The organism is Agromyces sp. S2-1-8, assembly GCF_021129215.1.
In the GTDB taxonomy this organism is placed as follows: Bacteria; Actinomycetota; Actinomycetes; order Actinomycetales; family Microbacteriaceae; genus Agromyces; species Agromyces chromiiresistens.
The window spans coordinates 3,827,996-3,885,038 of the sequence record NZ_JAJOLP010000001.1 but is presented as its reverse complement, the minus strand read 5'-3'; the positions used below and the strand labels follow the sequence as shown (position 1 = coordinate 3,885,038).

General features: G+C 70.3%; 49 protein-coding genes (2 of these 49 cut by a window edge). 30 read left to right on the top strand and 19 right to left on the bottom strand.

All coding sequences use genetic code 11. The features are described from left to right. The 3 genes from LR269_RS17650 to LR269_RS17640 form a co-directional block, all read left to right on the top strand. Nucleotides 1–495, top strand: the 3' portion of a protein-coding gene (locus tag LR269_RS17650; RefSeq protein ID WP_231432394.1) for a carbohydrate ABC transporter permease. 405 nt of this gene lie to the left of the window's left edge; 495 of the gene's 900 nt are visible here — the last part of the coding sequence; its start codon lies beyond the left edge, outside the window; the stop codon is at nt 493–495. A 73-nt stretch (nt 496–568) separates the two neighbouring features. Next, entirely contained in the window at nt 569–2,509 is a 1,941-nt protein-coding gene (locus LR269_RS17645) for an ABC transporter ATP-binding protein (RefSeq protein ID WP_374201149.1), read from the top strand. Nucleotides 2,510–2,577: 68 nt separating this feature from the next. Then, complete coding sequence (locus tag LR269_RS17640) at nt 2,578–4,134, top strand: sugar porter family MFS transporter (RefSeq protein WP_255680020.1); 1,557 nt, start codon at nt 2,578–2,580, stop codon at nt 4,132–4,134. Nucleotides 4,135–4,137: 3 nt separating this feature from the next. Here the strand turns inward: LR269_RS17640 and LR269_RS17635 are convergent, their stop codons facing one another. The 4 genes from LR269_RS17635 to LR269_RS17620 form a co-directional block, all read right to left on the bottom strand. Further along, a complete protein-coding gene (locus LR269_RS17635; protein ID WP_231432059.1) occupies nt 4,138–4,866 on the bottom strand; it encodes a DUF305 domain-containing protein in 729 nt (242 codons plus the stop codon). Further along, entirely contained in the window at nt 4,863–5,570 is a 708-nt protein-coding gene (locus LR269_RS17630; protein ID WP_231432058.1) for a DUF3105 domain-containing protein, read from the bottom strand. The genes LR269_RS17635 and LR269_RS17630 overlap by 4 nt, the downstream gene beginning before the upstream one ends. A 121-nt stretch (nt 5,571–5,691) precedes the next feature. Then, nucleotides 5,692–6,177 carry a hypothetical protein gene (locus LR269_RS17625; RefSeq protein ID WP_231432057.1) on the bottom strand — a complete coding sequence of 162 codons (486 nt, stop codon included), beginning with the start codon at nt 6,175–6,177 and terminating at the stop codon, nt 5,692–5,694. Nucleotides 6,178–6,232: 55 nt separating this feature from the next. Then, the gene (locus LR269_RS17620) at nt 6,233–6,709 is read right to left on the bottom strand and encodes a DUF1003 domain-containing protein (protein ID WP_231432056.1); all 477 of its coding nucleotides are present in this window, start codon (nt 6,707–6,709) and stop codon (nt 6,233–6,235) included. Nucleotides 6,710–6,814: 105 nt separating this feature from the next. Between LR269_RS17620 and LR269_RS17615 the strand changes: the two genes are divergently transcribed. Further along, nucleotides 6,815–7,660 carry a universal stress protein gene (locus tag LR269_RS17615; protein WP_231432055.1) on the top strand — a complete coding sequence of 282 codons (846 nt, stop codon included), beginning with the start codon at nt 6,815–6,817 and terminating at the stop codon, nt 7,658–7,660. Nucleotides 7,661–7,708: 48 nt separating this feature from the next. On the opposite strand, the gene LR269_RS17610 is transcribed toward LR269_RS17615, so the two are convergent. The 3 genes from LR269_RS17610 to LR269_RS17600 are packed head-to-tail and all read right to left on the bottom strand — an operon-like array spanning nt 7,709 to nt 9,967. Continuing rightward, a complete protein-coding gene (locus LR269_RS17610) occupies nt 7,709–8,542 on the bottom strand; it encodes a universal stress protein (protein ID WP_231432054.1) in 834 nt (277 codons plus the stop codon). 17 nt (nt 8,543–8,559) lie between these two features. Next, complete coding sequence (locus LR269_RS17605; RefSeq protein WP_231432053.1) at nt 8,560–9,111, bottom strand: flavodoxin domain-containing protein; 552 nt, start codon at nt 9,109–9,111, stop codon at nt 8,560–8,562. Continuing rightward, nucleotides 9,089–9,967 carry a universal stress protein gene (locus tag LR269_RS17600; protein ID WP_231432052.1) on the bottom strand — a complete coding sequence of 293 codons (879 nt, stop codon included), beginning with the start codon at nt 9,965–9,967 and terminating at the stop codon, nt 9,089–9,091. The genes LR269_RS17605 and LR269_RS17600 overlap by 23 nt, the downstream gene beginning before the upstream one ends. A 211-nt stretch (nt 9,968–10,178) precedes the next feature. Here LR269_RS17600 and LR269_RS17595 point away from each other — a divergent pair, with 211 nt between their 5' ends. Together LR269_RS17595 and LR269_RS17590 are read left to right on the top strand one after the other, a co-directional pair. Beyond that, on the top strand, nt 10,179–11,837 hold the full coding sequence (locus LR269_RS17595; protein WP_231432051.1) for a GAF domain-containing protein: 1,659 nt from the start codon (nt 10,179–10,181) through the stop codon (nt 11,835–11,837). Continuing rightward, nucleotides 11,834–12,481, top strand: a complete 648-nt coding sequence (locus tag LR269_RS17590) for a response regulator transcription factor (protein WP_231432050.1) — start codon at nt 11,834–11,836, stop codon at nt 12,479–12,481. The genes LR269_RS17595 and LR269_RS17590 overlap by 4 nt, the downstream gene beginning before the upstream one ends. A 44-nt stretch (nt 12,482–12,525) precedes the next feature. Here LR269_RS17590 and LR269_RS17585 read toward each other — a convergent pair whose 3' ends face one another. The 3 genes from LR269_RS17585 to LR269_RS17575 all read right to left on the bottom strand — a co-directional run bounded on the left by LR269_RS17585 (nt 12,526) and on the right by LR269_RS17575 (nt 15,427). Beyond that, nucleotides 12,526–13,887: an MBL fold metallo-hydrolase RNA specificity domain-containing protein gene (locus LR269_RS17585; RefSeq protein WP_231432049.1), complete on the bottom strand. Its 1,362-nt coding sequence runs from the start codon at nt 13,885–13,887 to the stop codon at nt 12,526–12,528. Nucleotides 13,888–13,951: 64 nt separating this feature from the next. Further along, nucleotides 13,952–14,935 carry a zinc-binding alcohol dehydrogenase family protein gene (locus LR269_RS17580; RefSeq protein WP_255680016.1) on the bottom strand — a complete coding sequence of 328 codons (984 nt, stop codon included), beginning with the start codon at nt 14,933–14,935 and terminating at the stop codon, nt 13,952–13,954. Between the two features lie 39 nt (nt 14,936–14,974). Next, nucleotides 14,975–15,427: a universal stress protein gene (locus tag LR269_RS17575; protein WP_231432047.1), complete on the bottom strand. Its 453-nt coding sequence runs from the start codon at nt 15,425–15,427 to the stop codon at nt 14,975–14,977. Between the two features lie 206 nt (nt 15,428–15,633). On the opposite strand from LR269_RS17575, the gene LR269_RS17570 reads away from it, so the two are divergent. The 6 genes from LR269_RS17570 (at nt 15,634) to LR269_RS17545 (ending at nt 22,344) form a co-directional block, all read left to right on the top strand. Next, nucleotides 15,634–17,007 carry a cystathionine beta-synthase gene (locus tag LR269_RS17570; RefSeq protein ID WP_231432046.1) on the top strand — a complete coding sequence of 458 codons (1,374 nt, stop codon included), beginning with the start codon at nt 15,634–15,636 and terminating at the stop codon, nt 17,005–17,007. A 26-nt stretch (nt 17,008–17,033) separates the two neighbouring features. Then, a complete protein-coding gene (locus tag LR269_RS17565; RefSeq protein ID WP_231432045.1) occupies nt 17,034–18,194 on the top strand; it encodes a cystathionine gamma-synthase in 1,161 nt (386 codons plus the stop codon). 111 nt (nt 18,195–18,305) lie between these two features. Continuing rightward, nucleotides 18,306–19,091: a slipin family protein gene (locus LR269_RS17560; protein WP_231432044.1), complete on the top strand. Its 786-nt coding sequence runs from the start codon at nt 18,306–18,308 to the stop codon at nt 19,089–19,091. Between the two features lie 80 nt (nt 19,092–19,171). Beyond that, the gene (locus LR269_RS17555) at nt 19,172–20,536 is read left to right on the top strand and encodes an APC family permease (protein ID WP_231432043.1); all 1,365 of its coding nucleotides are present in this window, start codon (nt 19,172–19,174) and stop codon (nt 20,534–20,536) included. After that, on the top strand, nt 20,533–21,465 hold the full coding sequence (locus tag LR269_RS17550) for a cyclase family protein (RefSeq protein WP_231432042.1): 933 nt from the start codon (nt 20,533–20,535) through the stop codon (nt 21,463–21,465). The genes LR269_RS17555 and LR269_RS17550 overlap by 4 nt, the downstream gene beginning before the upstream one ends. A gap of 48 nt (nt 21,466–21,513) precedes the next feature. After that, a complete protein-coding gene (locus LR269_RS17545; protein WP_231432041.1) occupies nt 21,514–22,344 on the top strand; it encodes an aldo/keto reductase in 831 nt (276 codons plus the stop codon). Between the two features lie 141 nt (nt 22,345–22,485). Here LR269_RS17545 and LR269_RS17540 read toward each other — a convergent pair whose 3' ends face one another. Then, nucleotides 22,486–28,674 carry a GH92 family glycosyl hydrolase gene (locus LR269_RS17540; protein ID WP_231432040.1) on the bottom strand — a complete coding sequence of 2,063 codons (6,189 nt, stop codon included), beginning with the start codon at nt 28,672–28,674 and terminating at the stop codon, nt 22,486–22,488. 170 nt (nt 28,675–28,844) lie between these two features. Here LR269_RS17540 and LR269_RS17535 point away from each other — a divergent pair, with 170 nt between their 5' ends. The 6 genes from LR269_RS17535 to LR269_RS17510 all read left to right on the top strand — a co-directional run bounded on the left by LR269_RS17535 (nt 28,845) and on the right by LR269_RS17510 (nt 36,948). Continuing rightward, nucleotides 28,845–29,870, top strand: a complete 1,026-nt coding sequence (locus LR269_RS17535) for a LacI family DNA-binding transcriptional regulator (RefSeq protein WP_231432039.1) — start codon at nt 28,845–28,847, stop codon at nt 29,868–29,870. Nucleotides 29,871–29,963: 93 nt separating this feature from the next. Beyond that, nucleotides 29,964–31,388, top strand: a complete 1,425-nt coding sequence (locus LR269_RS17530) for an MFS transporter (protein ID WP_231432038.1) — start codon at nt 29,964–29,966, stop codon at nt 31,386–31,388. A gap of 206 nt (nt 31,389–31,594) precedes the next feature. Further along, nucleotides 31,595–32,668, top strand: a complete 1,074-nt coding sequence (locus LR269_RS17525; RefSeq protein ID WP_231432037.1) for a LacI family DNA-binding transcriptional regulator — start codon at nt 31,595–31,597, stop codon at nt 32,666–32,668. 152 nt (nt 32,669–32,820) lie between these two features. Continuing rightward, on the top strand, nt 32,821–34,365 hold the full coding sequence (gene mmsA / locus LR269_RS17520) for a multiple monosaccharide ABC transporter ATP-binding protein (RefSeq protein WP_231432036.1): 1,545 nt from the start codon (nt 32,821–32,823) through the stop codon (nt 34,363–34,365). Beyond that, nucleotides 34,362–35,714 (top strand): multiple monosaccharide ABC transporter permease, encoded by a 1,353-nt coding sequence (gene mmsB, locus LR269_RS17515; RefSeq protein WP_231432035.1) that lies wholly within the window; start codon nt 34,362–34,364, stop codon nt 35,712–35,714. The genes mmsA and mmsB overlap by 4 nt, the downstream gene beginning before the upstream one ends. A gap of 112 nt (nt 35,715–35,826) precedes the next feature. Further along, nucleotides 35,827–36,948, top strand: a complete 1,122-nt coding sequence (locus tag LR269_RS17510; RefSeq protein ID WP_231432034.1) for a sugar-binding protein — start codon at nt 35,827–35,829, stop codon at nt 36,946–36,948. Between the two features lie 107 nt (nt 36,949–37,055). Here the strand turns inward: LR269_RS17510 and LR269_RS17505 are convergent, their stop codons facing one another. Next, nucleotides 37,056–37,448 carry a glyoxalase superfamily protein gene (locus LR269_RS17505; protein WP_231432391.1) on the bottom strand — a complete coding sequence of 131 codons (393 nt, stop codon included), beginning with the start codon at nt 37,446–37,448 and terminating at the stop codon, nt 37,056–37,058. A 155-nt stretch (nt 37,449–37,603) separates the two neighbouring features. Here LR269_RS17505 and LR269_RS17500 point away from each other — a divergent pair, with 155 nt between their 5' ends. Beyond that, nucleotides 37,604–38,188, top strand: a complete 585-nt coding sequence (locus LR269_RS17500) for an HhH-GPD-type base excision DNA repair protein (protein WP_231432033.1) — start codon at nt 37,604–37,606, stop codon at nt 38,186–38,188. A 55-nt stretch (nt 38,189–38,243) separates the two neighbouring features. Here LR269_RS17500 and LR269_RS17495 read toward each other — a convergent pair whose 3' ends face one another. Continuing rightward, nucleotides 38,244–39,050: an alpha/beta fold hydrolase gene (locus LR269_RS17495; protein ID WP_231432032.1), complete on the bottom strand. Its 807-nt coding sequence runs from the start codon at nt 39,048–39,050 to the stop codon at nt 38,244–38,246. Between the two features lie 572 nt (nt 39,051–39,622). On the opposite strand from LR269_RS17495, the gene nrdH reads away from it, so the two are divergent. The 6 genes from nrdH to LR269_RS17465 all read left to right on the top strand — a co-directional run bounded on the left by nrdH (nt 39,623) and on the right by LR269_RS17465 (nt 44,480). Continuing rightward, entirely contained in the window at nt 39,623–39,856 is a 234-nt protein-coding gene (gene nrdH, locus LR269_RS17490) for a glutaredoxin-like protein NrdH (RefSeq protein WP_231432031.1), read from the top strand. Between the two features lie 52 nt (nt 39,857–39,908). Then, nucleotides 39,909–40,325: a class Ib ribonucleoside-diphosphate reductase assembly flavoprotein NrdI gene (gene nrdI / locus LR269_RS17485; RefSeq protein ID WP_231432030.1), complete on the top strand. Its 417-nt coding sequence runs from the start codon at nt 39,909–39,911 to the stop codon at nt 40,323–40,325. 5 nt (nt 40,326–40,330) lie between these two features. Next, a complete protein-coding gene (nrdE, locus tag LR269_RS17480; protein ID WP_231432029.1) occupies nt 40,331–42,457 on the top strand; it encodes a class 1b ribonucleoside-diphosphate reductase subunit alpha in 2,127 nt (708 codons plus the stop codon). A gap of 83 nt (nt 42,458–42,540) precedes the next feature. After that, a complete protein-coding gene (gene nrdF / locus LR269_RS17475; protein ID WP_231432028.1) occupies nt 42,541–43,563 on the top strand; it encodes a class 1b ribonucleoside-diphosphate reductase subunit beta in 1,023 nt (340 codons plus the stop codon). Between the two features lie 249 nt (nt 43,564–43,812). After that, a complete protein-coding gene (locus tag LR269_RS17470; protein ID WP_231432027.1) occupies nt 43,813–44,157 on the top strand; it encodes a hypothetical protein in 345 nt (114 codons plus the stop codon). After that, nucleotides 44,154–44,480 carry a CHY zinc finger protein gene (locus LR269_RS17465; protein WP_231432026.1) on the top strand — a complete coding sequence of 109 codons (327 nt, stop codon included), beginning with the start codon at nt 44,154–44,156 and terminating at the stop codon, nt 44,478–44,480. Before LR269_RS17470 ends, LR269_RS17465 begins: the two co-directional genes overlap by 4 nt. A 72-nt stretch (nt 44,481–44,552) precedes the next feature. Here LR269_RS17465 and LR269_RS17460 read toward each other — a convergent pair whose 3' ends face one another. After that, nucleotides 44,553–44,942: an MmcQ/YjbR family DNA-binding protein gene (locus LR269_RS17460; RefSeq protein WP_231432025.1), complete on the bottom strand. Its 390-nt coding sequence runs from the start codon at nt 44,940–44,942 to the stop codon at nt 44,553–44,555. A gap of 287 nt (nt 44,943–45,229) precedes the next feature. Between LR269_RS17460 and LR269_RS17455 the strand changes: the two genes are divergently transcribed. After that, on the top strand, nt 45,230–48,370 hold the full coding sequence (locus LR269_RS17455) for a family 20 glycosylhydrolase (RefSeq protein ID WP_231432024.1): 3,141 nt from the start codon (nt 45,230–45,232) through the stop codon (nt 48,368–48,370). A gap of 81 nt (nt 48,371–48,451) precedes the next feature. Here LR269_RS17455 and LR269_RS17450 read toward each other — a convergent pair whose 3' ends face one another. Further along, nucleotides 48,452–49,129, bottom strand: a complete 678-nt coding sequence (locus tag LR269_RS17450) for an SRPBCC domain-containing protein (protein ID WP_231432023.1) — start codon at nt 49,127–49,129, stop codon at nt 48,452–48,454. 16 nt (nt 49,130–49,145) lie between these two features. Continuing rightward, entirely contained in the window at nt 49,146–49,556 is a 411-nt protein-coding gene (locus tag LR269_RS17445) for a helix-turn-helix transcriptional regulator (protein WP_231432022.1), read from the bottom strand. A gap of 72 nt (nt 49,557–49,628) precedes the next feature. On the opposite strand from LR269_RS17445, the gene LR269_RS17440 reads away from it, so the two are divergent. Next, a complete protein-coding gene (locus LR269_RS17440) occupies nt 49,629–50,213 on the top strand; it encodes a uracil-DNA glycosylase family protein (RefSeq protein ID WP_231432021.1) in 585 nt (194 codons plus the stop codon). 152 nt (nt 50,214–50,365) lie between these two features. Here LR269_RS17440 and LR269_RS17435 read toward each other — a convergent pair whose 3' ends face one another. Further along, complete coding sequence (locus tag LR269_RS17435; RefSeq protein WP_231432020.1) at nt 50,366–50,773, bottom strand: VOC family protein; 408 nt, start codon at nt 50,771–50,773, stop codon at nt 50,366–50,368. Between the two features lie 168 nt (nt 50,774–50,941). Between LR269_RS17435 and LR269_RS17430 the strand changes: the two genes are divergently transcribed. Then, nucleotides 50,942–51,424 (top strand): peptidoglycan-binding protein, encoded by a 483-nt coding sequence (locus LR269_RS17430; protein WP_231432019.1) that lies wholly within the window; start codon nt 50,942–50,944, stop codon nt 51,422–51,424. 78 nt (nt 51,425–51,502) lie between these two features. Here LR269_RS17430 and LR269_RS17425 read toward each other — a convergent pair whose 3' ends face one another. After that, nucleotides 51,503–53,260 carry an L-aspartate oxidase gene (locus LR269_RS17425; protein ID WP_231432018.1) on the bottom strand — a complete coding sequence of 586 codons (1,758 nt, stop codon included), beginning with the start codon at nt 53,258–53,260 and terminating at the stop codon, nt 51,503–51,505. Between the two features lie 71 nt (nt 53,261–53,331). Between LR269_RS17425 and LR269_RS17420 the strand changes: the two genes are divergently transcribed. Further along, the gene (locus LR269_RS17420) at nt 53,332–54,273 is read left to right on the top strand and encodes a LysR family transcriptional regulator (protein ID WP_231432017.1); all 942 of its coding nucleotides are present in this window, start codon (nt 53,332–53,334) and stop codon (nt 54,271–54,273) included. A 67-nt stretch (nt 54,274–54,340) separates the two neighbouring features. Here LR269_RS17420 and LR269_RS17415 read toward each other — a convergent pair whose 3' ends face one another. Continuing rightward, complete coding sequence (locus LR269_RS17415) at nt 54,341–56,137, bottom strand: acyl-CoA dehydrogenase (protein ID WP_231432016.1); 1,797 nt, start codon at nt 56,135–56,137, stop codon at nt 54,341–54,343. 170 nt (nt 56,138–56,307) lie between these two features. Between LR269_RS17415 and LR269_RS17410 the strand changes: the two genes are divergently transcribed. Further along, nucleotides 56,308–57,043, top strand: partial view of an electron transfer flavoprotein subunit beta/FixA family protein gene (locus LR269_RS17410; protein ID WP_231432015.1) — the 5' portion only. 41 nt of this gene lie beyond the right edge of the window; 736 of the gene's 777 nt are visible here — the first part of the coding sequence; it begins with the start codon at nt 56,308–56,310; its stop codon lies beyond the right edge, outside the window.

Here is a 57,043-nt window from a genome sequence, read left to right as displayed (position 1 = left end):
ATCTTCACGTCGACCCTCAAGCCGGCGCAGGAATGGGTCCACGGCCTCGTGCCGATCATCCCCGACGAGACGTACGTGCAGGTCTGGATCGCCCACGTGATCTTCGGCCTGCCGCTCGCGATCTTCCTGCTGCACAACTTCATCTCCGAGATTCCGCGTGAGCTCATGGAGGCGGCGCGCGTCGACGGGGCGACGCACGGGCAGATCTTCATGCGCATCGTCGTGCCGCTCTCGGTGCCGATCCTCGCCTCGTTCGCGATCTTCGAGTTCCTCTGGGTGTGGAACGACCTGCTCGTCGCCCTCGTGTTCTCGGGCGGCACCGCCGACGTCGCGCCGCTCACGCAGCGCCTCGCAGAACTCGCGGGCCAGCGCGGACAGACGTGGCAGCGGCTGACCGCGGCCGCGTTCATCTCGCTCATCGTCCCGTTGATCGTCTTCTTCAGCCTGCAGCGGTACTTCGTTCGCGGCCTGCTCGCCGGCTCGACGAAGGGCTGACCGGCGCGCAGTACCCGATGCGCCCGGGGCGAACGCCCGCGGGCTCGTCGGCGCGCCGCCGTAGGGTGAACCCATGAGCATGCACGGCGGGGGAGGCGGCGGCGCGCAGGTCGGCCGCTACGGCAAGGCGCGCACGCGCATCGCCTCGGCCGACGAGGCGGCCCAGCGGGCCGAGAACGCCGACGCTCCGAAGATCCCGCACCTCCTGCGCCGCATCTCCGAACTGTTCGCCCCGCACAAGGCGGCCCTCGTGACGACGGTCGTACTCGTGCTCATCGGCGCCGCGCTCAGCGTCATCCCGCCGCTGCTCACCCAGCGGGCCTTCGACGACGGCCTCTTCCCGACGGGCGCCGGCGGCGAGGCATCCCCGCCGAACCTGCCCGTGCTGACGACCCTCGTGCTCGCCATGATCGCGGTCTTCGTCGTCGCCGCCCTGCTCGGCGTCTGGCAGACCTGGCTCACCTCGACCATCGGCAACAAGGTCATGGGCGCGCTGCGGGTGCGGCTGTTCAGCCACCTGCAGGCGATGGAGCTGAGCTTCTTCACCCGCACGAAGACGGGCATCATCCAGTCGCGCCTGCAGAACGACGTCGGCGGCGTCGCCGGCGTGCTGACGAACACGGTGTCGAGCGTGCTCGGCAACACGGTCACCGTGATCAGCGCGTTCGTCGCGATGCTGCTGCTCAACTGGCAGCTCACGGTGGTCGCCCTCGTGCTCATGCCGTTCATGGTCATCGCGCAGCGGCGGGTCGGCCAGGTGCGGGCGCGGCTGGCCGGGCGGACGCAGGAGTCGCTGTCGGAGATGACGGCGATCACGCAGGAGACGCTCTCGGTCTCGGGCATCCTGCTGTCGAAGAGCTTCAGCCGCCAGCAGAGCGAGATCGAGCGGTACTCCGACGAGAACCGCAACCAGATCGGCCTGCAGGTCAGGCAGCAGATGACCGGCCAGTGGTTCTTCGCGATGGTGAACATCTTCATGTCGTCGATCCCCGCGATCGTCTACCTCGTCTCGGGCTGGCTCATCGCGGGCGGCAACACCGACGTCACCGCGGGCACGATCGTCGCCTTCACGACGGTGCAGGCTCGCCTCCTGTTCCCGCTCATGGGGCTCATGCGCGTCGCGCTCGACCTGCAGACCTCGAGCGCACTTTTCGCCCGCATCTTCGAGTACCTCGACCTGCGACCGGCGATCACCGACGCGCCCGATGCGCGCGACGTGCCGACCGACGGGGCGCTCGGCCGGGTCGAGTTCGACGACGTCTCGTTCCACTACCCCGATGCCGTGCGCACGGAGGGCGACGAGCCCCGTCCCACGCTCGACGGAGTGAGCTTCACGATCGAGCCGGGCCAGTTCGCGGCGTTCGTCGGGCCGAGCGGCGCCGGCAAGACGACGGTGTCGTACCTCGTGCCACGGCTCTACGAGGCGACGAGCGGTGCGGTGCGGTTCGCGGGCGTCGACGTGCGCGACCTCCGCCGCGACTCCCTGATGTCGCACATCGGCATCGTCAGCCAGGAGACCTACCTCTTCCACGCCTCCATCGCCGACAACCTGCGGTACGCGAACCCCGATGCCTCGGACGCCGAGCTCGAGGCCGCGGCCCGGGCCGCCAACATCCACGAGACGATCGCCTCCTTCCCCGAGGGGTACGACACCGTCGTCGGCGAGCGGGGGTACCGGCTCTCGGGCGGCGAGAAGCAGCGCATCGCCATCGCGCGGGTGCTGCTGAAGGACCCGGCGGTGCTCGTGCTCGACGAGGCGACGAGCGCGCTCGACACGATCTCCGAGCGGGTCGTGCAGCAGGCGCTCGACGATGCCGCGCGCGGCCGCACGACGATCGCGATCGCGCACCGGCTCTCGACCGTGGTCGCCGCCGACGTCATCTTCGTCGTCGTCGCGGGCCGCGTCGTCGAACGCGGGACGCACGCCGAGCTCGTCGAGGCGGGCGGCGTCTACGCATCGCTCTACCGGCAGCAGGAGGAGCGGCCGGTGCAGGTCGGCGAGGCCGCCGACTGACCTCACCGCCTCTCGACCGTCGGTCGACCCGCGCAGTAGCGTGGTCGCACGACGCCGAGGGGGAGATCATGGACGATCGGGCGGAGCAGAATTCGGGCACCGGAGGGCGCCAGCCGACCGGGGCCGAGAGCACGGGCATGGATGCCGCGGCGAGCACCGCGACGGGGTCGGCGACCGCGACCTCTCCGACCGCACGGGCCCTGAACCGCAGGGTCGTCGCACTCGCGGCGTCGGGAGCCGTCGGCGGGTTCCTCTTCGGATTCGACTCGTCGGTCGTCAACGGCGCGGTGGACGCGATCGAGCAGCAGTTCGGGCTCTCGGCGGCGGCGACCGGCTTCGCGATCGCGAGCGCGCTGCTCGGCTGCGCGCTCGGGTCGGAGCTCGCCGGTCGGCTCGCCGACCGGTTCGGCCGTATCCCCGTGATGCTGCTCGGGGCGGCGCTGTTCTTCATCTCGTCGATCGGCTCGGGCTTCGCGTTCTCGGGCTGGGACCTCACGATCTGGCGGATCATCGGCGGTGTCGGCATCGGCATCGCCTCGGTCGTGGCGCCCGCCTACATCGCCGAGATCTCGCCGCGCAAGGTGCGCGGGCGGCTCGCCTCCCTGCAGCAGCTCGCGATCGTCTTCGGCATCTTCGCGGCGCTGCTGTCGGACGCGCTCTTCGCGACCGCCGCGGGCGGAGCGAGCGAGCCGTTCTGGTTCGGGCTCGAGGCGTGGCGCTGGATGTTCCTCGCGTGCATCGTGCCGTCGGTCGTCTACGGACTGCTCGCGCTGCGATTGCCCGAGTCGCCCCGGTTCCTGGTGAAGCAGGGCAAGGAGGAGGTCGCGCGCGGCGTGCTCGCGCAGATCCAGCCCGCCGATGAGATCGACCGGTCGGTTCGCGAGATCCACGACTCGATCGCGAACGACAAGCTCTCGACCCGCAAGGGCGCGCTCCGCGGCCCAGTGCTCGGGCTCCGGCCGATCGTGTGGATCGGCATCCTGCTGTCGGTGTTCCAGCAGTTCGTCGGCATCAACGTGATCTTCTACTACTCGACGACGCTGTGGAGCGCCGTCGGCTTCGACGAGTCGAACTCGCTGCTGATCAGCGTGCTCACCTCGGTGACGAACATCGCCGTCACGTTCGTGGCGATCGCGCTCGTCGACCGGGTGGGGCGGCGGCCGCTGCTGCTCGTCGGCTCGGTCGGCATGACGGTCGCGCTCGCAGTCATGGCCGTCGCGTTCGGCAACGCCGTGACGGTCGACGGGGCGTTGTCGCTGCCGGGCGGGTGGGGTCCGACGGCGCTCGTCGCGGCGAACGTGTTCGTCGTCGCCTTCGGGTTCTCGTGGGGTCCGCTCGTGTGGGTGCTGCTCGGCGAGATCTTCCCGAACAGCATCCGGGCGCGCGCCCTCGGGCTGGCCGCGGCCGCGCAGTGGATCGCGAACTTCCTCGTGACGGTCACGTTCCCCGTGCTGAGCGACTACTCGCTCGTGTTCACCTACGGCATGTACGCGACGTTCGCCGCGCTCTCGTTCTTCTTCGTGCTCGCGAAGGTGCCCGAGACGAACGGCATGTCGCTCGAGCAGTCCGAGACCCTGTTCCCGCCGAAGGGTTCGGCGAAGCGCCGCGCGACGCGAGCGGGTTGAGGGTCAGGAGCGGTCGGCGAGCATCTGCTGCATGAGTTCGATCTCGCTCGTCTGGCTCGTGACGATCGAGCGCGCGAGTGCGGTCGCCGCCTCGTTCGACGATCGCTCGAGCAGCGCGTCGGCCATCTCGACGGCGCCCTGATGGTGCGCGATCATGAGTTCGAGGAACCGCCGCTCCGCCGCCGCGCCGGACAGCGTACGGAGTTCGGCCACCTGCTCGCTCGTCGCGAGGCCGGGCATCGGCGCGCCCGGCTCGTGGTCCACCCCGGCCGAGTGCCTGTCGTGCACGCCGCCGGGCGCGGCACGCGTCATCCACGTCATCGACGGCTCGTCGCCCGCCTGCGGGAGGCCCCATGCGCTCAGCCAGCCGTACATCTGGCCGGCCTGCTGCGCCTGCGTCGTCGCCATGTCGTACGCGAGCAGGCGCACCTCGTCGTCGTCGGTCGCGTCGCGAACGATCATCGCGAGCTCGACGCCCTGCTGGTGGTGCACCTGCATGTCGCGCGCGAAGCCGGCTTCGGCGCTCGTGCCGGTCGGCGTCGGGTCGCCGAGGGCCGAGAGCCGCCCGATCGAGAACGCGGCGATCGCGACCACCACGACGGCGACGGATGCCGCGACCACCGCCGCGATCCGGCTGCCGCGTCGCTCGCCGTCGAGCCCGGCACGGTCGGCCGAGGGAAAGGCGTCGGCCGACTCGACCGCGCCGGCGGGAGCGTCGGCCGGCGCGCTCACGACAGCTTGCCGGGCGCGTCGTAGGCGCCCGAGCAGGGAGCGCCCGGTTCGGGGGCCGCCGAGCTCTGCCAGTACTGCTCGATGAACTGCGCGATGCGCGGGTCGGCGGCGTCGTCGACCTGCAGCTGCGCGTTCCAGGCGCTGAGCACGATGGGGGAGGGCAGGCCGTCGTACGGCGACAGCACGACGTACGACGTCGGAAGTTCGGCGGTGAGCTTGCCGAGCTCGTCGGCCGGCAGGTCGGGGTCGACCGTCACCCACACGGCGCCGTGCTCGAGCGAGTGCACGGCGTTCTCGTTCGGCACCGGCTGGCCGTACACGCCGCAGTTGAGCCACACCGCGTTGTGGTCGCCGCCCGCCGGCGGCGTCTCGGCGTAGTCGACCTCGCCCTCGACGTGCCCTCCGCCCTGGTACGAGAAGGTCTGCACGCCTTCGATCGCGCCCGTGCCGGAGCCGCCCTCACCGCCCGCCGCGGGCGACGTGTCCTTCGGGGCGACCACGATCGCGGTGATGAGCAGCGCGACCGCGGCGACGCCGACGGCGACGCCCGCCCAGGTGAGGATGCGGCGGTTGCGCTTCGAGCGCGCCTCGCGCTTCTTGAACTCCTCGAGCTGCCGTTGCCGCTCGGCCGCGCGCTGCTGCTTCGCGCTCTGTCGCTGTGCCTGCTGCTTCGCCTTCGGGGGAACGGGCGGGGTCGCGCTCACGCGGGGCCTCTCTCGATGGGGACGTCGGGGGCGGTGCCGTGCGCCGGCGCCGATACCAATACGAATGCATGCGGCTGGGAGAACGCCGCATCGTCGCGGCGACACGCCGGACCCGCGGTTCCTACCGCTCGAACGCGGCCGACCCTCCGAGTCCGCGGTCCGCCCGGGCATCCGCCGCGCGATGGAGGGTCCCACGGGTGGGGAGGAGGCCGAGCAGGAGCATCACCAAGCCGAGCTCGAACGAACCGACCGCGAAATACAGGAGCTGCAACGGGCTGAACGGGATGAACATCATCTGCACGAAGATCCAGATGAGCGTCGCGTAGCCTGCGGCGGCCGACAGCACGAGCGCCGAGCCGCTGAGCCGCACCACGGCGACGAATGCGGCGACGTGAACGCCGCCCAGGACGACGGCGAGGATCAGACCGGGGACGAGATAGCTGCCGAAGGGCGAGCCGGCGAGGTACTCGGCGGGTGGGCTCAACAACGTCATGAGCTCGGTGGAGAGCGAACCGATCGCGAGGGCGACGCCGCCCGCGACCGCGGTCACGGCGACGAACACCTGCGTCCACACCAGAGCGAGACGGATCCGAGGGTGGTCTTCCATGAGCCCAGCGTGCGGCGGCCCGACCGGCGACCGCGGGGACCTTGGTCCCGCGGGATCAGCCGCGCGACCGGCGGAGACGACGGCGGGGGGACGCCGGCACCACGCGCTCCTGCGAGAGCTCGCGCAGTTCCTCGATCAGCGCGAGCTGGGTGCGGTTGAGGGCCATGAGCTCCTCGATCTCGGTCTTCGCGGCGAGATTGGTCTCGTAGTCGTGCTGGGCGAGCGCGGCCGCCACGGCGTCCTGCCGTTTCGCGGCGATGAGCAGGATCGCGCCCTGCAGGCCGGCGAGCATGCTGAGGAAGAGGTTGAGCAGGATGTAGGGGTACGGATCCCAGGCCGCTGCCGTGATGTTGAGCAGCGCCCACACCCCCATGAACGCCAGGAAGCCGGCGACGAACGGCCAGCTTCCCATGCCGTTGCGGAGGAGGTCGGCCGACCGCTGCCCGCGCGACAGCCCTCGGGCGTTCTCTTCGTGCCAGTTCGTGAGCGGGCGTTCGGCCCGAGCGGGGCCGCCACCCTCGATGTCGTCCATGAGCCGAATCAAAGCACGCCGCACCGCCCGCGGCGAGGAACGGTCCCTGATCCGATGTGACTTTCGACCCGCCGTCGCTCGCGGCGACGCGCGAAGCTGTGGCACATGTTCACCAGGATCATCGTCGGCTGGAACGGGGCGCCCGAGGCCGAAGCGGCATTGGACTGGGCGCTGCGTCGTGGAGACCGTCTTCCGATCGTGCTCCTCCACGTGCTCGAAGACCCCGACTCGCGATTCAACGAGGAGCGCGTCGAAGCGGTCCTCGCCCGCCATGGCTCCCGCGAGCGCTGGAACGTCGAGACGCGGGTCGTCGAAGGGGCGCCCGAGCAGGTGCTCGCCGAACAGGTGCGACCCGGGTCGCTCGTCGTCGTCGGAGCGCCTGCGCACAAGCGCGGATCGCGCTGGAGCCTCGCCGCCCGGCTGGCGGGCCGTCATGGGGGAGGGACGGTGGCGGTCGTGCCGCCCGGACCGCCGCCCGAGGACGGGCGACCGGTCGTGATCGGCATCGACGGGTCGGCGGCGGCGCTCGCCGCGGTCGAGGTCGCCGCCGATGAGGCCCGTCTGCGCGGAGCGCCCCTCGAGATCGTCCATGCCTGGCACCCGCCGTCGACGTGGACGCCGGTCTTCGGCGAGGTCACCGACGACCTCGAGGTCTTCGAGTCGATGCATCGGCGTGCGCTCGACGAGGCGGTCGGGCGCGCCCGAGAACTCGGTGCGGAGTGCAGCGGTCGCCTGCACCGCGCCGATGCGGCGCAGCTGCTCGACGAACTCGGGGCTTCTGCATCGGCCGTCGTCGTCGCGAGCCACGGCTATGGACGCATCCGGCGCTTCTTCCTCGGGTCCGTGAGCGTGATGCTGCTGCTGGACCCGCCGTGCCCGGTCCTCGTCGTGACGGAGGTCGTTCCGTCGGCGGAGTCGGAGCCGACTGCCGCAACGGAGCACGACGCATGACGGTGCGCTCACGTGATGCATGCATCACGTGAGCGCGTGGCGCAGACGTCATTCGGGGAGCACGACGAGCACGGGGATCGTGGCTCGGAGCAGGAGCTCGTGACTGACCGACCCCAGGAGGAAGCGGGCCACCGAAGATCCGCTGTGGCTGCCCACGACGAGCAGTGATGCGCGCTCGGCCGCCTCGAGCAGTTCGTCGGTCGGACGTCCGTGCACGAGCCGGCCATGCGGCTGTGCGCCCGAGGCGATGCTCGCATCGATCGCGGCCGCGAGCGTGTCGCGATGCATCTGCTCGTACTCGCCGAACTCGCCGGCGAACTGCTTCAGGTCCGCCTCCCACATCGCCGGTGCAGTCCACGCGTGCAGGAGCGTCAACGGCTCGCCGGTCATCGCCGCGAGGTCGGCGGCGACGCGGACGACCGCGTCGCCGAGCGCGGAGCCGTCGATGCCGACGACCACGCCGAGCTCGCCGCCGCCGGGCCGACCTCCGGGCGGGATGACGGCGACGCCGCCGCCGCCGTGCGAGCCCGCGAGTCGGACGCCGGCCGACCAGCGCCCGGGCCGATCGGAGTCGCGGCCGACCACGACGAGGGTTCCTCGTCGCAGGAACGATCGCAGCACGTCGACGACCGGTCCGGTCTCGGTCGACGTCACGACGTGCAGGCCCGGGTGGGCCTCGCGCACGCGTTCCGCCTCGTCGATCAGCCGGACTCTCGCTCCCGCGCGCTCCGAGGTGGCGCTCAGGTACTCGCTGCCCCGCTCGCGGTCGCGTTCGACGTGGACGAGGACGAGCTGGGCCTCGCCGGCTCGGGCGGCCGCCCAGTCGACCGCCGCCGCCGAGGCGGGGGAGCCGTCGGCACCGACCACGATTCGTTCGAACATGTCGTTCTTCCTTCCGCTCAGCCGGCGTCGGTCCGGCGATCACGATCCGCCTCGGCCGCCGCGCGACCGAGGGTGCCGCCCCACGCTCGGGCGCGGTCGAGTTCGCCCGGCAGCAGCGCGTTGTCGACGGACACGATGAAGCACTCGCCGTCGTGCAGCGGGGGAACGCCCAAGCGCCGCATGCGCCGCTCGATCCCGACCGCACCGTCGCCGGCCAGGATCCGCGGGAGATCGGCGCGCGTGGCGAACGCGGCCCAGTGCCGCGGCGGTGCGTCCAGCGCCTTGATCCATTCGCGGACGCCCGGCCCGGTCGCACCGGGCTCGAGTGCGAGACCGCGTTCGGGATCTGCCGCCCACTCGGCGGCTTCCGCGCGCGATCTCGGCCCGGGGATGGAGTGCGCATGGGTCGGCACCCCGATCACGACCAGATCCGCGTCGTCCGCCTCGCCGGCGCCCGTCGACACGGGCACGGCGTCGGCGTCGCCGAAGGCCCGCAGCCCGTCGGCGATGGCCTCTCCGACGCGACGGGTGACGCCGAACATCGATTCATACAGGACCAGGGATCGCATGGGGTCTCCGTTCATCGTGGTGCGCTGAGAAAGTCGATCGCTCGCGCCGTTCGTCGGTGTGCGGGAACGGGACGACGAGGGCGGGGCCGCGGAGGTTCATGAGCAGGTCGGAGACGGCGCGTCCGAGCGGCCGGTACCCGTGCTGGCCCGGTGCGGTCGGCCGCCCGACCACCGTGAGCACCGCTTGGCCGGACATGACCGCGAGGGCTTCCCCGGCCGATGTGCTCGACCGTCGCCGGGACACTCCCGCCGACGGTGCGAGCGTCTCGGCGAGCCGCGTCGCGTGGTCGAGCGCCTGCTCGCCGAGGGCCACGCGGTCGGTGAAGGAGCGCACGAGCACCAACGGCTCGCCCGACCGATTCGACTCGGCGACCGCCGCTCGAACGACCACGTCTTCGTCGATGCCGCCGCCGACGCCCATGACGATGCCGCTCCGGGACTCGCCGGACGGTGCGGGCACGATGGCGACCGGCACCGGTGAGATCGCGGCGAGCTGCAGTGAGCGGGATCCGAGCGCCATTCCGTGGAAGACACCGACCTTGTGCGTGCCGACGACGACGACGTCGGCGTCGCGAGCGGCATCGGCGAGGGTGAGGATGGGCGGCCCGACGGAGAATCCGGCCCGCACGGGGACCGCGCCGGCGGGGCCGCGTGCGAACGCCAGCTCGCGCTGGACCAGGGCCTCGGCGCCCGCACGCAGCTCATCGCGCGCAGGAGCCCCGACGACGCCCCATTCGTCGTCGACGACGAAGCGCAACTCCACCTCGCGGCCGTCCGCGCGGGCGCGTTCGACGGCCCAGCTCACGGCCGCCCGGCTCGCGATCGAGCCGTCGACTCCGACCAGTACCGGCTTCACCCGCTCCGCCCCTTCCTCGGCCCCGCACATCCGGGACCGGCCCTCTCAGGTTCGCGGACGGGAGTCGTACGCGACCGGGCCATTGGTCCCGTCGCGCGGTGTCCGTCGTCGGGCCCGAGTGGTAACCTGCCGCCATCCGTACGGAGGAGCCATGTCGGACCGGTCGTCGTTGCCCTTCGCCGACCGGCCGCGGTCGGAGTTGGATCGCGCCATGCGCGAGTTGGCCGAGCGGGCCGACGCCATGGTCCACACCCAGGGCCGTCTCCAAGCGCTGCTCCGTGCCACGCAGGCCGTCGTCGAGCATGCCGAGCTCCCGGTGGTGCTCGAGCGCATCGCCCAGTCGGCCGTCGAGCTGGTCGACGCGGAGTACGGCGCGCTCGGCGTGATCGCCGCCGACGGCGACGGGCTCGAGGCGTTCATCCATGTCGGGATCTCGGACGACGCGGCGGCGGCCATCGGGCACCTCCCCGAAGGCCGGGGCGTGCTCGGGGCCCTGATCGACGACCCGCGCCCGATCCGCCTGCAGCACATCTCCGATCACCCGCGGTCGGTCGGGTTCCCGGCGGGGCATCCGAGCATGGACGCCTTCCTCGGTGTGCCGATCCGCGTGCGAGCGGAGGTGTACGGCAACCTCTATCTCTCGAACCCGCGGCGCGGACTCTTCACCGAGGAGGACGAGCAGCTCGTGACCGCGCTCGCAGCCACAGCGGGCTTCGTCATCGCGAATGCCCGCCTGCTCGAGGAGACCCGCCAGCGGCAGCGGTGGATGGCCGCGTCGGCGCACATCACCGCTGCACTCCTCGAGTCCGTCGACGGGTCGGCGCCGGCGATGCTCGCCGACGAGCTCATCACGCGCACCACGGCGAACCGCGTCTGCGTCATCCTGCCCGATGGAGACGAGCCGCCGACGGTTCGGGTCGCGGAGGCACGGGGCGACGGCGCAGCGGAGATCACCGGGCGGGTCGTCCCCGCCGCGACCACCGGCGCCGGCGAGGTGTTCGAACGCGGCGAGCCGGCGGTCCGACCGGGCGGCCGGCACGATCCCGCCCCCGACGCGCTTGCCATCCTCGACGGCTCGAGCGCGGGCGCCGTCATGTTCCTGCCGCTCCGCAGCGATTCCGGCACCTGGGGCGTGCTCGCGGTCGCGAGGCATCCGAGCCGCCCGGCGTTCAGCGCCGCGGAACTCGACATCGCCGCCGACCTCGTCGACCGGGTCGCCCTCGCGCTCGAACTCGCCAGGGCTCGCGAGCGGCAGCAGCGCGCCCTCCTCGTCGAGGACCGTTCGCGGATCGCGCGCGACCTGCACGACCACGTGATCCAGCAGCTGTTCGGCACCGGGCTCGAGCTCCAGTCGATCGCCGAGACCATCAACGACGCCCGTCTCTCCGAGCGCATCCGCAAGGCGGTGGCGACGCTGGACGAGGACATCATGCAGATCCGGACGATCGTCTTCGCGATGACCCCGCGGCCCGGGCAGGACGAGTCGCTGCGGCACCGAGTCCTCGACATCGCCTCCGAGTGCTCGCCCGGGCTGTCGCAGCCGATCACCGTGAGTTTCGACGGGCCGGTCGACCTGACGGTCGACGGGGCGCTCGCCGACGACGTCACCGCCACGGTGCGCGAGCTGCTCACGAACGCGGTCAGGCACGCGTCCGCCCATCGCGTGAGCGTCGCCGTCGCGGCCGACGACCTCGGGGTCGGCGTGAAAGTGGAGGACGACGGGGTGGGCCTGCCGGAAGGCGGGCGTCGAAGCGGCATCGAGAACATCGCGGCCCGGGCGAGGGCACGCGGGGGCACATTCGCGATCGATTCGATCGCCGGACGGACGACGGCCGCCTGGCGGGCGCCCTTCGAACGGGAGGCCCCATGACCCGGGTGTTCCTCGTCGACGACCACGAGATCGTCCGCCGAGGGGTGGCGCAGCTGCTCGAGCGCGAGCACGACCTCGAAGTGGTGGGCGAAGCACCGAGCGCGGACCGGGCGCTCGTGCGGATCGCCGCGCTCCTGCCCGACGTCGCAGTCCTCGACGTGCGCCTCCAGGACGACGACGGGATCGCGCTCTGCCGCGAGATCCGGTCGAGGCATCCCGAGGTCCAGTGCCTCATGCTGACGGCGTACGACGACGACGCCGCGGCGGCGGCGGCCGTGATGGCCGGTGCCTCGGGCTACGTGCTGAAGACGATCGCCGGCTCCGGCCTCGTCGATGCCGTCCGGGCGGTCGCCGCCGGCAGGTCGCTCATCCACCCGACCGTCGCCGCCCGGCTGCGCCCTCCCGTCGAAGCCGACGACCGGAACGACCCCCGATTCGGCTCACTCAACCTCCGCGAGCGCCAGGTCCTGGGCCTCATCGCCGAGGGCCTCACCAACCGGCAGATCGGCGACCGGCTGTCGCTCGCCGAGAAGACAGTGAAGAACTACGTCTCGGGGCTGCTGCGCAAGCTCGGCTTCGAGCGACGCACCCAGGCCGCTGTCTACCAGCTCGCGCGCGGCGAGACGACGCACCGCGTCGAGTGAACGGCCACGGCGCCCCCGTTACGGTGAACCGGTCGGCGCACGGATCAGAGCCCGACGAGCTCGCCGTGCTCCGGCACACGGGCGGGCCACCCGAGTTCGCGCTCGATGCGCACTCGCAGTGCATCGGCCGCAGCCGGCTCGCCGTGGGTGACGTACACCTGCTCGGGGGCCGCCGGCCCCCGGCGCATCCACGCGATCACACCATCGGCGTCGGCGTGGGCCGACATCGTGTCGATGTTCACGACCTCGGCCCGGATCGGGACGTCCTCGCCGAAGATCCGCAGCGAGCGTTCGCCGGCGACGAGTGCGGCGCCGCGCGTGCCGCCGGCCTGGAAGCCGGTCAGCACGACGGCGTTGCGGGGGTCCGGGCCGTACGCGACGAGGTGGTGCAGGATCCGGCCGCCGGTCAGCATGCCGCTCGCCGAGATGATGACCATCGGGCCGCCGCGCAGGTTGAGCAGCTTCGAGTCGTCGACCTCGTGCACCGGCGTGGCGATCGCGTACATCCTCGCGAGTTCGTCGGGCGGCATCCGGTGCTCCTCTGCATGGCGCTGGTAGACCGCGCTGACGTCGACCGCCATCGGGCTGTTGAGGTAGATCGGCACGTCGGGGAGCTCGCCTCGATCGCGAAGGCGGGAGAGGTGCAGGAGGATGCTCTCCGTCCGTCCGACGGCGAAGGCCGGAATGAGCGTGACCCCGCCCCGGGCGCTCACCCGGCGGATGATCTCGCCGAGCGGCGCCTCGGGATCGATCGGCGCGTGTCGTCGGTTGCCGTACGTCGACTCGGTGACGAGCACCGCGGCGCCGGCGAACCGGCGCGGCGGTCGCATGAGCGGGTCGTCGTCGCGACCGAGGTCGCCGGTGAAATGGGTGATGCGACCTCCCACGGCGATCCGCACGGATGAGGCACCGAGAATGTGCCCGGCGGGTACGAGCGTCGCCGACAACCGATCGCCGAGGTCGATCTCCTCGTCGAAGCCCACCGGCCGGAGCCGGTCGAGGGCTCGCTCGACATCGGCGACGGTGTACAGGGGCCTCGGGTCGGTGTGCCTCGACCAGTGCCCGTGCGCGGCGTGTCGCGCCTCCTCCTCCAGCAGGTGGGCGCTGTCGCGCAGCATGATCTCGCTGAGGTCGGCAGTGCCCGAGGTCGCATGGACCCGGCCGGCGAACCCGTCGCGAACGAGCGCCGGCAAGTACCCGGTGTGGTCGAGGTGCGCATGGCTGAGGACGACGGCGTCGATCGACTCGGGCGGCACCGGGAACGGGGCGCGGTTGCGTTCGCGCAGCACCTTGTAGCCCTGGAAGAGCCCGCAGTCCACGAGGACGCGGGCCGCCCCGGTGTCGATGAGGTAGCGGGAGCCGGTGACGGTGTCGGCAGCACCGAGGAATCGCAGCGTCGCGTTCATGCCGACAGCCTCGTCGTGCCGGGCTTCGCCGCTTGGGCCATAGGTCACATCGTGCGCCGTCGCGTCACGGCACCAGCACGATCGATCCGGATGCCTCGCCGGCACGCAACGCGTCGACGGCGGCGTCGGCTCGCGCGAGGTCGTAGCGGGTGACGCTCGGCACGAGGTCGAGCGCTCCGCTCAGCCGGAGGAACGCGGCGCCGTCTGCGCGGGTGTTGGCGGTGACGGTGCGCAGGTCCCGCTCGCCGAACAGGTGCTCGCCGTAGCTCATGGCCGGAACGTCGGTCATGTGGATGCCCGCGAGCACGACGGTGCCGCCGGGCGCGGTCGCCCGCAGCGCGAGCGGGACGAGCTCGCCCGCGGGTGCGAAGACGATGGCCGAGTCGAGCGGTTGCGGCGGGGTCGCGGTGGCGTCGCCGACGAAGACGGCGCCCAGTCGGGTGGCGAGGGCGCGATTCTCGCGCCCTCGGCTCATGACGTGCAGTTCGGCGCCGCCGGCGAGTGCCAGCTTCGCCGTGAGGTGCGCGCTCGATCCGAACCCGTAGATCCCGAGCCTGCCTCCCGCCGGCAGGTTCGCGCGGGTCAGCGCACGGTAGCCGATGATGCCCGCGCAGAGCAGCGGCGCCGTGGTGACGGGGTCGGCACCCGCGGGGAGGGGGTACGCGAACGACTCGGGAACCGTGGCGGACTCGGCGAACCCGCCGTCGGCGTCCCAGCCGGTGTACTCGGAAGCCGGGCAGAGGTTCTCCCGCCCTTCGCGGCACCATCGGCAGGCGCCGCACGTGCGTCGCAGCCATGCGATGCCGACCCGGTCGCCTGGCCTGAGCCGGCGGACCGAGGCACCCGTGCCGGTCACGACACCCACGACCTGGTGTCCGGGGATCACGCCGGGGCGGTGCACCGGCAGTTCGCGGTCGATGACGTGCAGGTCCGTCCGGCAGACGCCGCATGCCTCGACCCGCACGACCACCTCGTCGTCGAGCGGCTCGGGCGCGGGTGCGTCCACGCGGACCAGCTCACCTGGAGCGCCCGTCCTCCATGCCAGCATGCGTGCTCCGATCTGGGAGATGGGGTGGTGTCCGCCGGTTCAGGCGCCCTCCGGTCGGTCGCCGCCGGAGCGCACCACGAGCACGGGGCAGCGCGCGTGCTCGGCGCAGGTCGCGCTCACCGAGCCGAGGAGGAGACCCGCGAAGCCGCCGTGCCCCCTGCTGCCGAGCACGAGCATGCCCGCGCGACGGCTCTCCTCGATGAGCGTGCGCGCGGCCGGTCCCGCGAGCACGGCGCGCCGCAGTCCGGCGGGAGGCTCGCCGTCGAACGCCTCCTCGATCGCGGCGTCCTGGGCGCTCCGGGCATCCTCCTCGGGGGACCAGCCGTCGATGACGTACGCGCCGGCGATCGGCGGGAAGGTCCAAGTGGTCAGAACCTCGAGCGGTGCGCCGAACGCGTCCGCGATGCGCGCCGCATACCGGAGCGCCTCGACCGACGAGGCCGAGCCGTCGACGCCGACGAGGATGCGATCACTGCTTCGTTGTTCCTGCATGCTCCGACTCTCGGGCGATCCGTCGGCGACCACCGGGACCAAGGTCACATGCACCCTGCCGCCGTGACATGCCGCGCGCCGGCGGGCTAGAGTTGAGCCGTGCTCCTCTCGCTGTGTTGTCGCTGACGTCCTCCACCGACCCCGCACGCACGCCCGATCGTTCGCCGCACCCCGGCCGAGCCGTGGCCGACTCGCAAGGACACCGCATGAAGTACGCAGAATCGATCGTCGACCTCGTCGGCGACACCCCGCTCGTCAAGCTCAACCGCGTCACCGCCGGGGTGACCGAGGCGACCGTGCTCGTGAAGCTCGAGTACTTCAACCCGGGCGGATCGTCGAAGGACCGCATCGCCGGACGCATCATCGACGCCGCCGAGCGCGACGGCCTGCTGAAGCCGGGCGGCACGATCGTCGAGCCGACGAGCGGCAACACCGGGGTCGGCCTCGCCCTCGTCGCGCAGCAGCGCGGCTACCGCTGCGTCTTCGTCTGCCCCGACAAGGTGGGCGAAGACAAGCGCAACGTGCTCACCGCCTACGGCGCCGAGGTCGTCGTCACGCCCACCGCGGTCGCGCCCGACAGCCCCGAGTCGTACTACGGCGTCTCCGACCGGCTCGCCCGCGAGATCCCGGGTGCGTTCAAGCCGAACCAGTACGCCAACCCGAACGGGCCGCGGTCGCACTACGAGACGACGGGGCCCGAGATCTGGCGCGACACCGATGGACGGGTCACGCACTTCGTCGCGGGCGTCGGCACGGGCGGCACGATCACCGGCACCGGACGGTACCTGCGCGAGGTCTCGGGCGACCGGGTGCGCATCATCGGCGCCGACCCCGAGGGATCGGTGTACTCGGGCGGCACCGGGCGCCCGTACTTCGTCGAGGGTGTGGGCGAGGACTTCTGGCCCGACGCCTACGACCCGGCGGTGCCGCACGAGATCATCGCCGTGAGCGATGCCGACTCGTTCGCGATGACCCGTCGCCTCGCGCGCGAGGAGGGCATCCTCGTCGGCGGGTCGAGCGGCATGGCCGTCGTCGCAGCCCTGCGCGCGGCCTCCGCGCCGGGGGTCACGGCCGACGACGTGTTCGTCGTGCTGCTGCCCGACGGCGGCCGCGGCTACCTCGGAAAGATCTTCAACGACAAATGGATGCGCGCGTACGGCTTCGGCAACGCGCCCTCCGGTCACACGATCGCCGACCTGCTCGCGGCGAAGGCCGACCGCACGGCGCCGCTCGTGTACGTGCACCCGAACGACACCGTGCGCGAGGCGATCGACCGCATGACCGAGACGGGCGTCTCGCAGCTCGTGGTCGTCGGGCACGAGCCGCCCGTCGTGCTGGGCGAGGTGCTCGGGGCGCTCCACGAAGAGGTGCTGCTCGAGCAGGTCTTCACGGGCGTCGCGAAGCTGACCGACGAGGTCGGCAGCGTGGTCGGCGAGCCGCTGCCGCTCATCGGCGTGCAGGAGCCGGTCGCCGCCGCGCGCACCGCCTTCACCGACGCGCCCGCGATGCTCGTGACCGACGGGGGCAAGGCGCTCGGCGTGATCACGCGCACCGACCTGCTCACCTACCTCTCCCACTGACCTCCCCTCACGTAAGGCACCACCCCATGAACACCGACCACGCCCGCTTCGACACCCGCGCGATCCACGCCGGCCAGGCCTTCGACCCGACGACGGGGGCCGTGATCCCGCCGATCTACCAGACCTCGACCTACGTGCAGGACGGCATCGGCGGGCTCCGCGGCGGCTACGAGTACTCGCGCGGCGGCAACCCGACCCGCGATGCGCTCGAGGCGCAGCTCGCTGCGCTCGAGGGCGGCGCCCACGGCCTCTCGTTCGCCTCGGGCCTCGCCGCGGAGGACGCGCTGCTGCGCACGGTGCTCGCGCCTGGCGACCACGTCATCATCGGCAACGACGTCTACGGCGGCACGCACCGCCTCATCCGCCGCGTCTTCGGCGCATGGGACGTGCGCGACACCACGGTCGACACGAGCGACCTCGACGCCGTTCGCGCAGCGATCGAGCCGGCCACCGGGGTGCTCTGGATCGAGACCCCCTCGAACCCGCTGATGAAGATCTCGGATGTCGCGGCGCTCGCCGAGCTCGGCCACGAGGCAGGACTCGTGGTCGTCGTCGACAACACGTTCGCCTCGCCCGCGCTGCAGCAGCCGCTCGCGCTCGGCGCCGACGTCGTCGTGCACTCGACGACGAAGTACCTCGGCGGGCACTCCGACGTCGTGGGCGGTGCGCTCGTGTTCGCGGCCGGCCGCGACGAGTTGCACGACCGCGTGAAGTTCACCCAGTTCGCGGCGGGTGCCGTGTCGGGGCCGTTCGACGCGTTCCTCACCTCGCGCGGCATCAAGACGCTGGGGGTCAGGATGCAGCGGCACAGCCAGAACGCCCTCGCCATCGCCCGGCGTCTCGAGGAGCATGCGGCGATCGAGCAGGTCTACTACCCGGGGCTCGAGTCGCACCCGGGCCACGAGCTCGCCGCGCGCCAGATGTCGGGGTTCGGCGGCATGCTGTCGATCGCGCTCGCCGGCGGCGGCGAGGCGGCACGCCGCTTCGCGGAGTCGACCACCCTGTTCCAGCTCGCCGAGTCGCTCGGCGGGGTCGAGTCGCTCGTCAACTACCCCTCGGAGATGACGCACGCCTCGGTGCGCGGCACCGAGGCCGAGGTGCCCGAGTCGGTCGTGCGGCTCTCGGTCGGCATCGAGGACGTCGACGACCTGCTCGCCGACATCGATCAGACGCTCGACCGGTTGTGACCCCGACGCCCGTCGGGTGACGCGGATCGCGAGCACGGCCGTCGACGTCCCCGCGGTGGGACAATGGAGGTGACGCACGGCACGTCACCGGCGCCGCAGGAGATGATTCCCATGGTCTGGCTCTGGATCACCCTGATCGTCGTCGCCATCCTCGCGATCGTCCTCTTCTTCATGTCGGTGAAGATCGTGAAGCAGTACGAGCGCGGCGTGGTGCTGCGATTCGGCCGGCTGCACATCGTGCGCGACCCCGGGCTCCGCTTCATCATCCCGATCGTCGACGTGATGACGAAGGTCTCGCTGCGCATCGTGACCCTGCCGATCCAGTCGCAGGGCATCATCACGAAGGACAACGTCACCGTCGGGGTGTCCGCCGTGGCCTACTACCGGGTGGCCGACGCGGTGAAGTCGGTGATCGCGATCGAGAACGTGAAGGCGGCGATCGAGCAGATCGCGCAGACCACGCTGCGCCGGGTCGTCGGACAGCACCATCTCGACGAGACGCTCGCCGACACGGCCGCGCTCAACGCGAACATCCGCGAGATCCTCGATGTCACGACGCTCGACTGGGGCGTCGAGGTCACGCTCGTCGAGCTGAAGGACATCCTCCTGCCCGACTCGATGAAGCGCGCGATGGCGAAGCAGGCCGAGGCCGAGCGGGAGAAGCGGGCCAAGATCATCGCCGCCGAGGGCGAGTCGCTCGCCGCGACGCAGCTCGGCGTGGCGAGCGACACGATGATGGCGCACCCGCTCGCGCTGCAACTGCGCACGCTGCAGACCCTCGTGGAGGTGGGCGTCGACAAGAACACGCTCGTGCTGTTCCCGGCGCCGCTCATGGGATCGATCGGCGACCTCACGACCTTCATCGAGCGCGAGGCGGCGCTCGCCCGAATGCGGTGACGCGCGATGCGGCAGGATATCGACGAACGGTGTCCTGACTGCCAGCGGCGGGTGTCCGAGGCATCCAGCAGAATGAGCGGGTGACTTCGACCCCGACTCCCGCGCTCGTACCCGAGACCGAACAGCCGCACGGCACGCTCGGCCTCGGCCAGGGCACGGCGCTCTACATCGCGAGCGTGCTCGGCACCGGCATCCTCGTGCTGCCGGGCCTCGCCGCCGAGGCGGCCGGCCCGGCCTCGATCGTCGCGGTCGCCGCGGTGCTCGTGCTCTCGATCCCGCTCGCCGGCACGTTCGCCGCGCTCGCAGCCCGCTACCCCGACGCGGGCGGCGTGGCGAGCTACGTGCGGCGCGCGCTCGGCGACACGGCTGCGCGCATGGCCGGCTACTGGTTCTACTTCGGCGTGTGCATCGGGGCGCCGGTGCTCGCCGTGCTCGGCGGCGAGTACGTCGTCGCCGTGCTCGGCGTCGACCGGTCGGCCGTGCCGATCATCGGCCTCGCGGTGTTCGTGCCGCCGTTCGTCGCCAACTGGTTCGGCGTGCGCGTCGCGGGCTGGGTGCAGTTCGTGCTCACCGGGCTCCTCATCTCGGTCGTGGTCGGCGTCGTCGCGGTCACCTTCCCGGCGGCCGACGCGGCGAACTTCCAGCCGTTCCTGCCGCACGGCTGGGCGGGCGTGGGCGTGGCGATCAGCCTCTTCGTGTGGGCCTTCGCCGGGTGGGAGGTCGGCACCCACATCGCCGGCGAGTTCAAGAACCCCCGGCGCACCATCCCGATCGCCACGGCGATCGCGGTCGTCGTCGTCGGCATCGGGTACCTGGCGCTGCAGTTCGTCACGGTCGCCGTGCTCGGCGACCGCGCGGGCGACGGCCAGGTGCCGCTGCTCGACCTCGTCGAGACGACCGCTCCCGGCATCGGGCCAGTGCTCGTCGCGATCATCGCGGCGATCGTCACCGTCGGCGTCATGAACGCCTACCTGCCCGCCTTCGGCAAGCTCGGCGCCGCGCTCGGCCGCGACGGCGACCTGCCGCGCTTCCTCGCCAAGGGCGCCGCCGACGGCGAGGTGCCGCGTCGCGCCCTCGCGCTCACGGGCGTGCTCATCCTGGCCTACTACGGGCTCATGCTGCTCAACGACCTCGACCTCACGGGGTTCATCCTCATCCACACGAGCAACATGGTCGCGATCTACGCCGCCGGCATGCTCGCGGCGACGTTGCTGCTGCGCACCTGGTCGTTCGGGTGGTGGCTCGCGGTCGTCGCCACGATCATGACGGTCGCCCTGCTCGTGCTCGCGTGGTCGAACCTGCTCGTTCCCGCGCTGCTCGCGCTCGCCGCGGTCGCCGTCACCGTCGTGCGCCGTGCCCGCGACCGGCGTGCAGGCCGGGCGTCCGAGTCGAGCACCGAGACCGCCACCGACCACCCGACGATCCCCGAGGAGCAACCCGCATGACCGAGTACCGCGCCCACTTCGACGCCGAGATCGCCTTCGCCAACGGGGGCGATCTCCGCACGACGGGCTTCCGCCTCGACCTGCCGTCGAACGAGGTGACCGAGGCCGAGATCGCCGAACTGCTCGTGCGGCACCTGGGCCTCGCGCTCGTCGCGAGCGTGGAGCTGTCGAACCTCGCCGTCGTCGAAGAGCCGCACCGCGGGTCGCGCGGCGTCGGCGAGGGCGACGGCGGTCGGTCGGCCGGGGCCGCTCGCGGCCGCCTCGTCGACCTCAGCCACACGATCTCGGCGGGGCTGGTGACCTACCCGGGGCTGCCGGCGCCCGCCATCACGCCGTTCCTCACGCGCGAGGCCTCGCGCGAGCGCTACGCGCCCGGCACCGAGTTCGCGATGGACGTGATCTCGATGATCGGCAACACCGGCACCTATCTCGACAGCCCGTTCCACCGGTACGCCGAGGGCGGCGATCTCGCGAGCCTGTCGCTCGACACCCTGGCCGGCGTCCCCGCCGAGGTCTTCAGGCTGGCGGATGCCTCGGAGCGAGGCATCCCGGCCGAGGTGTTCTTCGACCGCGACCTCGCGGGCTCCGCGGTGCTGCTGCACACCGGATGGAGCCGCCACTTCGGCCGACCCGAGTACGCGAACGGGTCGCCGTTCCTCACCGAGGCGGGCGCGCGGCACCTCGCCGACGCCGGGGTCGCGATCGTCGGCATCGACGCGCTGAACATCGACGACACCGAGTCGGGCGGCGAGCGGCCGGCGCACTCGATCCTGCTCGACGCGGGGGTGCACGTCGTCGAGCATCTCACCGGCCTCGAGCAGGTGCCGCCGCGCGGGGCGCGGTTCACCGCCGTGCCGCCCCGCGTCGAGGGGTTCGGCACCTTCCCGGTGCGCGCGTTCGCGGAACTGCCCATCGCTTCCGCCGATTGAGCCGCGCGGGTTGTGGCGCACGCGCCCGGTGTGCGTGAGTATTGGGGGATGAGCGCACCGGCCTACTCCCTTCGCGACGGCAACACGATTCCCGCGATCGGTTTGGGCACGTACGGCCTCAACGACCAGCTCGGCATCGACGCGATCGTCTCGGCGATCGCCGACGGCTACCGCCTCATCGACACCGCCTACAACTACGGCAACGAAGACGCGGTGGGCGAGGCGATCCAACGCACCGCGGTCGACCGCAGCGACCTCGTGATCACGACGAAGCTGCCCGGCCGCCACCACGGCTACGACGAGACGATCGCGAGCTTCGAGGAGTCGCGGAAGCGGCTCGGGCTCGAGTGGGTCGACCTCTACCTGATCCACTGGCCGCTGCCGCGCATCGACAAGTACGTCGAGAGCTGGCGGGCGATGATCTCGTTGCGCGAGAAGGGGCTCGTGCGCTCGATCGGCGTCTCGAACTTCACGCCCGAGATGCTCAGCCGGCTCATCGACGAGACGGGGGTCACCCCCGTCGTCAACCAGGTCGAGCTGCACCCGTACTTCCCGCAGGCCGAGCTCCGCGCGTTCCATGACGAGCACGAGATCCGCACCGAGAGCTGGAGCCCGCTCGCCCGCCGCACCGACCTGCTGCGCGAGCCGGTGATCGTCGACATCGCCGCCGCGCACGGCGTCGAGCCGGCGCAGGTCGTGCTGCGCTGGCACGTCGAGCTCGAGACCGTGCCGATCCCGAAGTCGTCCGATCCCGAACGGCGCCGCGCGAACCTCGACATCTTCGGCTTCTCGCTCAGCGCCGACCAGGTCGACGCCATCTCGGCGCTCGAGCGGGGGCGCATCTGGGGCGCCGACCCGGCGACGCACGAGGAGTTCTAGGGCGGGGTCCGCCGGTTGCCGCGGCCTCCGCGGACTCGGGCAGCGAAGCGGGATGCCGCGACCGGCGCCCGGCCGCGGCATCCCGCAGGTGCTCGACGGTGTCCGGCCCGGTGCCCCCGACGGGGCCACCGGGCCGAAGCGTCACCAGAGGATCAGCGGCACCGTCACGGTCCCCGAATCGCCGAATCCGCCGTCGCCCGTGAACTCGCCGTGCACGAGATGGAGCCCGGCACCCAGCTTCGGCAGCTTCACGCTCACGCTGCCGTCGGCCGCCGCGGTCATCGGGACCTCGGCGATCACGTCGTCGCCGTCGTACACCGTGAACGTGCCCAGCGGCGAGCTGCCGTCGAGCGCGACGACCTTCGCCACGAACCGGATCGTCGACCCCGACTTCGCGAGCAGCTTGTTCGGTGCACCGACGGCGAAGGTCGGGACCTCGACGGTCGCGCGCGTGACCGTCAGCGTCGCCTGGGCGCTCAGGCCCGAGGTGGCGCCCTCGGCGATGAGGGTGTGGTCGCCGAGCTCCGCGGTCGCCGGGATGGTGACCACGGCCTCGAATGCGCCCTCCTCGTCGGCGGTGATCTCAGCGATCCGGATCGGCTCCGAGTGCAGCCTGACCGTCACGAGTTCTCCCGGGCCGAAGCCGCGGCCGGTGATCTGGAGCGTTCCGCCCTGGACGACGTGGTCGTCGCCCAGCACGAGCTCGGCCTCGGCCACCGGGGCGTCGCCGACCTCGATCGAGAACGGCTCCGAGACCGACCCGAGGTAGGCTCCCGGGTTGTCCGGGGTGAAGCGCGCCGTGTAGGTGTGGGTGCCCGAGGTCTCCACACGCACGTCCACGGTCGCCGTGCCCGCCGTGACGGTCGCGGTGCCGACGACGACGTCGCCCTCGAGCAGCTCCACCAACCCCCCGGCCTCGGCCGGCGCGACGGTGGCGGTGAACGGCACGAGGTCGCCCGCCACCGGCTCGGCGGCCTCGGAGCCGAGCGTCACGGTGGTGGCCACCGCGGGCGTGAGCACGGTGAGCGTGGCCGACGCCTCGACCGCCGAAACGGCTCCGACGGCCGTCACCGGGTACTCGCCGTCGACGACGTCGCCCGGGACGGTGAGCTCGGCATCGATCGCGCCCTCGCCGCTCGCGGTCGTCTGCACCGGCGCACCGTCGGCGAACCGGAGTTCGACGGACTCGCCGGGGGCGAACCCGTCGCCGGTGATGCGGATCGTGCCGCCCGGAGCCGACTGGGTCGGTTCGACCGCGATCTCTGGCGTGTACACGGGCGCGGGCTCTTCCACGACGATCTCGAGCGTGGTCGTCGCCGATCGGATGCCGTCGTCCACCGTCACGGAGACCGTGTACTCGCCGGCGACGGCGTAGGTGTGCTCGCCGACGACGTCGCCCCCGACCACCGGCACCGACGACACCGAGGTGCCGTCGCCCCAGTTGACGATGGCCGTCTGGTCGGGCGCACCGCCCGTCGTGGTCGCGAGCGTCGCCTCGAAGGCCTCGCCCGCGACCTGCGCGTCGACCGCCTGCGGCTGCACGTCGAGCGGCGTCGCTGCGGAGCGGTCGCCGTCGGAGGCGACGGCGAACACGTGCACCCGGCCGTCCCTGAGCGTGCCCTCCTCGGTGGGCATCGTCAGCGACTCGACCACCTTCGGGGCACCATCGGCATCGGTGTCGATCGTGATCGGCGCCGTCGCGTAGATCGCGGTGTTCTTGACCTGCGACTCCGCCGCGGTACCGGAGAGCCGGCCCTCCGAGATCGCGAGCACGGTGTTGCCGAAGGCCGGGTTGCCGGAGGCACCGACCCAGTCGCCGAACGAGATCTGCACGGTCTGCGACGTGCCGTCGGTGAAGTGCAGCACCGCCTCGGGCTGGCGCGCGCTCTCGGTCGCCGTGCCGACGAACGCGAGCTGCGTCGCGCCGGTGCCGAGGTCGATGCGCACGGTCTGCCCCTCGCCCGTGATGTTGTCGGCCTCGCCGGCCGCCACCGCGGGGAGGTCGTAGGTCAGCTCGGTGCCGGGGATCGCGAGGGTCGAGCCCTGCACGAAGCCGTCGGCGGCGAGCTTGTCGCGGAAGTACCCGAAGCCCTGGCCGTCGCAGTTCGCGGCCGTCGTGCCGAGGTCGCCGATGCAGACGGAGCCGAACGAGCCGACCAGGGACTCGTCACGGGCGACCGCGACGTTCGAGGCCGCCGAGGCGACGGCCCCGGTCGAGTCCTGCACGATCACCGCGGCCGTGTACACGCCGGGGGCCGCGAAGGTGTGCGGTGCCGAGACGCGCCAGCCGCCGAGGTCGTCGCGGGTGAGCGTCGACTCGACCGGGCCGGCGCCGTCGCCGTAGTCGACGGTGACCTGGTACCCGGAGGCGGAGGTCTCGGTGCCGACGATCGTCGCGACGGCGCCCGTGAACTCGGTGCCGACCGCGACCGACTGCGCCGCCGCCGGACTGACCGTCAGGCCCTCGGCCGTGCCGGCCGAGGCGAACAGCTCGACCTCCGAGAGGGTCAGCGGCCCGCCGCCGGACTCCACGTCGAGCCGGAGGCTCGTGAACACGCCATCGGCGTCGGTGGAGAACGGGCGCGTCTGGGTCGGCCAGTCGAAGGCCTCGCCGTCGCGGTGGTCGAGCTCGGTCCAGTTCTCCCCGTCGGTCGAGCCCGAGAGGGTCCACGCCGCGGGTGCGGTGTCGAGCGCGGCGCCCGTCAGCGTGTACTGGCCGACCGTGACCGGCCCGGACTGCGACGTCCAGGTCAGTTCGGCGCTGCCCGAGTCGAAGGTCGTCGTCGTGTTCATGCTGTCGTCGACGAGCGCGGCGGTCGAGGTCGCGTCGCCCGCCGAGAGCGTGCCGCGGCCGACCTTGGTGGCGTCGACCAGGGTGCGCGGAACGTCGAGCTCCTCGCCGAGGTCCTTCGCCGCCCAGTCGCTCGGCTCGTCGCTCATCGCGAACTCGAGCTCGCCCCCGTCGCGCAGCAGGTCGCCGTCGAGGGTGGTCTCGTCGATCGGCGCGCCGTTGAGCGAGACCCCGGAGACGTACGTCTTGCCCGCGGAGGCGCCGGGGGCCGAGATCACGAGGTCGCGGTCGCCGATGCGGAGCGTGGCGCGATCGAACAGCGGCGTGCCGATCGTGTAGTCGCCCGATCCCACCTCGAGCGGGTAGAGGCCGAGGGCCGAGAAGACGTACCAGGCCGAGAATTCGCCGTTGTCCTCGTCGCCGGGGTAGCCCTGGCCGATGTCGGAGCCGACGAAGAGCCGCTGCTGGATGTCGCGGATCAGCGCCTGCGCCTCGGCGGGGTCGCCCGCCTCGGCGAGCACGTACGGGATGTGGTGGGCGACCTGGTTCGACATGCCGAGCATGCCGAGCCGCACGTCGCGCGCCTCCCGCGCCTCGTGGATGCCGGAGTAGTCGGCCTTCTCGCGGACCGTGAGGAACTCGTCGAGCTCGTCGATCAGCCCCTGCCGCCCGCCGTACAGCGCGGCGAGCCCCGCGACGTCGTGCGGCGCGTGGAAGCCGAAGGTCTTCGCGCTCGCCTCGGTGAACGCGCCGCCCCAGGCCTTCTGGTCGAAGTCGGCGCCGACCGGCCAGGTGCCGTCGGCGTTGCGGGCGGTGAAGGTTCCGGCCTCCGGGTTGAACATCTCGGCGTAGTGGCCGGCACGTGCCGCGAAGTAGTCGGCCTCCTCGAGGAGCCGCTCGACGCGGTCGGCCGGCGTGTTCGGGTCGTCGGCGAGCGCCGCCGCCATCTCGCCGATGCCGAAGTCGTTGATGAAGCCCTCGAGGCCCCACGACGCACTCTCGTGGGTGCTCTCCTCGGTGTAGCCGAGGAAGATCGACTGCGCGAGGCCCTTGCGGCCGACGGCGTTCGACACGGGGAGCACCGTGGCGTTCTTCACCGCGGCGTCGTAGGCCTCGAGCGCGGTCTCGGTGTCGAGGGCGCCCGCGAGGTAGGCCTCGGCGAAGGCGACGTCCGAGCTCGTGCCGGTCATGAGGTCGGCGTAGCCGGGCGACGACCAACGGGCGATCCATCCGCCGTCGCGGTACTGCTGAACGAAGCCGTCGACGAGGTCCTCGGTGACGTCGGGGTAGAGCAGCGAGTAGAGCGGCCACGCCGTCCGGTACGTGTCCCAGAACCCGTTGTTGACGAAGATCTTTCCGTCGACGATCTTCGCGTTGGTCGTGGTGTCGGTCGCCGAGCCGGTCGTGGCCGACACGGGGCTCGCGTACCGGTACTCGGGGTCGCCCGCCGTGCCGACGTTCTCGAACTGCGAGTTCGGGTAGAGGTTCAGGCGGTAGAGGCTCGAGTACAGGGTCACGAGCTGCGTCTCGGTCGCCCCCTCCACGTCGTGGATGACGCCGAGGCGGTCGTTCCAGGCCTGCTGCACGGCGGAGTGGGCGTCTTCGAACGAGACACCGTCGAGCTCGAGCCCGTGGTTGCGCTGCGCCTGCTCCTGCGAGATGAACGACGATGCGATGCGCAGCTCGACGGTGCGGTCGCCCGAGGTGTCGAAGGCGGCGAAGCGTGCGCTGCCGTTGCGATTGCCCTGCGTCGTCGGCCCGGCCGTCGTCGGCCGGGCGTCGAAGGTGCCGTACACGAACATGCGGGTGCGGCCCGGCCAGCCGGAGCCGCCGTCGACCCAGCCGGTGACCGTGTCGCCGGTGATCGTGAGCTTGGAGGAGTTCACCAGCTGGTCGACGATCACCGAGTTCCGGTCCCCGGTGAAGCCGAACCGGTAGATGGCGCCGTGATCGGTCGCGGTGACCTCGGTCGTGATCCCGTTGTCGAACTCGACCCCGTAGACGTCGGGCCGCGCGAGCTCGTTCTCGTGGTGGAACGTGAGGCGCCGGTCGTCGAGCGTCGAGGTGGGGTTCGCACCCACCGCGGGCAGGACGGCGAGCTGGTTGCGGTCGCCCATCCAGATGCTCGGCTGGTGCGAGAAGCCGATGCCCTCCAGTGCCGGGAGGTTCTGCGCGGTGTTGGCGCCCTGGTACTGGTAGATCGTGCCGGTGTTGTCGGCGTTCGTCATCGGGGTGATGAAGTTGAAGCCGTTCGGCCAGCCGACCGCCGGGATGTTGTTGCCGCGTGAGAACCCGCCGGTGGAGTTCGTGCCGCGGCGCGTGTCGACGTAGGAGACGAGACCGGCTGCGGTGTCGAGCGGCTCGGCCTCCTCGATGCTGATGTCGTCGAGCCATCCGAGGACGGTCGTGCCGGCGGCAGGCGTCTCGACGCCGGTGACGCCGTCGCCCGGGTGGTCGTAGTCGAGCAGGACGCCGGTGACGGTGCGTCCGGCGAGCGAGCCGAGGTCGACGGTCACCTTGTTCCACTGGTCGGGCCAGAGCACGTTCGCGAGACCCTGCGAGCGCGCGTCGGCCCCGTAGCCGTACGTGTCGGTCAGGTCGGCGGCGGCGAGGGTCGTGCCGTCGTCGAGCACGAGGTCGACGGCGACGAACGTCGATGCGTACGTCTGCCCCGAGTCGAGCACGGGGAAGACGGTGTACGAGAGTCGGCTGTCGGCCTGGATGGCGATGTCGAGGTCGTCGTAGAGCACCGACGTCGACGCCGCGGGCCCGGCGCCGAGGTGGCTGCCGGCGTAGCGGAGGGCGTGCGTGCCCGAGAAGCCGACGTTGGTCTTCGCGGTGTACGAGCTCGTCGGGCCCGAGTCGACCTCGAGTGCGAGGTCGGAGGCGACGGGCTCGGCGTCGGCGTCGGAGATCGGCTCCCAGCCGGCGAGCTGGATGAGGCCGCCCGAGTGGTTCGCGGTGATGTCGAGGCGGTAGTAGCGATACGGGGCGCTCGGGGCGGCGAGCGCGAAACTCCGGGTCTGCCCGCGCGCGGAGAACGACTCGCCGCTGCGCGTGTCGACGACGGTCCAGTCGGACCCGTCGTTCGAGCCGAGGACGCGGAAGTCGCGGGGATCGCGCTCGGGCGCGTCGTTGCCGGAGGTGAGCGTGTAGGCCTCCATCGGCTGCGCCTCGGCCAGTTCGTACTGCGCCCAGCCGGTGGCGCTGAAGACCAGCCACTTCGATCCGGGATTGCCGTCGGCGAGGTTGCCGGCGGTCTCGTTGGGCGGGTTCTCGCCCGAGGCGGTGACCGCCGCCACCTGCGGCAGCAGGCTGCCGGGCACGTTGCGATCGCCGCTGACGTTCACCGACTCGCCGGTTCCGGCGAGGGCCGGAACGGCGTCGCCCGCCTCGAAGGAGGACTGGAACGTCACCTCCCCGGGCGCCGCTGCGGCCGAGATCGGCGTCAACGCCGCCGCGGCCATCGCCAACGTGATCACTGCTGTTGCGGTCGCCCGCGTTCGGCGGGCGTTGCCCGACCGGATGAATTGCTTCACCGTCGCTCCCTCTCGCTGCACTGCGAAGTTATGACACCGCTGTCATACACTGATGGAAGCTACCACGGTTGCCGTCCCGTCCGGAAGACCGTGGTGCACCCGAGTGCCACGAGTGGACGGATCGCTCCGGACCGGGAGAATGGGCCTACCGATCGGTCACGAGGAGCGCCATGGAATCACCAGCGGGGCCGCCCGCGTCGCCCGCGGCTCGCGCGACGCTCGCGCAGGTCGCGGAGCGCGCCGGCGTCAGCCTGAAGACGGCGTCGCGGGCCCTCGGGGGAGAGTCCTACGTCAGCGAGGCGACGCTCGCCCGGGTGCTCGCGGCCGCGCGCGAGCTCGACTACCAGCGCAACACCGCGGCGAGCCTGCTCGCGAGCGGACGCCTGGCCGACTCGATCGGGCTGGTCACCGGCGACTTCAGCAACCCGTTCTACTCGGCACTCGCGCAGGCCGTCGAGGACGAGCTGCGGCCGCACGGGATCCACCTCGCGGTCGCGAACTCGCGCGAGTCGGCCGAGCAGGAACGACGGACGGTGCAGGATCTCGCCGATCGCAAGACGAAGGCGCTGATCGTCGTGTCCGCCATGCCCGACCACTCCGAGTACGCGCGCCTGCAGGCCCGCGGCATCCCGGTCGTGTTCGTCGACCGCCCGGCAGAGCACCTCGACGCCGACTCGGTCGTGTTCGACAACCGGGCGGGCGGCCGGATCGCCGCACAGCACCTCCGTGGGGCGGGCCATCGGCGGATCGCGTTCATCGGCGACTACAGCTGGCTGCCCACCCACGTCGAGCGCCTGGCCGGCATGGGCGACGTCCTCGACGAGGGCGCGGCGTCGCACTGGCGCGCACTGCTGCGCACCGACGCGCACGACGTGGCATCGGCACGCGCCCAGACCGCCGAGCTGCTCGCACTCCGCGAGCCGCCCACGGCGATCGTCGCCGGCAACAACCGCATCCTGCTCGGCGCGGTCGAGGAACTCGCCACCCGCGACCGTGCCGCCCGCCCGACGCTGGTCGGATTCGACGACGTCGAGTGGGCTCGCGTGCTCGGCATCACGGTGGTCGCGGGGGATGTCGACGCCCTCGGCCGGCGAGCCGCCGGGCTCGCGATGACGCGGCTGATCGATCGGTCCCGCGCCCCCGAGCGCGTGTCGCTGCCGATGCGCCTCGTGGTCCGGGCGCCGTCGACCTGGTGACCGCCCGCCGCACGGGCATGGGCGTGCCGTCCCCGGCGCGTCGGCACGCCGCGGCTTGAGTTCAAGTGCCCTTGAGGTCGTAGGCTCGACCGGGTGAGTGATCCGACCGCCGAGACCCCGATGCCGACCCGCGAGAACGGGGAGATCGACGCACCGGCGGCCACGCCGATCGAGGCCCGCAGCCCGCTGTCCCCGCCGTACCGGTGGCTGTCGATCGGCATGTTCGCACTCATCTTCCTCGCGGCGTTCGAGGCCATGGCGGTCACGACGATCATGCCGCTCGTCGCGAGCGACCTGCACGGCGAGGCGCTCTACGCGCTCGCATTCGCGGTGCCGCTCGCCGCGGGCATCATCGGCATGGTCATCGCCGGCAACTGGACCGACCGCTCGGGCCCGCTGCCGTCGCTCGTGACGGCCGCGGGGCTCTTCGTCGTCGGACTCGTCATCGCGGGCACCGCGACCGACATGAACGTGCTCATCGTGGGCCGGTTCGTGCACGGCCTGTCGGGCGCCGCCGTGATCGTGCCGCTCTACGTCATCGTCGCGCGGGTGTATCCCGAAGCGCTGCGCGCCCGCGTCTTCGCCGGATTCGCGGCGGCGTGGGTCATCCCGTCGATGGTCGGGCCGGCGGTCGCGGGCGTGATCGCCGAGACCTGGAGCTGGCACTGGGTCTTCCTCGGGGTGATCGGCCTGCTCGTCCCGGCGGCGGCCATGATCCTCCCGCCGATCCTCCGGGTGCGCGGCGAGATCGCCGGCGACCCGTCGGTGTCGTGGAGCCTCGGCCGCGTGGGCTGGGCCGTGCTCACCGCGGTCGGCGCCCTCGGGATCTCGCTCGCGAAGGAGTTCAGCGACCCGTGGCGCTGGATCGTCGCCGCCGTCGCGATCGTGCTCGTCGTCGTGGCGGTGCGGCCGCTGCTGCCGGCCGGCGCGGTCCGCGCCGCTCGCGGGCTTCCCGCGACCGTGCTGTCGCGCTTCGTCGTCGCCGGTGCGTTCTTCGGCAGCGAGATCTACCTGCCCTACCTGCTGATGGAGGACTACGAGTTCAGTGCGAGCGCGGCCGGAGCCGTGCTCACCGGTGCCGGCATCAGCTGGGCCGCCGCCTCGTGGCTGCAGGGCCGCCTCGGCGACCGCGTCTCGAACGCCCGGGCCGTCCTGATCGGCTCGGGCCTGCTCGTGGTGGCGCTCGCCGTCGTGCTCGCCGTGGCCGCGTTCCACCTGCCGCCCGCGGTCGCCTTCGTCGCGTGGACGCTCGCGGGCGGCGCGATGGGCTTCATGTACCCGCGTCACTCGGTCTCGGTGCTCGGCATGTCGAAGGTGTCGGAGCAGGGCTTCAACAGCGCGGCCCTCTCGATCGCCGAATCGCTCGGCGCGTCGGTCGCGCTCGCGGTCACCGCGCTCGTCTCGAGCGCGGTCGTCGTCGGCGGCTTCTCGGCCGACTTCGCCGTCACGCTCGTCATCGCCGTCGTCGCGCTGCTGCTCGCGCCGAGGGTCCGACCCGAGGCATCCGGGGCCTCGTAAGCGTCCTCCTGCCCCGGGTGCCACGGGGCCGTGAGAGCGCGACCCCGGCGACGAGGATGCCGCGGCGCGACGACCACCGGAAGTCGATACGATTCGACCCCGCCATGTGACTGTCACATGATTCGCCTGTCCGCGACGCGGCCGGGTGTGCATAATGGAACCAGCTTCGATGTGACCGTGCACATCGGTTCCAGAACGGTCTGGCAGTGAATCCTGAGACACCCAAGGGGCGGGCGCCCAGCATCCGCGATGTCGCGCGCCTGGCCGAGGTCTCGCACCAGACGGTCTCGCGGGTGCTGAACGATCACCCGAGCATCCGGCCCGAGACCCGCGAGCGCGTGCTCGCCGCGATGGAGACGCTGCAGTACCGGCCGAATCGGGCGGCCCGCGCGCTCGTCACGAGCCGCTCGCACACGATCGGCGTGCTCGCCTCGACGAGCACCGAGTACGGCCCGGCGACGAGCATCGCCGCGATCGAGGACGCGGCGCGCGAGCACGGCTACTACGTCAACACCGCGAACATCGCCGACCAGTCCGCCGAGGGCATCGCCGACGCGCTCGAGCACCTGATGCTGCAGGCGATCGAGGGGCTCGTCGTGATCGCGCCGCAGGTGCGCGTCTTCGAGGTGCTGGCCGCCTCGCCGGTGGGCGTGCCGTTCGTGAGCCTGCAGTCCACGGGGCGCAGCGACCACCTCGCGCTGTCGGTCGACCAGGTCACCGGCGCCCGTCGCGCGACGCAGCACCTGATCAACCTCGGCCACCGCCAGATCGTGCACCTCGCGGGCCCGCAGGACTGGATCGAGGCCGAGGCGCGGATGCGCGGGTTCCTCGACGCCATCGGCGACGCCGACCTCGACCTGCGCCCGCCGATCCTCGGCGACTGGAGCGCGGACTTCGGCTACTTCGCGGGGCGCGAGCTGCTGCGGCATCGCGACTTCACCGCGGTGTTCGCGGCCAACGACCAGATGGCGATCGGCTTCATGCATGCCGTGCGCGACATGGGCCTCGACGTGCCGGGCGACATCAGCGTCGTCGGGTTCGACGACATCCCGGTCGCGCAGCACGTGTGGCCGCCGCTGACCACGGTCTACCAGGACTACCGCGAGACCGGCCGGCGCGCGGTGGCGCTGCTCCTGAACCAGGTGCACGGCGAGCGGGTGCTCGAGGTCGAGCAGGTCGTGCCCCGGCTCGTCGTCCGGGGCTCGACGGCCGAGGCGCCCGTCGTCCGCGCGGCGGGGGACGCCACGGGGGGCGCACCGGGCCGACGGTCGCGGGTCTGACCCCCGTCCGGGGCCCCGCTTGACACCGGCCGATCTCGGATGCACCATTGGTTCCGATGTGAACGGTCACACGCGTCACATCGAGTCCTGGATCCTGACACAGAGGTCGTGATGAACCCGTCGACGATGACCGCAGCACCGGCAGGCCGCCGATGAGCGCGCAGCCGATCCTCGAGATGCGCTCCATCACGAAGGAATTCCCCGGCGTCAAGGCGCTCTCCGAGGTCACCCTCACCGTGATGCCGGCCGAGATCCACGCGATCTGCGGCGAGAACGGCGCCGGCAAGTCGACGCTCATGAAGGTGCTCTCAGGCGTCTACCCGCACGGCACCTACACGGGCGAGATCTACTTCCGCGGCGAGGAGGTGCAGTTCAAGGACATCCGCGCCAGCGAGGCGGCCGGCATCGCGATCATCCACCAGGAGCTCGCGCTCATCCCCGAGCTGTCGATCACCGAGAACATCTTCCTCGGCAACGAGATCGCCAAGCGCGGCCGCATCGACTGGGCCGAGGCCAAGATCCGCGCCCTCGACCTGCTCGCCCGCGTCGGCCTCGAGGAGGACCCCGACACCCAGATCAAGCACCTCGGCGTCGGCAAGCAGCAGCTCGTCGAGATCGCGAAGGCGCTCGCGAAGGACGTGAAGCTGCTCATCCTCGACGAGCCGACGGCGGCGCTCAACGAGGACGACTCCGAGCACCTGCTCGACCTGATCCGCGGCCTCAAGGGCAAGGGGATCACCTCGATCATGATCTCCCACAAGCTCAACGAGATCGAGGAGATCGCCGACGAGATCACGATCATCCGAGACGGCCACACGATCGAGACCCTCGACGTGAAGGCCGGCGGCGTCGATGAGGACCGCATCATCCGCGGCATGGTCGGCCGCTCCCTCGAGAGCCGGTTCCCCGACCGCACCCCGCACATCGGCGACGTGTTCTTCGAGGTGAAGGACTGGACGATCCAGCACCCGCAGGTGCCCGAGCGCCTCGTCGCGAAGGGCTCGAGCTTCAACGTGCGCCGCGGCGAGATCGTCGGCCTCGCGGGCCTCATGGGCGCCGGCCGGACCGAGCTCGCGATGAGCATCTTCGGCCGCTCGTACGGCAACTACCTCGCCGGCACGATCGTGAAGGACGGCAAGGAGATCGTCCTGAAGGACGTCGAGTCGGCGATCGAGCACGGCCTGGCCTACGTGAGTGAGGACCGCAAGCAGCTCGGCCTCAACCTGCTCGACACGATCAAGCGGTCGATCGTCGCGGCGAAGCTCTCCAAAATCTCGAAGCGCGGCGTCGTCGACGACTCGCAGGAGTTCGGCATCGCGGAGGAGTACCGCAAGCAGCTGCGCATCAAGACCCCGAGCGTCGACGTCGGCGTCTCGAAGCTCTCGGGCGGCAACCAGCAGAAGGTCGTGCTGGCGAAGTGGATGTTCACCGACCCCGACCTGCTCATCCTCGACGAGCCGACCCGCGGCATCGACGTCGGCGCCAAGTACGAGATCTACACGATCATCCAGGCGCTCGCGGCGCAGGGCAAGGGCGTCATCCTCATCTCGAGCGAGCTGCCCGAACTGCTCGGCATAGCCGACCGCATCTACACGGTCTTCGAAGGCCAGATCACCGACAACATCCCCGCATCAGAGGCGAACCCCGAGGCGCTCATGCGCAGCATGACCTCGGCCAAGAAGAAGGCGAACGCATGAGCACCGCGAGCACCCCTGCGAGCCCCCAGAAGAAGGGCGGCCTCTCCGACATCCGGAAGGTCTTCGGAGGCGGCCAGTCGAGCCTGCGCCAGTTCGGCATCCTCGGCAGCCTGATCGTCATCATCCTGATCTTCCAGATCTGGACCGACGGGCTGACGCTCTCGCCGACGAACCTGATCAACGTCGTCAACCAGTACTCCTACATCCTGATCCTGTCGATCGGCATGGTGATGGTCATCATCATGGGCCACATCGACCTGTCGGTCGGCTCGGTCGCGGCGTTCACCGGCATCGTCGTGGCGAAGGCGATGGCCGAATGGAACATGCCGTGGCCGCTCGCCATCCTGCTCGGCCTCGCCGTCGGCATCGCGATCGGTGCGTGGCAGGGCTTCTGGGTCGCGTTCGTCGGGGTACCGGCGTTCATCGTGACATTGGCGGGCATGCTCGTGTTCCGAGGCGGCAACCAGTTCATCGGCCAGTCGACGACGACGCCGGTGCCGCAGGAGTTCAGCTTCATCGGCGCCGGCTACCTGCCCGAGCTCTCGGTGCCGCTCGACTTCAACGTGCTCACGATGCTGCTCGGCCTCGCGGGCGCCGCCTGGATCGTCTGGAACGAGATCCACCTGCGCCGTACGCAGAAGAAGCTGGGCTCCGAGATGGCGCCCGTCTGGGTGAGCGTCGTCAAGGTCGTCGTGCTCGCGGGCGTCATCCTCTGGGCCGCGTGGCTGTTCGCGACCGGTCGCCCCGGCACGAGCTTCCCGATCTCGGGCATCATCCTCGTCGTCCTCGTGATCGTGTACTCGTTCATCACGAACAACACGATCTTCGGCCGCCACATCTACGCAGTCGGCGGCAACCGCCTCGCGGCGACCCTCTCGGGCGTGAAGGACCGCAGAGTCGACTTCTTCGTCATGATGAACATGTCGGTGCTCGCCGCCCTCGCGGGCATGATCTTCGTCGCCCGCTCGACCGCCTCCGGTCCGCAGGACGGCAACGGCTGGGAGCTCGACGCGATCGCGGCCGTGTTCATCGGCGGCGCGGCGGTCTCGGGCGGCATCGGCACCGTGATCGGGTCGATCGTCGGTGGCCTCGTCATGGCCTTCCTCAACAACGGCCTGCAGCTCATCGGCGCCGGCGCCGACGTCGTGCAGATCATCAAGGGCCTCGTGCTGCTGCTGGCGGTCGCGGTCGACGTCTGGTCGAAGCGCCAGGGCGGTGCCTCGATCTTCGGCATCTGGTCGAACCGCCGCAAGGCGAGGCTCGAGTCGCAGGGTCCCACCGAACCCCCTGCGGTCGCCCCCACCAACGTGTCGAACGAGTCGTCCCAGCCGGCCGACCTGCCGCGGTGACGAAACGGATGCCTCGGCGCCGCGCCGAGGCATCCACGGGCACCCTCGCCCGCCCCAGAGACCTTCCCCTCCAAGAGAAGTCCGAATATCCCAACCAGAAAGTGATTGATCAATGAAGAAGCTCACTCTCGCAGCCACCGCCGTGGCCGCGATCGCAGCCCTCGCGCTGACGGGTTGCTCCGGCGACCGCGGCGGTTCGTCGGGCGGCGGCGACGAGACCACCTCGGCCGGTTTCGCCGCCGACTCGACCATCGGCGTGGCCCTGCCCGACAAGACCAGTGAGAACTGGGTGCTCGCGGGCGGCCTCTTCGAGGACGGCCTGAAGGAGGCCGGCTTCAAGGGCGACGTGCAGTACGCCCCGGCCTCGAACACCGTCGCCGAGCAGCAGAACCAGATCTCGGCCATGGTCACCAACGGCGCGAAGGTCATCGTCATCGGCGCGAAGGACGGCAAGCAGCTCGGCACGCAGCTGCAGCAGGCCGCCGACGCGGGCGTCAAGATCATCGCCTACGACCGGCTCATCGAGAACACGCCGAACGTCGACTACTACGTCGCGTTCGACAACTTCAAGGTCGGCCAGCTGCAGGGCCAGGCCCTGCTCGACGGTCTCGCCGCACGTTCGGGCCACGAGGCGCCGTACAACATCGAGCTCTTCAGCGGCTCGCCCGACGACGCGAACTCGGCCGTGTTCTTCAACGGCGCGATGGAGGTGCTGCAGCCGAAGATCGACGACGGCACCCTCGTGGTGACCTCGGGCCAGACCGACATCGCGCAGACCGCGACGCAGGGCTGGGAGGCCGAGAACGCGCAGAGCCGCATGGACTCGCTGCTCGCGGCGAACTACGCGTCGGCGAACATCGACGGCGTGCTCTCGCCGAACGACAACCTCGCCCGCGCGATCCTCACCTCGATCAAGCAGGCCGGCAAGGACGTCTCGAAGGTGACCGTCACCGGTCAGGACTCCGAGGTCGAGTCGGTGAAGTCGATCATGGCCGGTGAGCAGTACTCGACCATCAACAAGGACACGACCCTCCTCGTGGAGCAGACGATCAACATGATCAAGCAGCTCCAGGCCGGCGAAGAGGTCGACGTCAACGACACCGAGCAGTACGACAACGGCGTGAAGGTCGTTCCCGCGTACCTGCTCGACCCGGTCATCGTGACCAAGGAGAACGCGGCCGAGGCGTACGCCAACAACCCGAACCTCCTCGACATCGTCAACCAGGCGGGCTGACCGCTCCGGACGACGACGCACTGACGGCGGCCCTCGCTCCTTCGGGAGCGGGGGCCGTCGTCATGCGCGGGCGGCGGGCCGTCGGCGGCGACCCGGCCGCGCCGGGGTCACTCGGCCCGCGCCTGCTGCGACCACTCGGGCAGCTGCTGCAGCGTCCACTTGTTGCCGTCGGGGTCGGCGAACGTGACGAACCGGCCCCACGGCTGCTCGTCGACGCCCTGCGCGTCGACGCCGGCGGCGCGCAGCTGGGCGAGGGCGGCGTCGGCGTCGGGGATCACCGCCTGGATCACGTCGAGCCTGCCGGGCTCGATCGTCGCGCCCATGCCCTCGCCGATGGCGATCGAGCACGCCGAACCGGGTGGGGTGATCTGCACGAAGCGCAGGGTCTCGCTCACGCGCTGGTCGTAGTCGACGTTGAAGCCGCACCGGTCGGCGTAGAACGCCTTCGCGCGGTCGACGTCGGTGACGGGCACGTGGATGAGTTCGATCTTGACGTCCATCTCGATGGCCATGGCTCTTCTCCGTTGATCGTCGGTGATGCTGAATCGTTGAAGGATCTCGGGTCTCGCGACGCGGGCTGCGGGCTCGACCCCCATTCCAGCACCGGGCGCCGACATCCGCATCCCGGTGGCCGCTCGTGGCCCCCGGTGCGAGGATGGATCGCATGGCTCTGCACATCACCGACGACCCGGCCGCCGACGAACTGCTCTCGACCGACGCGTTCGCGCTGCTCACGGGCATGCTGCTCGACCAGCAGGTCGCGATGGAGACGGCGTTCTCGGGCCCGGCCAAGATCCGCGAGCGGCTCGGCACGATCGAGCCCGCGGCGATCGCCGCGACCGACCCCGATGCGCTCGTCGAGGTGTTCCGGCAGACTCCCGCGGTGCACCGGTACCCCGGCTCGATGGCCGGGCGGGTGCAGGCGCTCGCCGCCGCGGTGCGCGACGAGTGGGGCGGCGACGCCGCCGCCGTCTGGACGCAGGGCGACCCGTCGGGCGCCGAGGTGCTGAAGCGCCTGAAGGCGCTGCCGGGCTTCGGCGAGCAGAAGGCGAAGATCTTCCTGGCCCTCCTCGGCAAGCAGTGCGGCCTCGAGGCGCCGGGCTGGCGCGAGGCGGCGGGCGCCTACGGCGACGAGGGCTCGTTCTCGTCGGTCGCCGACATCGTGAGCCCCGAGTCGCTGGCGAAGGTGCGCGCCCACAAGCAGGCGATGAAGGCGGCGGCGAAGGCCGCCAGGGCCTGAACCATCGAACACGGCGGATGCCTCGGGGCCGGCCCCGAGGCATCCGCGATGCGGGTCAGCCGACGAGGAACCCGGCGATCGCGAGCGCCATCGTCGACGGCTCCCACGCGTGGTTCACGGCGGGCATGCTGCGCGACTCGGCGTTCGGCATCGACGCGACGATCGAGGCGGCAGCGGCGGTCATGATCGGCAGGGTCTCCTCGCCGACGAGGGCGAGCGTGGGCGCGGTGACGCCCCGCCACAGTTCGGCGCGCGGTGCCGACTGGCTCCAGGCGAGCGACTCGGCGTCGGGTTCGAGGCTCGGACCGAGCTCGAGCATGAGCGGCCATGCGGGGCTCTGCTTCGCGCCGGCAAGCCATTCGGGCGGCATGTCCGCCATGTAGTGCTCGATGACGGCGGCGGGGTCGCCGGCCGCGATCCGCTCGCGGAGGCCCGCGAGGAACTCGTCGCCCTGACCGCCGAGCTCCTCGTCGAGCGGCACCTCGAACAGCACGAGCTTCGAGACGGGCAGGCCCGCCGCGGCCGCGGCCGCGGCCAACGCGATCGCGCCGCCGGAGGAGTTGCCGAACAGTGCGACGTCGTCGGCGATGGCATCGCGTCGCAGTTCGTCGGTGATCGCCCGCAGGTCGTCGACGGTCTGGGCGAGGGTGATCGGGGGAGCGGCGGGACTCTCACCGCGCCCGCGCCGGTCGAAGTTCACGACGTCGAAGCCGTGGGCGGCGAGGGCCGCGGCCATTGCGACCGTCGTCGGGTCGAATGCGCGATACTGCATCGCTCCGCCGACGAGGATCACGGGCGGCCCGTAGCCTGCTCGGTCGTAGGCGATGCGCGTGCCGTCGGCTGAGGTCACGAACTCGGTCATGCGGCCTCCCATGCTCGCGCACAGGCTACGCCGCGGGGCCGGTCGACTCCACCGGTCGCGGCGACGATGCGCCGACGCGGGCGATGAAGGCGGGACGGTACCCGGCTCGTCGCTTGGGGGGACGCCGGGTACCGTCCCTACTGAAGAGATGCGCCCGCGGCCGGATCATGACGCCGGTCGACGGAATTCATGAGTCGGGCTCGAGACGCGCGCGCGTCGCCGGCCCGATGTCGGTGGTCGGTGGCATGGTGGAGGCACAACACCATATGTAGGGGTATCGGTGCCGAAAGGCCCCAAAGTGTCGTGCAGCGCGACACGCCGGGGATTCATCCACAGTCGAGAAATCTCGATTCGGCACAGCTGTGGAGAACCTCGCGCCGAAGCCCGGAAACAGGCCGATCATCGCGACTTCCGTTGTTCACAACCGGTGGAAAACCCCGTGGATAACTACACGAATGTAACTACAGCATGTTGTGGCGGTTCAGTTCGGCAGACACTAGATGTAGTATTGAAGTACCAAATAGCAACACGGGGGACGGGCTCCTCCAGGGCCCGAGAACGAGGGGAAAACAATGACGGTCACGGTCTACACCAAGCCTTCTTGCGTCCAGTGCAACGCGACGTATCGCGCCCTCGACAGCAAGGGCATCGAGTACGAAGTGCTCGACCTTTCTGTCGACGAGAGCGCGCTCGCGCAGGTCAAGGAGCTCGGCTACCTGCAGGCCCCGGTCGTCATCACCGACGAAGACCACTGGTCGGGCTTCCGCCCCGACAAGATCGACGAGCTCGCCGCCCGTCTCGCCTAGTCGCGTCCGGTGAGCTCGGGGGAGTGAACCGGAACCGCGAAGGGAGACGATCATGACGAACCTGGTCTACTTCTCGAGCGTCTCGGGCAACACGAAGCGCTTCATCGAGAAGCTCGGCCGCCCGGCCGAGCGCATTCCGCTGCACGCCCGCGACGAGGCACTGCACGCCGACGAGCCGTTCGTGCTCGTCGTCCCGACCTACGGCGGAGGCGACGGCAAGGGCGCCGTGCCGAAGCAGGTCATCAAGTTCCTCAACGACGAGCGCAATCGCGCGCTCATCCGCGGCGTGATCAGCGCCGGCAACACCAATTTCGGGTCGGCCTACTGCCTCGCCGGCGACATCATCGCCGCGAAGTGCAAGGTGCCGCACCTCTACCGCTTCGAAGTATTCGGAACCCCTGACGACGTTCGCGCCGTCGACGATGGATTGGACGCATTTTGGTCAAGTCAACTGCAGCAGACGGCGTAGCGCTCATGGAGGCCCCGCGCACGGCGATGGACTATCACTCGCTCAACGCGATGCTGAACCTGTACGGTCCGAACGGCGAGATCCAGTTCGACAAAGACCGCGAGGCGGCGCGCGAGTACTTCCTGCAGCACGTCAACCAGAACACGGTCTTCTTCCACTCGCTGAAGGAGCGGCTCGACTACCTCGTCGAGAAGGAGTACTACGAGCCCCAGGTGCTCGAGCAGTACTCGTTCGAGTTCATCCAGAAGCTCAACGACCTCGCCTACTCGAAGAAGTTCCGCTTCGAGACGTTCCTCGGGGCGTTCAAGTACTACACGAGCTACACGCTCAAGACGTTCGACGGCAAGCGCTACCTCGAGCGCTTCGAGGACCGCGTCGTCATGACCGCGCTCGGGCTCGCGCAGGGCGACGAGCAGCTCGCGATCGACCTGGTGGAAGAGATCATCGGCGGCCGCTTCCAGCCGGCCACGCCGACCTTCCTCAACACGGGCAAGGCGCAGCGCGGCGAGCTCGTCTCGTGCTTCCTGCTGCGCATCGAAGACAACATGGAGTCGATCGCCCGCGGCATCAACTCGGCCCTGCAGCTGTCGAAGCGCGGCGGCGGCGTGGCACTGCTGCTCTCGAACATCCGCGAGTCGGGCGCCCCGATCAAGCAGATCGAGAACCAGTCGTCGGGCATCATCCCCGTCATGAAGCTGCTCGAGGACTCGTTCAGCTACGCGAACCAGCTCGGTGCCCGCCAGGGCGCCGGTGCGGTGTACCTCAGCGCGCACCACCCCGACATCATGCGGTTCCTCGACACGAAGCGCGAGAACGCCGACGAGAAGATCCGCATCAAGACGCTGTCGCTCGGCGTCGTCGTGCCCGACATCACGTTCGAGCTCGCGAAGAACAACGAGGACATGTACCTCTTCTCGCCCTACGACGTCGAGAAGGTCTACGGCAAGCCGTTCGGCGATGTGCCGATCACCGAGCACTACCGCGAGATGGTCGACAACCCGCGCATCAAGAAGACGAAGATCAACGCGCGCGACTTCTTCCAGACGATCGCCGAGATCCAGTTCGAGTCGGGCTACCCGTACATCGTGTTCGAAGACACGGTGAACAAGGCGAACCCGATCAAGGGCCGCATCAACATGTCGAACCTCTGCAGCGAGATCCTGCAGGTGAACACGCCGACGACCTACAACGAGGACCTCTCGTACAAGGAGATCGGCAAGGACATCTCCTGCAACCTGGGTTCGCTGAACATCGCGCTCACGATGGACTCGCCCGACTTCGGCAAGACCGTCGAGACCGCGATCCGCGGCCTGACGTCGGTGTCGAACCAGAGCCACATCACCTCGGTGCGCTCGGTCGAGGACGGCAACGACAAGTCCCACGCCATCGGCCTCGGCCAGATGAACCTGCACGGTTACCTCGCCCGTGAGCGCATCTTCTACGGCTCCGAAGAGGGCATCGACTTCACGAACATCTACTTCTACACGGTGCTGTTCCACGCGCTGCGCGCGTCGAACCGGATCGCGATCGAGCGCGGTGAGGTCTTCGACGGCTTCGCCGACTCGAAGTACGCATCGGGCGAGTTCTTCGACAAGTACACGGATGCCGCGTGGGTGCCCGAGACGGCGAAGGTCACGCAGCTCTTCGCCGACGCCGGCGTGCACATCCCGACGCAGCAGGACTGGCTCGAGCTCAAGGCCTCGATCCAGGAGCACGGCATCTACAACCAGAACCTGCAGGCGGTGCCGCCGACCGGCTCGATCTCGTACATCAACAACTCGACGGCGTCGATCCACCCGATCGCCTCGAAGATCGAGATCCGGAAAGAGGGCAAGCTCGGGCGCGTCTACTACCCGGCGGCGTTCATGACGAACGACAACCTCGAGTACTACCAGGACGCGTACGAGATCGGCTACGAGAAGGTCATCGACACCTACGCCGCGGCGACGCAGCACGTCGACCAGGGCCTCTCGCTCACGCTCTTCTTCAAGGACACTGCGACGACCCGCGACATCAACAAGGCGCAGATCTACGCATGGAAGAAGGGGATCAAGACGATCTACTACATCCGCCTGCGTCAGCTCGCGCTCGAGGGCACGAACCTGGACGAGTGCGTCAGCTGCATGCTCTGAGCATTGCTCGGTCGGTCGAGTAGCGAAGCGTATCGAGACCACCGGCCCCGCGACATCCAACCCCTCTTCTCGAAGGAACCGACATGACCCTCACCGATCCGGTCAACGCGGCCGGCAACGACCCGGCGCACACCGGCGGCAAGCTCAAGCTCGTCGACCACGTCAACGCCATCAACTGGAACCGCATCCAGGACGACAAGGACCTCGAGGTCTGGAACCGCCTCGTGAACAACTTCTGGCTGCCCGAGAAGGTGCCGCTGTCGAACGACATCCAGTCGTGGAACACGCTGACGCCCGACGAGCAGACGCTGACGATGCGGGTGTTCACCGGCCTCACGCTGCTCGACACGATCCAGGGCACGGTCGGTGCGGTCTCGCTCATCCCCGACGCGATCACCCCGCACGAAGAGGCGGTCTACACGAACATCGCGTTCATGGAGTCGGTGCACGCGAAGAGCTACTCGTCGATCTTCTCGACGCTGTGCTCGACGAAGGAGATCGACGACGCCTTCCGCTGGTCGGTCGACAACGAGAACCTGCAGAAGAAGGCCGCGATCGTCATGGAGTACTACCGTGGCGACGAACCCCTGAAGCGCAAGGTCGCCTCGACGCTGCTCGAGAGCTTCCTGTTCTACTCGGGCTTCTACCTGCCGATGTACTGGTCGAGCCGTGCGAAGCTCACCAACACGGCCGACCTCATCCGCCTCATCATCCGCGACGAGGCCGTGCACGGGTACTACATCGGCTACAAGTTCCAGAAGGGCCTCGAGCTGGTCGACCAGGCCACGCGCGACGACCTCAAGGACTACACGTTCTCGCTGCTCTACGAGCTCTACGACAACGAGGTGCAGTACACGCAAGACCTCTACGACGGCGTCGGCCTGACCGAAGACGTCAAGAAGTTCCTGCACTACAACGCCAACAAGGCCCTCATGAACCTCGGCTACGAGCCGATGTTCCCGAAGACCGTCACCGACGTGAACCCGGCGATCCTCTCGGCGCTCTCGCCGAACGCCGACGAGAACCACGACTTCTTCAGCGGGTCGGGGTCGTCGTACGTGATCGGCAAGGCCGTGGTCACCGAAGACGAGGACTGGGACTTCTAGGCCGTCCAGCGTTCGCATGAGAGGTGGATGCCGCGAGGCATCCACCTCTTCTGGCGCACGGCGACGGACGCAGGGGGATTCAACGTCGGCGTACGTTCGAGGAGGCTCGCCACGGTAGGTTCGACGCGGGACTCGGGTCGAGTCCGACGGCCGCACGCCGATCGAGGAGAGGGAGTTGTGGGGAGATCGAATGCTCGTCGTCGCAAGAAGCGGACGAAGCGAGCCGCAGCCGCGGTCAACCGCGCGCCCGTGAGGCGCCCCCGCTTCCAACTCATCTACAAGGGCGACCCCGCGCGGTCGATCTATCTGGTGTCGGGCGCGGTGTTCCTCATCGGACTTGCGCTCATCCTGCTCGAGATCATCGTCTTCGGCGTCATCTTCGGCGCACCCGACTGGGTGTACCCGCCGATGTGGGTGACGGTCGTCGTATGGATCCTCGGCACCCTGACGATGTGCACCATGATGATCGTCGAAGTGATCCTCCGATTGCGAGGCAAGCCCGCCACCTTCGGAATCGCCACGATCGGCGGACGCTACATCGAGGACGTGCGGCCAGACGCCGACGAGCTCGAACACGGTTCGGGGTCGCCGTGAGGCCGCTGGTGCGCGGGGCGGTCGTCGATGCTGAAACCCGCTGCGTTCACTACCGAACCGATCTCGACGTCATCGCCATCGAGTTCGCGTGCTGCGGCGACTTCTATCCCTGTCATCTCTGTCACAGCGAGGCCGTTGATCATCCGGCTGCCCAGTGGCGGACCGAGGAATTTCAGGAACGGGCGGTGCTCTGCGGGGTGTGCGGAACATTGCTGACCATCGCCGAGTATGCGGACGCGCACGCATGTCCGTCCTGCGCGGCGCCGTTCAACCCCGGATGCAAACTGCACTGGGATCTCTACTTCCGCGTCCCGCTCGGCTGATCGATCCCGCACGGAGTTCACCCAAGACAACGACTGGAGCTCTCGGAGGAGTCAGCTCCCCGCGGGGCTCGACTACGCGTCGTCGCCGAAGAACTCGCGCCGCAGGTACTTCGGAGCCTGCACGCGCCACGCCTCGGTCACGAGCTCGGCGAGGTGGTCGGCGTCGATGTGCGCCATGCGGAACGCGATCTTCGGCTCGCCCCACCGGGTGGTCGGGCCGAGGAAGACGTCTGGCGCCATCTCGCGGAGGGCCAGCGCATCGACCGGATCGGCGACCTTCACCCCGACCACGAGCTCGGCCGCGATGATCTCGCGCAGGTCGTCGGGAATGCTCGGCCACGGGTGGCACTCCCACGCGTAGAGCTTGCGGCGCACGAACCAGGCCGCGCCGCCGGTCGTCGCCCGCTCTTGGCTGCCCGGCAGCCGGGCGGCGGCGCGGCGCACATCGTCGAGGTCGGGCACGATGCGAGCCTACGCACAGCAACCGACACACACGTCGACTCGCAGAATGCGACCGGCGATCTCCTCCATTGCCAGGCCGATGATCGTGCCTCCGGCGATGGCTCCGCACCCTCCTCCGGCGATCATGCAGAGCTCGAGGCGTGTGCGTGCGCCACCATCGTCGCCGAGATGTGTCTCGGTCCGGCGAGCGGCGGCGGCATGGGCCTTGTCGAATGACGCGCGGGGCGCTAGTGTCCTCTCAATTACTTTCTTTAGATGGTCAACAAACTTTCTCGACGGAGATGAAGATGAGCAACGACGCCCGCCTCCGAGACCGCCGCCGCCGCCCGCCCGCCCTCCGTCGTGGCATCGCCGCGCTGATCGCGTTGGTCGTCACCGTGAGCGGGTTGGTCTTCGCCGCTGGTCCCGCCTCCGCGGCGGCGAGCCGGGATGTCGCCCGCGAGGGCACGGCGACGGCCCGTTCGACGTACACGCTGAGCGGCAGCTTCGAGCCTGCTCGAATGAATGACGGCGACTCCACGACGCGCTGGGGCTCGCGGTACACCCGTACCAGCCCCAGTGACACGTACGACGTGACGGGGGAGTGGGCTCAGATCGAGCTCGCCGAGCCGACCTACATCCTGAAGGTCGTGCTCGACTGGGAGGCGGCCTACTCGACCGACTACGAGATCCAGGTGTCGAACGACGGGGCGACGTGGACGAGTCTCCGCCGGGTGACCACGCCGACCGGTCAGGCAGCCGGCGGCCACCTCGTGCAGGAGGAGGTGGTCGACACCTCCGACGCATGGTCGTTCGTGCGCGTCGTGTCGCAGGCCACGGCGACGAAGTACGGTCTCTCGCTGTACTCGTTCCAGGTCTGGAACCAGCCTTCGGACACGCCCCCCGGAGCGGCGCGCGACCTGGCCCGCGACGGCAGGGCGACGGCGAAGTCGTTCTACGACGACCGCTTCGTCGCCGCGAACGCGATCGACGGAGACTCGACCACTCGCTGGGGATCGAAGTACACGCGCACGGCGCCGATCTACGACAACACGGCCGACTGGATTCAGGTCGAGCTCGCCGAGGCATCGCGCATCCACACGGTCGTCCTCAACTGGGAGGCGGCCTACGGCAAGAAGTACCTCCTGCAGGTGTCGAACGACGGCACCTCGTGGACCACGGTGCACGATGGCGCCGCAACAGGGGCGGGCGCGCAGAGCATCGTCGTCGACACCGCAGAGGCGTGGAAGTTCGTGCGTATGCAGGGCGTCGAGACGGCGGGCATCTACGGCTACTCGCTGTTCGCCTTCGAGGTCTGGGGAGCCCAGAAGCCCGCCCCGGAGCTGCCGCCCACCGGTGACATCACCCCGCAGCCCGTGTCACGGGCCGACGCCGAGGGCGCGCCGTACGAGATCACCGAGGACAGCCGCATCGTGAGCCCGGCGGCCTTCTCCGAGGCGGCGGGGCTCCTCGCCGACACGCTGCGCGCGAGCACCGGCTTCGAGTTGCCGATCGTGGAGGCGGGCGCCGCGGACGGCGACATCGTGCTGGTCCAGGGCGACCCCGCGTCCGGCGCGGAGCAGCAGTATCAGAAGGCCGAGGCGTACCGCCTCGTGTCGGCGCCGACGGGCGTGCAGATCACCGCGAGCGAGTTGCGCGGCGCGTGGAACGGAACCCGCACGCTGCTGCAACTGCTGCCGGTCTGGGCGCTCGGCGACGACAGCGACGTCGTCCAGGCGTGGAGCGTCGCCGCCACTGAGATCGTGGACTATCCCCGCTTCGCTCAGCGTGGCCTGATGATCGATCCGGCCCGCAACTTCCTCACCGTCGACGCCGTGAAAGCCCTCGTCGACCAGATGTCGCTGGTGAAGATGAACCGCCTGCACATCCATCTGACCGACGACCAGGGCTGGCGCATCCAGATCGACTCCTGGCCGAACCTCACCGCGCACGGCGCGTCGTCGTCGATGGCGGGCGGCCAGTCCGGGTTCTACACGAAGGACGACTTCCGGGACATCGTCGCGTACGCGTCCGCCCGTCAGATCGACGTCGTTCCCGAGATCGACGTTCCCGGCCACTCCGATGCCGCACTTTCGTCGTACCCCGTGCTCGACTGCCAGGAGCGAATCATCCCGATCCGCACGACCGGCGGCATCTCGACCAATTCGCTGTGCGTCGGCAAGCCCGAGGTGACCCGATTCATCTCCGACGTCATCCGCGAGGTCGCCGAGCTCACACCCGGTGAGTACATTCACGTCGGCGCCGACGAAGTCGAGGGCATCACGACGACGCAGTACGGCGAATTCATCCGAATGGTCGAGCAGGTCGCCGCCGACAACGGCAAGAAGATCATCGGCTGGACGCCGATGCCCCAGGCCGGCACGTCGAAGGACGCCGTGCACCAGTACTGGGCGGACCGGAAGAACCATCTCGCAAAGGGTTGGTTCGAGGGGCGCCCGGTCATCCTCTCTCCGGTCAACCACGCGTACATGGACTACAAGTTCCCCGGCGCGCCGCTCGGATTCCGTGAACCGATCTACTCGACCAAGTACCAGTACGCGTGGGACCCGACCGCGGTGATCGATGCCACCACGCGCAAGAATCTGAACGCCTCGTTCGGGCTGACCGAGGCCGACGTGCAGGGTGTGGAGGCTGCCGCATGGGGCGAGACATTCCGTCGAGGCGGCGAGGACCTCGAGTACATGGCGTGGCCCCGCACGCTCGGCATCGCCGACAAGGGGTGGGCGACGCAGTTCGACAGCTCCTCGTTCGAGACGTTCGCGCAGCGAGCCGGCTCGCATGGCGCTCGGCTCCAGCTGCTCGGGGGCAACTTCTGGGCTGATCCTGAGATCCCGTGGCAGACCGCGGTCGTCGGGCGCGAAGTCCCGCAGGTGGAGAGCGGCGAGGTCGCCGGCGTGGTCGCACGGATCGCGAGCCCGAGCGTACCGCTGGCGCAGCTCCAGGCGACGATCACCTGGCCCGACGGTGCCGTCACCGACGGTGTGATCAGCGGGGCCGATGCGGCAGGTGCAGACGCTGCGACGGTCTTCGACGTGACCGGCACCCACGTTCTCGGTGCTGATACCGGCGCCTCGGCGACCGTGACCGTGACCGGTCCTGAAGGCCTCTCGCAGACGGTGCCGTTCCGAGTCGACGTCTACGAGCCCCCCGTCGCCGTCGGAGCCCTGCAGCTGTCGGACGACGAGGTGCGGGCCGGCAAGAAGGTGACCATCACGGCGACAGAGCTGCCTGTCGGCGCGCAGATCGCCCTGACCCTTCGCGGCAACGGGTCGGAGGTCGAGATCGACAGGCTCGTGGCCGATGGGAACGGCACCGCGATGGTGAAGTGGCGCGTGCCAAAGTCGGTCGAGCCCGGGGCCTACGACGTCGTCCTCACCTCCGGACTCGGGAGCGAGGGGCGTATCCCGCTGACGGTCGTCGAGAAGTAGCACGTCTGAGGGGCTCCGTGAGGGGTGGAAGCCGTGAGGCATCCACCCCTCATCGCGTTCGAGCCGGTGGCCCCGCCGCCGTCACCCCATCTCGGCCCCCGCGGCATCACCGGTGTACGCCGCATACGTGCGATCGGACGCACCCTTCGCGACCTCTGCGCTGACCCCGTCGCGCTCGTGAGCCGCGGCCCATGCGTCGGCTGAGCGGCGCATGAACGCCTTCCCCTCATCCGACGCGACCCAGGCCGGGGCCTCTTCGGGCGAGATGCCGTCGTCGCCGCCCGAGAAGTGCAGCGCGAGGCCGAGGAGCCCCTGGTCCCAGCCGATGCCGGTCGCCGACGGCCCGAACTGCTCCCACATGCCGTCGGGCAGGCTCGTCGCCGTGGCGACGTTCTCGAGCTCGAAACGGGTGTGCGAGGCATCCACCTCGATGAGGCGAACGCTCACGATGGCCGGCTCGCCGACGCCCATGCCCCACGTGACCGAGTAGCCGGCCGTGCCGTCGCGCGGCGGCTCGCAGCTCCTGATCTCGCCGCCCGCGTTGCCCTCGAGCTGGTACGTGCCGCCGAGTCGCAGGTCGCCCGAGATCGGCAGGAACCAACGCGGAATGCGCTCGGCGCTCGTCACCGCGTCCCACACGTCGTCGATGGGGGAGGGGTAGGTCTGGGTGAGCAACTGCACGTACGTGCGCTCGCTGTCGACCTCCTTCGTCTCGATGCTGCGCGTGACGGCGTCGAGCTGGGCGTTCACGTCAACCATGTCGGTACTCCTTCGTTCAGTCGTCGTGCGGATCGATGCTGGTGTCGTCGTCAGGCCGGGCGGGCGGGGATGCCCCAGCAGGGCGCTGCTTCTCGGCCGCCTTCCGCTGCGCGAGCCGACCGCGCGCGAGCTCGGTGCCGAGGGCGTCGAGCCTCGGCTCCCAGAACCGGCGGAACGCGTCGAACCAGGCGTCAGCCTGAGCGAGCGGCGCAGGGTCGACCGCGTACAACCGCCGCGCCCCCTCGGGGCGCACGGTCACGAACCCCGACTCGCGAAGCACGCGCAGGTGCTGGGAGACCGCCGGCTGCGAGATGCCGAACTCGGCCTGGATGACACGGCCGACGTCGCCGGCCGGCGCCTCACCGTCGGCGATCAGCTCGAGGATGCGGCGCCTGACCGGATCTCCGAGGACATCGAGCGCGTGCATGGGGCAATGATTGCATCATCACTTATATAAGTCAATGATTATTCTCAGGTCACGTCATAGTCTGGTGCGACCATGACCGACGAGATCCAGCGGATCCGCGACGCGATCATCGCCGACGAGCAGAACGCGCCGTTCACCGCCCGCGGCTGGCAGCCCGTCTTCGCCGCTGCGCCCGATTCGCGCATCCTGCTCATCGGCCAGGCTCCCGGCCGCCGGGCGCAGGAGTCGGGGATCCCGTGGAACGACGCCAGCGGCGACACCCTCGTTCGTTGGCTCGGCGTCGACCGAGAGACGTTCCACGACCCGGCGGCGTTCGCGATCGTGCCGATGGACTTCTACTTCCCGGGCAAGGCCGCCTCGGGCGACCTTCCGCCCCGCCGAGGATTCGCGGCGACGTGGCATCCGCCGCTTCTCGAGCAGCTCGCGAGCGTGCGGCTGACCGTCCTCGTCGGCGCGTACGCCCAGCGGGCCTACCTGCCCGACCGGCGGATGACGCTCACCGAGACCGTTCGCCACTGGCGCGACTACGGGCCCGAGGTCCTCCCCGTCGTCCACCCGTCGCCGCGCAACATCGCCTGGCAGCAGCGCAACCCGTGGTTCGAGGCCGAGACGGTTCCCGCGCTGCGTGCTGCGGTCGCGGCGGCGCTGAGCGCTTGAGCAGCGCCGAGGTCGTCAGCGCTCGCGGGTGCGGCATGCACGTTCGGCCATGATGCGCGCCCGACGCCGTCAGTTGATGATCTCGCCGCGTTCATCGGCGCGAAGCGCTGCCAGCCGCTCTCGCCACGCCCGGAGCGATGGCGCGGCGGCAGCTAGTCCGTGACCGGCTCGCGCGGCGGGTTGTGCATGAACTCGAGGCGGATGCCGTTGTCGTCCTCGACGAACGAGGCGTAGTAGCGCTCGTTGAAGCGCGGGTACGGCTTCGGGTCGCGCACCGCCGTCCACCCCGCGCCGACGGCGATCTCGTGCAGCCGATCGACCTCGGTGCGCGATGCGACGGGGAAGGCGAGGTGCTGCCAGCCGACCCGGCCGTGGCGGTGCGGTCCGGTGCCCGGCTCGAGGGCGGGGAAGAGGATCAGCTCCTCCTCGCCCAGGTACCACGACACCCCGTTGTCGGCGTCCTGCCGCGTGCAGCCGAGCGCCTGCATCACCGGGTCGAACTGCGCGGTCGAACGGGTCAGGTCGTCGACGGAGATGCCGATGTGATCGAAGAGGCCCATCCGATCATCGTATGGGCCGACGTCTCGACCGGCCGAACCCGGCGATGGGGAGTGCTGCCCATTCTGCAGGCATCCCCGGCCGTGGTCTGATCGGTCCGTGCGCGGATGCGCCGACCAGACCGGGGGGCGTCGAGCCACCCGCCGAACAACGAATGGGGACGCACGCAGATGATCAAGAAGCTCAGGAGAGGGATCGCCGGGGGAGCGGTCGCGCTCGCGGTCGCAGGGCTCTGCGCGATCGCACCGGCAACCGCGGCGAACGCGTACAGCGGAACCTCGGGCAAGGGCTGCACCGCCTACGTCTACTCGCGCGGCGGGTACTCGACGTGCGTCGGGCAGATCCAGCGCATGCTGAACGGGGTCCAGTCGGCCTACGGCCTCGGCAGCGCGCTCGCCGTCGACAACTCGTTCGGTCCCGCGACCGAGTCGCAGGTGCGCAAGTTCCAGAGCTGGGTCTACATCGCCTCCGACGGCATCGTCGGACGCAACACGTGGAACACGCTCTGCTCGTACGCTGGCCAGGTCAACTTCGCGTACGCGAGCTCGAGCGCGGCGAAGCGCACGGCGTGGCAGGCGGCGTACGACGCCGGCTGCTACGTCGAGAAGCCGGCCTCGGGTTCGCCCGGCTACATCACCATCTCGAAGTACTGAGCCGTCTCGTCGTACTGATCGAGCGAAGGGCCGGATGCCTCGGGCATCCGGCCCTTCGTCGTGCCGGTCGAGACGCGCCTACTCGACGAGCTTGCCGACCGTCGACACCTCGCGCATGAGCCCCGCGATCTCCTCCGGGATCGGCGGGATCGCCTCGCGCGTCACCCCGGTCTGGGGCGACCACACGAGGTTCACCTGCAGCGAGGCATCCGTGGCGGGGTAGTCGCTGCGGTTGTGGCAGCCGCGGGTCTCGCGACGCTCGAGCGCGGCTTCGAGCGTCGCGCGGGCCGCGAGCGCGGCGGACTTGAGGTCGAACGCGTGCGCGAGGTCCTGGTAGCCCGCGATGTCGGGGTGCACGCCGATGTCGGCCATGCGCGCCTCGATCCCGTCGAGCTCGGCGAGGCCGGCGCGCAGGCCCTCCTCGTCGCGCACGACGCCGGCATGCTCGGTCATCGTGTCGCGGATGGCGCGCTGCAGGGCGCGCACGTTCTCGGCGCCGTCCGACCCCAGCAGTGCGGAGATCTCGTCGCGGGCGGTCTCGACCGCGGCGGCCGAGCGCTGCTGCGCCGGAAGCGACCGCGAGTACGCGGCGGCGGCCTGTCCCACGATGCGTCCGAAGACGAGCAGCTCGATGAGCGAGTTGCCGCCCAGACGGTTGGCTCCGTGCAGGCCGCTGGATGCCTCGCCGATGGCGTAGAGCCCGGGCACGTCGGTGCCGTGGTCGTCGGGCCGAACCCAGACCCCGCCCATCGAGTAGTGCGCGGTCGGCGCGATCTCGATGGGCTGCTTCGTGATGTCGAGCATCTGCAGCTCGAGCATCGTCTGGTACACCCGCGGCAGCCGCTGCATGATCGTCTCGCGGGGCAGGTGCGAGACATCCAGCCAGACGCCGCCGTTGGGGGTGCCGCGGCCCTCCTTGATCTCCGTGTAGCAGGCCAGCGCGACGCGGTCGCGGGTCGACAGCTCGAGGCGTTCGGGGTCGTACTTGTCCATGAAGCGCTCACCGAGGCCGTTGGTGAGGATGCCGCCCTCGCCGCGGGCCGCCTCGCTGATGAGGGTGCCTGCCGCGCTCTCGGGCTCGATGATGCCGGACGGGTGGAACTGCACGAGCTCCGGGTCGCGCACGCGTCCGCCCGCCTCGACGGCGAGCCGCCACGAGTCGCCCGTGTTCTCGTCGCGCCGCGACGAGGTGCGCCGCCAGATGCGGTTGTGCCCGCCCGCCGCGAGGATGACGGCGTCGGCGTGGATGAGGTAGCGGGTCCCGTTCTCGAGGTCGAAGCCGTACGCGCCGAACACCGCGCCGTCGTCGTTCACGAGGATGCGGGTGACGTACACGGTGTCGAGGATCGGCACCTCGAGCTGCGCCGCGCGGTTCACGAGCGTGCGCTGGATCTCGAGCCCCGTGTAGTCGCCCGCGAACGCCGTGCGGCGGTACGTGTGCGCGCCGAAGAAGCGCTGCGAGATGCGGCCGTCGGCCTCGCGGGCGAACGGCATTCCGTAGCGTTCGAGATCCTGGATGCCTCGTGCCGCGCCCTTCGTCACGGTCTCGACGGTGCGCGGGTCGGCGAGCAGGTAGCTCTCCTTGAGCGTGTCGGCGGCGTGCTGCTGCCAGCTGTCGTCGGCGTCCATGGTCGCCAGGGCTGCGTTGATGCCGCCGGCCGCGAGCGAGGTGTGGGCATCGGACTTCGGGCGCTTGCCGAGCGCGAGCACGTCGACACCCGCCTCGGCGAGCTCGATGGCGGCGCGCAGCCCCGAGCCGCCGGTGCCGATCACGAGCACGGTCGTGGAGATCTGTCGTTCGGCGGTGGTCGGAGCGTTGAACGTGGGGGTGGTCATGGCAGCCACGGTAGGCGCGTCTGGATGATTACTCCAATGCATATATCGTGTCACCACGATGCGCATAGAGTATGCATGTGAACCTCGAACAGCTGCAGAGCTTCGTCACGGTCGCCCGCTTCGGCAACTTCACCCGCGCCGCCGAAGAGCTCTACCTCGCGCAACCCACGCTCAGCCGCCAGATCACCGCGCTCGAGCACGACCTCGGCGCCGAGCTGTTCCGCCGGGCCCGAGGCGGCTCGACGCTCACCCCCGCCGGCGAGTCGCTGCTGCCGCTCGCGCGCCGCATGCTCGCCGACGCCGAGTCGGTGCGCCGCGAGCTCGCCGAGCTCGCCGGCCTCGAACGCGGCCGGGTGCGGCTCGGCGCGACCCCGACCCTCTGCATCAGCCTCGTCGCCGAGGTGCTCAGCGCGTTCCACGCGGAGCATCCCGGCATCGAACTGCACCTCTCGGAGCAGGGGTCGCGGCGCCTCCTCGACGAACTCGCGAGCGGCGAGCTCGACCTGGCGCTCATCACGACCTCCGACGGCCGTTCGGCCGAGCGGTTCACGCTGGCCCCGCTGCTCGTCGAGGAGCTCGTCGTGATCTCATCGGCGGGGATGCCTCCGGTCGCGACGGGCGAGGCCGTCTCGCTCGCCGAGGTCGCGGCGCTGCCGCAGATCGTGTTCAGCGCGACCTACGACCTGCGCGGCACGACCGACGCGGCGTTCGCGGCGGCCGGCCTCACGCCCGAGATCGTGCTCGAAGGTGCCGAGATGGATGCCGTGCTGCGCTTCGTCGAGCGCGACCTCGGCGTCGCGATCGTGCCGGCGATGGTGCTCATCGACCGCCCGGGCCTGCGATCGGTGCGGCTCGAGGCACCGACGCTCACCCGAACGATCAGCCTGGCCCGGCCCGCCGATGTCGCGCCCGCCGGCGCCGTCGAGGTGATGCAGCGCACGATCGCGACCACGGCGACGGCGTTCGCAGACCGGGCCGGCGAGACCATGCGCCTCGCTCCGGGGAACGCCTGACGGACTCGGGCGAGACGACGATGCGCCCGCCCCGGAGGGCGAGCGCATCGTCAGGCCTCGGGTCGGCTCAGACGCGGGCCCCGCGAGCTGCGGGGTCGCCGAGGGCGGCCGCGTCGAGTGCGAACAGGTCGCGCGAGCCGGCCGTCGCGGAGCTGGCCAGGCCTGCGGCCTGCGGCAGCAGCTGCTCGGCGTAGAAGCGGGCGAGCGGCAGCTGCGTCTCGGCGACGCCGTCGGCGTCGACGCCGCGTGCACCGAGCGCCGACTTCGCCATGAGCCACCCGCCGACGACGAGGCCCCAGATGCGCTGGTACGGGGACGACCCCGAGAGCACCGCGTTCGGGTCGGTGGCACCGGTGCGCAGCATCCACGCCGTCGTCTGCTCGAGGGTGTCGAGCTGTGCGCTCAGGTGCGAGCGGATCGAGGCGAACTCCTCGCCCGCCGCGGCCAGCTCGGTGTCGAGCTCGCGCATGGTGGCGATGAACTCGAGCGCGGACGCGCCGTCGCGGACCGGGAGCTTGCGACCGACGAGGTCGGCGGCCTGGATGCCGTTCGTGCCCTCGTAGATCGCCGCGATGCGCACGTCGCGGTAGTGCTGGGCGGCCCCGGTCTCCTCGATGAAGCCCATGCCGCCGTGGATCTGCAGTGCGAGCGAGGTGAGCTCGTTGCCGAGGTCGGTGCCGAACGACTTGCAGATCGGGGTGAGCAGGCCGACGATCTCGTTCGCGCGAGCCCGGGTCGCGGGGTCGGGGTGGTGGGTCGACACGTCGACGTAGGTCGCGTTCAGGAGCATCATGCGACGCATCGCGGCGATATATGCCTTCTGCGTCATGAGCATGCGGCGCACGTCGGGGAAGTCGATGATCGGGCTGTCCTGCGTCGCGCCGATCGCGCGGCCCTGGATGCGCTCGCGCGCGTAGTCGAGCGACTGCTGGTAGGCGCGCTCGGCGACGGCGAGGCCCTGCGTGCCGACCGAGAGGCGGGCGCTGTTCATCATGACGAACATGATGCGCATGCCGATGTTCTCGTCGCCGACGAGGTAGCCGGTCGCGTCCTCGTACGACAGCACGCAGGTGGGCGAACCGTGGATGCCCATCTTGTGCTCGACGCCGACGGTGTGCACGCCGTTGCGCTCGCCGAGCGAGCCGTCCTCGTTCACGAGGAACTTCGGCACGATGAAGATCGAGATGCCCTTCGTGCCGGCCGGGGCGTCGGGCGTGCGTGCGAGCACGAGGTGCACGATCTGCTCGCTGAGGTCGTGGTCGCCGAAGGTGATGAAGATCTTCTGGCCGGTGATGCCGTAGGTGCCGTCCTCGCGCTTGACCGCCTTCGTGGTCAGCGCGCCGACGTCGGAGCCGGCGTGCGGCTCGGTGAGGTTCATGGTGCCGGCCCACTCGCCGGAGACCATCTTGGGCAGCCACTGCTGCTTCTGCTCGTCGCTGCCGTAGTGCAGCAGCGCCTCGATCGCGCCCTGAGTGAGCAGCGGAGCCAGCGAGAACGCCATGTTCGCCGTCATCATGAGCTCCTGCACGGCGAGGCCGACCGTGCGCGGGAAGTTGCCGCCGCCGTACTCCTCGGGCAGCGGAACCGAGCCCCAGCCCGCGTCGACGTAGGCGGCGTACGCCTCCTTGAAGCCGGTCGCCGTCGTCACGCTGCCGTCGGGGTTCAGCGTCGAACCCTCGAGGTCGCCGGCGCGGTTGGTGGGCGCCACGACCTCGGCCATGAAGCTGCCGACCTCGTCGAGGATCTCGGAGACGGTCTCGAGGTCGGCGTGCTCGAAACCGGGCAGCTGCGCGACGGCGTCGTAGTCGACGACGTGCTCGAGGGCGAAGGCGATATCTGCAACAGGGGGTCGGAATCCGCTCATGCCCGCAGCGTAACCCCGGCATCCCGGGCGGCAGCCGGGAACTGTGCACGTTCGACGAAGGTGCTCGGTCGAGCGCCGCACCGGGTTGGCGGCATCCCACAAAAGAGTGCCCTGTCGAGGCAAGCAAGTGCTTGGTTAGGATGGAGCGACTCGTGCACAGAGGGAGCGGAATGAAGATCGTCGTCCTGGTCAAGGAGGTCCCCGACACCTACGGGGACCGCAAGCTGAACCTGCAGACCGGCCTCGCCGATCGCGCCGCGAGTGACACGGTGCTCGACGAGATCGGCGAGCGCGCCCTGGAGGTCGCGCTCTCGTACGCCGACGCGAACGCCGGCACCGAGGTGGTCGTGCTCTCGATGTCGCCCGAGTCCGCTGCGGCGACCGTGCGCAAGGGCCTGGCGATGGGTGCGTCGTCGGCCGTGCAGGTCGTCGACGACGCGCTCGCCGGGGCCGACCTCGGGCTCACCGCCGAGGTGCTCGCCGCCGCGGTGCAGCGCATCGGGTACGACCTCGTGATCGCCGGCAACGAGTCGACCGACGGCTCCGGCGGCGTGGTGCCGGCGATGATCGCCGAGCTCCTCGACGTGCCGAACGCGACGAGCCTGAACTCGGTCGAGATCGCCGACGGCGAGGTGCGCGGCGAGCGCGCGAGCGACCACGGCACGATGCAGGTCACGGCGGCGCTGCCCGCGGTCATCTCGATCACCGAACGGCTGCCGGACGCCCGGTTCCCGAACTTCAAGGGCATCATGGCCGCGAAGAAGAAGCCGTTCGAGACGCTCTCGCTCGCCGACCTCGGTGTCGATGCCGAGACGACCGAGGCGTCGCGCTCGATCATGATCTCGCTCGCCGAGAAGCCGCCCCGCACGGCGGGCACCAAGATCGTCGACGAGGGCGACGCCGGCG

What these genes read in the sequence shown, in the direction of transcription:
- LR269_RS17455 (WP_231432024.1), top strand. Translation starts at nt 45,230, where the DNA reads ATGAGCAACGACGCCCGCCTCCGAGACCGCCGCCGCCGCCCGCCCGCC.
- nrdI (WP_231432030.1), top strand. Translation starts at nt 39,909, where the DNA reads ATGACGAACCTGGTCTACTTCTCGAGCGTCTCGGGCAACACGAAGCGC.
- LR269_RS17645 (WP_374201149.1), top strand. Translation starts at nt 569, where the DNA reads ATGAGCATGCACGGCGGGGGAGGCGGCGGCGCGCAGGTCGGCCGCTAC.
- LR269_RS17435 (WP_231432020.1), bottom strand. Translation starts at nt 50,773, where the DNA reads ATGGGCCTCTTCGATCACATCGGCATCTCCGTCGACGACCTGACCCGT.
- LR269_RS17510 (WP_231432034.1), top strand. Translation starts at nt 35,827, where the DNA reads ATGAAGAAGCTCACTCTCGCAGCCACCGCCGTGGCCGCGATCGCAGCC.
- LR269_RS17625 (WP_231432057.1), bottom strand. Translation starts at nt 6,177, where the DNA reads ATGGAAGACCACCCTCGGATCCGTCTCGCTCTGGTGTGGACGCAGGTG.
- LR269_RS17420 (WP_231432017.1), top strand. Translation starts at nt 53,332, where the DNA reads ATGCATGTGAACCTCGAACAGCTGCAGAGCTTCGTCACGGTCGCCCGC.
- nrdH (WP_231432031.1), top strand. Translation starts at nt 39,623, where the DNA reads ATGACGGTCACGGTCTACACCAAGCCTTCTTGCGTCCAGTGCAACGCG.
- LR269_RS17545 (WP_231432041.1), top strand. Translation starts at nt 21,514, where the DNA reads ATGAGCGCACCGGCCTACTCCCTTCGCGACGGCAACACGATTCCCGCG.
- LR269_RS17445 (WP_231432022.1), bottom strand. Translation starts at nt 49,556, where the DNA reads ATGCACGCGCTCGATGTCCTCGGAGATCCGGTCAGGCGCCGCATCCTC.
- LR269_RS17590 (WP_231432050.1), top strand. Translation starts at nt 11,834, where the DNA reads ATGACCCGGGTGTTCCTCGTCGACGACCACGAGATCGTCCGCCGAGGG.
- nrdE (WP_231432029.1), top strand. Translation starts at nt 40,331, where the DNA reads ATGGAGGCCCCGCGCACGGCGATGGACTATCACTCGCTCAACGCGATG.
- LR269_RS17415 (WP_231432016.1), bottom strand. Translation starts at nt 56,137, where the DNA reads ATGAGCGGATTCCGACCCCCTGTTGCAGATATCGCCTTCGCCCTCGAG.
- LR269_RS17430 (WP_231432019.1), top strand. Translation starts at nt 50,942, where the DNA reads ATGATCAAGAAGCTCAGGAGAGGGATCGCCGGGGGAGCGGTCGCGCTC.
- LR269_RS17570 (WP_231432046.1), top strand. Translation starts at nt 15,634, where the DNA reads ATGAAGTACGCAGAATCGATCGTCGACCTCGTCGGCGACACCCCGCTC.
- LR269_RS17585 (WP_231432049.1), bottom strand. Translation starts at nt 13,887, where the DNA reads ATGAACGCGACGCTGCGATTCCTCGGTGCTGCCGACACCGTCACCGGC.
- LR269_RS17505 (WP_231432391.1), bottom strand. Translation starts at nt 37,448, where the DNA reads ATGGACGTCAAGATCGAACTCATCCACGTGCCCGTCACCGACGTCGAC.
- LR269_RS17550 (WP_231432042.1), top strand. Translation starts at nt 20,533, where the DNA reads ATGACCGAGTACCGCGCCCACTTCGACGCCGAGATCGCCTTCGCCAAC.
- LR269_RS17535 (WP_231432039.1), top strand. Translation starts at nt 28,845, where the DNA reads ATGGAATCACCAGCGGGGCCGCCCGCGTCGCCCGCGGCTCGCGCGACG.
- LR269_RS17595 (WP_231432051.1), top strand. Translation starts at nt 10,179, where the DNA reads ATGCGCGAGTTGGCCGAGCGGGCCGACGCCATGGTCCACACCCAGGGC.
- mmsB (WP_231432035.1), top strand. Translation starts at nt 34,362, where the DNA reads ATGAGCACCGCGAGCACCCCTGCGAGCCCCCAGAAGAAGGGCGGCCTC.
- LR269_RS17500 (WP_231432033.1), top strand. Translation starts at nt 37,604, where the DNA reads ATGGATCGCATGGCTCTGCACATCACCGACGACCCGGCCGCCGACGAA.
- LR269_RS17425 (WP_231432018.1), bottom strand. Translation starts at nt 53,260, where the DNA reads ATGACCACCCCCACGTTCAACGCTCCGACCACCGCCGAACGACAGATC.
- LR269_RS17560 (WP_231432044.1), top strand. Translation starts at nt 18,306, where the DNA reads ATGGTCTGGCTCTGGATCACCCTGATCGTCGTCGCCATCCTCGCGATC.
- LR269_RS17610 (WP_231432054.1), bottom strand. Translation starts at nt 8,542, where the DNA reads ATGTTCGAACGAATCGTGGTCGGTGCCGACGGCTCCCCCGCCTCGGCG.
- LR269_RS17440 (WP_231432021.1), top strand. Translation starts at nt 49,629, where the DNA reads ATGACCGACGAGATCCAGCGGATCCGCGACGCGATCATCGCCGACGAG.
- LR269_RS17575 (WP_231432047.1), bottom strand. Translation starts at nt 15,427, where the DNA reads ATGCAGGAACAACGAAGCAGTGATCGCATCCTCGTCGGCGTCGACGGC.
- LR269_RS17565 (WP_231432045.1), top strand. Translation starts at nt 17,034, where the DNA reads ATGAACACCGACCACGCCCGCTTCGACACCCGCGCGATCCACGCCGGC.
- LR269_RS17495 (WP_231432032.1), bottom strand. Translation starts at nt 39,050, where the DNA reads ATGACCGAGTTCGTGACCTCAGCCGACGGCACGCGCATCGCCTACGAC.
- LR269_RS17605 (WP_231432053.1), bottom strand. Translation starts at nt 9,111, where the DNA reads ATGCGATCCCTGGTCCTGTATGAATCGATGTTCGGCGTCACCCGTCGC.
- LR269_RS17620 (WP_231432056.1), bottom strand. Translation starts at nt 6,709, where the DNA reads ATGGACGACATCGAGGGTGGCGGCCCCGCTCGGGCCGAACGCCCGCTC.
- LR269_RS17450 (WP_231432023.1), bottom strand. Translation starts at nt 49,129, where the DNA reads ATGGTTGACGTGAACGCCCAGCTCGACGCCGTCACGCGCAGCATCGAG.
- nrdF (WP_231432028.1), top strand. Translation starts at nt 42,541, where the DNA reads ATGACCCTCACCGATCCGGTCAACGCGGCCGGCAACGACCCGGCGCAC.
- LR269_RS17580 (WP_255680016.1), bottom strand. Translation starts at nt 14,935, where the DNA reads ATGCTGGCATGGAGGACGGGCGCTCCAGGTGAGCTGGTCCGCGTGGAC.
- LR269_RS17640 (WP_255680020.1), top strand. Translation starts at nt 2,578, where the DNA reads ATGGACGATCGGGCGGAGCAGAATTCGGGCACCGGAGGGCGCCAGCCG.
- LR269_RS17615 (WP_231432055.1), top strand. Translation starts at nt 6,815, where the DNA reads ATGTTCACCAGGATCATCGTCGGCTGGAACGGGGCGCCCGAGGCCGAA.
- mmsA (WP_231432036.1), top strand. Translation starts at nt 32,821, where the DNA reads ATGAGCGCGCAGCCGATCCTCGAGATGCGCTCCATCACGAAGGAATTC.